At 43.9% G+C, this 57,671-nt stretch carries 49 protein-coding genes, 1 tRNA gene and 1 pseudogene (1 of these 51 running past the window's edge); 24 read left to right on the top strand and 27 right to left on the bottom strand.

The annotated features are described in order from the left end of the window. From AAEU32_RS05185 to AAEU32_RS05170, 4 genes are all read left to right on the top strand, one after another. Positions 1-3,479: the 3' portion of a S8 family serine peptidase gene (locus AAEU32_RS05185; RefSeq protein ID WP_421969463.1), read on the top strand. 1,534 nt of this gene lie to the left of the window's left edge; 3,479 of the gene's 5,013 nt are visible here — the last part of the coding sequence; its start codon lies beyond the left edge, outside the window; the stop codon is at positions 3,477-3,479. A 198-nt stretch (positions 3,480-3,677) separates the two neighbouring features. After that, positions 3,678-3,935, top strand: a complete 258-nt coding sequence (locus tag AAEU32_RS05180; protein ID WP_421969793.1) for a hypothetical protein — start codon at positions 3,678-3,680, stop codon at positions 3,933-3,935. 14 nt (positions 3,936-3,949) lie between these two features. Next, complete coding sequence (pnuC, locus tag AAEU32_RS05175; protein WP_421969462.1) at positions 3,950-4,573, top strand: nicotinamide riboside transporter PnuC; 624 nt, start codon at positions 3,950-3,952, stop codon at positions 4,571-4,573. Next, a complete protein-coding gene (locus AAEU32_RS05170) occupies positions 4,566-5,351 on the top strand; it encodes a phosphotransferase (protein ID WP_421969461.1) in 786 nt (261 codons plus the stop codon). Before pnuC ends, AAEU32_RS05170 begins: the two co-directional genes overlap by 8 nt. Here AAEU32_RS05170 and AAEU32_RS05165 read toward each other — a convergent pair. From AAEU32_RS05165 to AAEU32_RS05155, 3 genes are all read right to left on the bottom strand, one after another. Further along, a complete protein-coding gene (locus tag AAEU32_RS05165) occupies positions 5,348-5,530 on the bottom strand; it encodes a helix-turn-helix domain-containing protein (protein ID WP_421969460.1) in 183 nt (60 codons plus the stop codon). The two genes, AAEU32_RS05170 and AAEU32_RS05165, sit on opposite strands and share 4 nt — an antisense overlap. 138 nt (positions 5,531-5,668) lie before the next feature. Beyond that, the gene (locus AAEU32_RS05160; RefSeq protein WP_421969459.1) at positions 5,669-7,186 is read right to left on the bottom strand and encodes a tetratricopeptide repeat-containing sulfotransferase family protein; all 1,518 of its coding nucleotides are present in this window, start codon (positions 7,184-7,186) and stop codon (positions 5,669-5,671) included. 109 nt (positions 7,187-7,295) lie between these two features. Beyond that, positions 7,296-9,764, bottom strand: a complete 2,469-nt coding sequence (locus AAEU32_RS05155; RefSeq protein ID WP_421969458.1) for a TonB-dependent receptor — start codon at positions 9,762-9,764, stop codon at positions 7,296-7,298. A gap of 584 nt (positions 9,765-10,348) precedes the next feature. Between AAEU32_RS05155 and AAEU32_RS05150 the strand changes: the two genes are divergently transcribed. Together AAEU32_RS05150 and AAEU32_RS05145 are read left to right on the top strand one after the other, a co-directional pair. Continuing rightward, positions 10,349-10,423 (top strand) — tRNA-Arg (locus AAEU32_RS05150). A 348-nt stretch (positions 10,424-10,771) separates the two neighbouring features. Then, positions 10,772-11,956, top strand: a complete 1,185-nt coding sequence (locus AAEU32_RS05145) for a GGDEF domain-containing protein (RefSeq protein ID WP_421969457.1) — start codon at positions 10,772-10,774, stop codon at positions 11,954-11,956. A gap of 16 nt (positions 11,957-11,972) precedes the next feature. Here AAEU32_RS05145 and AAEU32_RS05140 read toward each other — a convergent pair whose 3' ends face one another. Then, entirely contained in the window at positions 11,973-12,719 is a 747-nt protein-coding gene (locus AAEU32_RS05140; protein ID WP_421969456.1) for a transporter substrate-binding domain-containing protein, read from the bottom strand. 143 nt (positions 12,720-12,862) lie between these two features. Here AAEU32_RS05140 and AAEU32_RS05135 point away from each other — a divergent pair, with 143 nt between their 5' ends. Then, complete coding sequence (locus tag AAEU32_RS05135; RefSeq protein ID WP_421969455.1) at positions 12,863-13,840, top strand: S41 family peptidase; 978 nt, start codon at positions 12,863-12,865, stop codon at positions 13,838-13,840. Positions 13,841-13,865: 25 nt separating this feature from the next. On the opposite strand, the gene AAEU32_RS05130 is transcribed toward AAEU32_RS05135, so the two are convergent. Then, positions 13,866-14,837 (bottom strand): zinc transporter ZntB, encoded by a 972-nt coding sequence (locus AAEU32_RS05130; protein ID WP_421969792.1) that lies wholly within the window; start codon positions 14,835-14,837, stop codon positions 13,866-13,868. 178 nt (positions 14,838-15,015) lie between these two features. Between AAEU32_RS05130 and AAEU32_RS05125 the strand changes: the two genes are divergently transcribed. The 3 genes from AAEU32_RS05125 to AAEU32_RS05115 are packed head-to-tail and all read left to right on the top strand — an operon-like array spanning position 15,016 to position 17,403. Further along, positions 15,016-15,450: an ATP-dependent zinc protease family protein gene (locus AAEU32_RS05125; RefSeq protein ID WP_421969454.1), complete on the top strand. Its 435-nt coding sequence runs from the start codon at positions 15,016-15,018 to the stop codon at positions 15,448-15,450. 2 nt (positions 15,451-15,452) lie between these two features. Next, a complete protein-coding gene (gene rimK / locus AAEU32_RS05120; RefSeq protein ID WP_421969453.1) occupies positions 15,453-16,358 on the top strand; it encodes a 30S ribosomal protein S6--L-glutamate ligase in 906 nt (301 codons plus the stop codon). Beyond that, a complete protein-coding gene (locus AAEU32_RS05115; RefSeq protein WP_421969452.1) occupies positions 16,345-17,403 on the top strand; it encodes a succinylglutamate desuccinylase/aspartoacylase family protein in 1,059 nt (352 codons plus the stop codon). The genes rimK and AAEU32_RS05115 overlap by 14 nt, the downstream gene beginning before the upstream one ends. A 38-nt stretch (positions 17,404-17,441) precedes the next feature. Here AAEU32_RS05115 and AAEU32_RS05110 read toward each other — a convergent pair whose 3' ends face one another. From AAEU32_RS05110 to AAEU32_RS05100, 3 genes are all read right to left on the bottom strand, one after another. Further along, positions 17,442-17,954: a mechanosensitive ion channel domain-containing protein gene (locus tag AAEU32_RS05110; RefSeq protein ID WP_421969791.1), complete on the bottom strand. Its 513-nt coding sequence runs from the start codon at positions 17,952-17,954 to the stop codon at positions 17,442-17,444. Between the two features lie 124 nt (positions 17,955-18,078). After that, on the bottom strand, positions 18,079-19,749 hold the full coding sequence (locus AAEU32_RS05105; RefSeq protein WP_421969451.1) for a BamA/TamA family outer membrane protein: 1,671 nt from the start codon (positions 19,747-19,749) through the stop codon (positions 18,079-18,081). Between the two features lie 53 nt (positions 19,750-19,802). After that, a complete protein-coding gene (locus AAEU32_RS05100; protein ID WP_421969450.1) occupies positions 19,803-20,093 on the bottom strand; it encodes a DUF3630 family protein in 291 nt (96 codons plus the stop codon). 48 nt (positions 20,094-20,141) lie between these two features. Between AAEU32_RS05100 and AAEU32_RS05095 the strand changes: the two genes are divergently transcribed. Then, positions 20,142-20,429, top strand: coding sequence for a c-type cytochrome (locus AAEU32_RS05095; protein WP_421969449.1), 288 nt, complete (start codon positions 20,142-20,144; stop codon positions 20,427-20,429). On the opposite strand, the gene recQ is transcribed toward AAEU32_RS05095, so the two are convergent. Next, positions 20,411-22,228 carry a DNA helicase RecQ gene (recQ, locus tag AAEU32_RS05090; protein ID WP_421969448.1) on the bottom strand — a complete coding sequence of 606 codons (1,818 nt, stop codon included), beginning with the start codon at positions 22,226-22,228 and terminating at the stop codon, positions 20,411-20,413. The two genes, AAEU32_RS05095 and recQ, sit on opposite strands and share 19 nt — an antisense overlap. A 122-nt stretch (positions 22,229-22,350) precedes the next feature. Between recQ and AAEU32_RS05085 the strand changes: the two genes are divergently transcribed. Then, a complete protein-coding gene (locus AAEU32_RS05085; RefSeq protein WP_421969447.1) occupies positions 22,351-22,803 on the top strand; it encodes a thioesterase family protein in 453 nt (150 codons plus the stop codon). Positions 22,804-22,895: 92 nt separating this feature from the next. Continuing rightward, the gene (gene rarD, locus AAEU32_RS05080) at positions 22,896-23,792 is read left to right on the top strand and encodes an EamA family transporter RarD (RefSeq protein ID WP_421969446.1); all 897 of its coding nucleotides are present in this window, start codon (positions 22,896-22,898) and stop codon (positions 23,790-23,792) included. Here the strand turns inward: rarD and AAEU32_RS05075 are convergent. Together AAEU32_RS05075 and maoP are read right to left on the bottom strand one after the other, a co-directional pair. Then, the gene (locus tag AAEU32_RS05075) at positions 23,767-25,020 is read right to left on the bottom strand and encodes a GGDEF domain-containing response regulator (RefSeq protein ID WP_421969445.1); all 1,254 of its coding nucleotides are present in this window, start codon (positions 25,018-25,020) and stop codon (positions 23,767-23,769) included. The genes rarD and AAEU32_RS05075 overlap by 26 nt on opposite strands. Before the next feature lie 80 nt (positions 25,021-25,100). After that, a complete protein-coding gene (gene maoP, locus AAEU32_RS05070; RefSeq protein ID WP_421969444.1) occupies positions 25,101-25,475 on the bottom strand; it encodes a DUF413 domain-containing protein in 375 nt (124 codons plus the stop codon). Between the two features lie 94 nt (positions 25,476-25,569). Here maoP and AAEU32_RS05065 point away from each other — a divergent pair, with 94 nt between their 5' ends. Further along, the gene (locus tag AAEU32_RS05065) at positions 25,570-26,442 is read left to right on the top strand and encodes a LysR family transcriptional regulator (RefSeq protein WP_421969443.1); all 873 of its coding nucleotides are present in this window, start codon (positions 25,570-25,572) and stop codon (positions 26,440-26,442) included. A 139-nt stretch (positions 26,443-26,581) separates the two neighbouring features. Then, positions 26,582-27,508 carry a porin gene (locus AAEU32_RS05060; RefSeq protein WP_421969442.1) on the top strand — a complete coding sequence of 309 codons (927 nt, stop codon included), beginning with the start codon at positions 26,582-26,584 and terminating at the stop codon, positions 27,506-27,508. 44 nt (positions 27,509-27,552) lie between these two features. Here the strand turns inward: AAEU32_RS05060 and recG are convergent, their stop codons facing one another. From recG to asnC, 3 genes are all read right to left on the bottom strand, one after another. After that, positions 27,553-29,628, bottom strand: a complete 2,076-nt coding sequence (gene recG / locus AAEU32_RS05055) for an ATP-dependent DNA helicase RecG (RefSeq protein ID WP_421969441.1) — start codon at positions 29,626-29,628, stop codon at positions 27,553-27,555. 101 nt (positions 29,629-29,729) lie between these two features. After that, positions 29,730-30,425, bottom strand: a complete 696-nt coding sequence (gene trmH / locus AAEU32_RS05050; protein ID WP_421969440.1) for a tRNA (guanosine(18)-2'-O)-methyltransferase TrmH — start codon at positions 30,423-30,425, stop codon at positions 29,730-29,732. Between the two features lie 49 nt (positions 30,426-30,474). Continuing rightward, positions 30,475-30,933, bottom strand: a complete 459-nt coding sequence (gene asnC / locus AAEU32_RS05045; RefSeq protein WP_421969439.1) for a transcriptional regulator AsnC — start codon at positions 30,931-30,933, stop codon at positions 30,475-30,477. Between the two features lie 157 nt (positions 30,934-31,090). Here asnC and asnA point away from each other — a divergent pair, with 157 nt between their 5' ends. Continuing rightward, complete coding sequence (gene asnA, locus AAEU32_RS05040; protein WP_421969438.1) at positions 31,091-32,083, top strand: aspartate--ammonia ligase; 993 nt, start codon at positions 31,091-31,093, stop codon at positions 32,081-32,083. A 115-nt stretch (positions 32,084-32,198) separates the two neighbouring features. Here the strand turns inward: asnA and AAEU32_RS05035 are convergent, their stop codons facing one another. The 10 genes from AAEU32_RS05035 to AAEU32_RS04990 form a co-directional block, all read right to left on the bottom strand. After that, the gene (locus tag AAEU32_RS05035) at positions 32,199-33,818 is read right to left on the bottom strand and encodes a flagellar assembly protein A (RefSeq protein ID WP_421969437.1); all 1,620 of its coding nucleotides are present in this window, start codon (positions 33,816-33,818) and stop codon (positions 32,199-32,201) included. 105 nt (positions 33,819-33,923) lie between these two features. Next, positions 33,924-34,316, bottom strand: a complete 393-nt coding sequence (locus AAEU32_RS05030; RefSeq protein ID WP_347393729.1) for a RidA family protein — start codon at positions 34,314-34,316, stop codon at positions 33,924-33,926. 8 nt (positions 34,317-34,324) lie between these two features. Further along, entirely contained in the window at positions 34,325-36,430 is a 2,106-nt protein-coding gene (gene spoT, locus AAEU32_RS05025; RefSeq protein WP_421969436.1) for a bifunctional GTP diphosphokinase/guanosine-3',5'-bis pyrophosphate 3'-pyrophosphohydrolase, read from the bottom strand. 117 nt (positions 36,431-36,547) lie between these two features. Beyond that, complete coding sequence (gene rpoZ, locus AAEU32_RS05020; RefSeq protein WP_421969435.1) at positions 36,548-36,823, bottom strand: DNA-directed RNA polymerase subunit omega; 276 nt, start codon at positions 36,821-36,823, stop codon at positions 36,548-36,550. A 77-nt stretch (positions 36,824-36,900) separates the two neighbouring features. Further along, entirely contained in the window at positions 36,901-37,521 is a 621-nt protein-coding gene (gmk, locus tag AAEU32_RS05015; protein ID WP_421969434.1) for a guanylate kinase, read from the bottom strand. 63 nt (positions 37,522-37,584) lie between these two features. Then, a complete protein-coding gene (locus tag AAEU32_RS05010; RefSeq protein ID WP_421969433.1) occupies positions 37,585-38,547 on the bottom strand; it encodes a sensor domain-containing diguanylate cyclase in 963 nt (320 codons plus the stop codon). A 261-nt stretch (positions 38,548-38,808) separates the two neighbouring features. Then, complete coding sequence (locus AAEU32_RS05005; protein WP_421969432.1) at positions 38,809-40,710, bottom strand: family 16 glycosylhydrolase; 1,902 nt, start codon at positions 40,708-40,710, stop codon at positions 38,809-38,811. Between the two features lie 311 nt (positions 40,711-41,021). Next, positions 41,022-43,637: a hypothetical protein gene (locus AAEU32_RS05000; protein ID WP_421969431.1), complete on the bottom strand. Its 2,616-nt coding sequence runs from the start codon at positions 43,635-43,637 to the stop codon at positions 41,022-41,024. Beyond that, positions 43,637-44,242 carry a hypothetical protein gene (locus tag AAEU32_RS04995; protein WP_421969430.1) on the bottom strand — a complete coding sequence of 202 codons (606 nt, stop codon included), beginning with the start codon at positions 44,240-44,242 and terminating at the stop codon, positions 43,637-43,639. Before AAEU32_RS04995 ends, AAEU32_RS05000 begins: the two co-directional genes overlap by 1 nt. Before the next feature lie 549 nt (positions 44,243-44,791). Beyond that, a complete protein-coding gene (locus AAEU32_RS04990) occupies positions 44,792-45,313 on the bottom strand; it encodes a hypothetical protein (RefSeq protein ID WP_421969429.1) in 522 nt (173 codons plus the stop codon). 540 nt (positions 45,314-45,853) lie between these two features. Between AAEU32_RS04990 and AAEU32_RS04985 the strand changes: the two genes are divergently transcribed. After that, positions 45,854-48,064 (top strand): ATP-binding protein, encoded by a 2,211-nt coding sequence (locus tag AAEU32_RS04985; protein WP_421969428.1) that lies wholly within the window; start codon positions 45,854-45,856, stop codon positions 48,062-48,064. Further along, the gene (locus tag AAEU32_RS04980) at positions 48,065-49,177 is read left to right on the top strand and encodes a response regulator (protein WP_421969427.1); all 1,113 of its coding nucleotides are present in this window, start codon (positions 48,065-48,067) and stop codon (positions 49,175-49,177) included. A 23-nt stretch (positions 49,178-49,200) separates the two neighbouring features. On the opposite strand, the gene AAEU32_RS04975 is transcribed toward AAEU32_RS04980, so the two are convergent. Further along, complete coding sequence (locus AAEU32_RS04975; protein WP_421969426.1) at positions 49,201-50,739, bottom strand: DNA cytosine methyltransferase; 1,539 nt, start codon at positions 50,737-50,739, stop codon at positions 49,201-49,203. A 236-nt stretch (positions 50,740-50,975) separates the two neighbouring features. On the opposite strand from AAEU32_RS04975, the gene AAEU32_RS04970 reads away from it, so the two are divergent. Then, complete coding sequence (locus tag AAEU32_RS04970; RefSeq protein ID WP_347392005.1) at positions 50,976-51,461, top strand: hypothetical protein; 486 nt, start codon at positions 50,976-50,978, stop codon at positions 51,459-51,461. A gap of 434 nt (positions 51,462-51,895) precedes the next feature. Here AAEU32_RS04970 and AAEU32_RS04965 read toward each other — a convergent pair whose 3' ends face one another. Next, positions 51,896-52,114 (bottom strand): hypothetical protein, encoded by a 219-nt coding sequence (locus AAEU32_RS04965; protein WP_421969425.1) that lies wholly within the window; start codon positions 52,112-52,114, stop codon positions 51,896-51,898. 195 nt (positions 52,115-52,309) lie between these two features. On the opposite strand from AAEU32_RS04965, the gene AAEU32_RS04960 reads away from it, so the two are divergent. Further along, on the top strand, positions 52,310-52,969 hold the full coding sequence (locus AAEU32_RS04960; protein ID WP_421969424.1) for a recombinase family protein: 660 nt from the start codon (positions 52,310-52,312) through the stop codon (positions 52,967-52,969). Between the two features lie 496 nt (positions 52,970-53,465). Further along, a complete protein-coding gene (locus AAEU32_RS04955) occupies positions 53,466-53,867 on the top strand; it encodes a DUF6957 family protein (RefSeq protein ID WP_421969423.1) in 402 nt (133 codons plus the stop codon). A gap of 18 nt (positions 53,868-53,885) precedes the next feature. Here AAEU32_RS04955 and AAEU32_RS04950 read toward each other — a convergent pair whose 3' ends face one another. Next, positions 53,886-54,179 carry a hypothetical protein gene (locus AAEU32_RS04950; protein ID WP_421969422.1) on the bottom strand — a complete coding sequence of 98 codons (294 nt, stop codon included), beginning with the start codon at positions 54,177-54,179 and terminating at the stop codon, positions 53,886-53,888. Positions 54,180-54,426: 247 nt separating this feature from the next. Between AAEU32_RS04950 and AAEU32_RS04945 the strand changes: the two genes are divergently transcribed. The 3 genes and pseudogenes from AAEU32_RS04945 to AAEU32_RS04935 all read left to right on the top strand — a co-directional run. After that, positions 54,427-55,767: a HipA domain-containing protein gene (locus tag AAEU32_RS04945; protein ID WP_421969421.1), complete on the top strand. Its 1,341-nt coding sequence runs from the start codon at positions 54,427-54,429 to the stop codon at positions 55,765-55,767. Further along, positions 55,760-56,038, top strand: a complete 279-nt coding sequence (locus tag AAEU32_RS04940) for a helix-turn-helix transcriptional regulator (protein ID WP_421969420.1) — start codon at positions 55,760-55,762, stop codon at positions 56,036-56,038. The genes AAEU32_RS04945 and AAEU32_RS04940 overlap by 8 nt, the downstream gene beginning before the upstream one ends. Before the next feature lie 1,088 nt (positions 56,039-57,126). Beyond that, a pseudogene (locus AAEU32_RS04935) lies at positions 57,127-57,671 on the top strand (transposase); the annotation flags it as partial.

Below are 57,671 nucleotides of genomic sequence, written 5' to 3'. Positions count from 1 at the left end.
CAAACCCGAATGACAGCTATAACGCAGCAAGCTGTAATGTTCCGTTCCCTGCTGGTACATTCACATCAGACCAAATCGTGGTGTGTGAACGCGGCGATATCGCGCGTGTTGCCAAAGCTGAAAACGTTGCAGCTGGTGGTGCGGGTGGTTTCATTCTACAAAACACTAGTTATAGCGATAACATCGTTGCGGATAACTACGTGATCCCTGGTATTCATTTACCTGCAAGCGCGCGTTATTCAATTCGCAACTGGGTGAACGCGAACCCTGTAGGCGAAGCTATTGCGACTATTGGTGAGCCGGTCAATACCTATGGGTTTGATGAAGAAAAAGGCAACCTACTTGCCTTGTTCAGCTCAATGGGACCAAGCCGTTATATCAATAACCTAGTGCCAGATGTGACTGCGCCAGGTGTTGATATTTATGCTGCCAATGCGGACGACCAGCCGTTTACAAATAATCCAGCGCCTTCTGATTGGACGTTTATGAGTGGTACATCAATGGCTGCACCACATGTAACCGGTGCGATGACGCTGATGATGCAAATGCACCCAACGTGGACGCCTGCAGAGATTCAATCTGCGTTGATGATGACCGCTAATAAGGTAAGCATCTTTAACGGATATGCGACCTTAGACCCTTACTTCAACTTTATGGCAGGTGGTGGTTCTATCGATGTTGCTCAGGCTGCAAATGCAGGCCTGATAATGGATGAAACCATTGAGAATTATGAAGATGCTAACCCACGTAATGGTGGTTTGGTTGAATGGTTAAACCTACCTTCGTTGGTAAACCAAGACTGTGAACTTGAATGTAGCTGGATGCGTACCGTAAAAGCGACAAAAGATGGTTCATGGGACGTTTCTGGCTTCGGTTGGGGCGTACAAGGTGAAGAGCAAAGTGCAGGTGTTGAAGTCGTTGTAACACCAAGTAACTTCACGCTACAAGCCGGTGAAACACAAGATGTGATGGTAACGATGAAGCTGCCAAACATCATTGAACACAATGTTGAGCCTTCAGAGCCAGGTGCAGCGTGGAATAACACGCTGAATAAAGACACATGGTTCAACGGTAAAGTTGTATTCAAAAACGTTGAAGGTCATTCACCTGATGCACACTTCACTATGGTTGCTAAGAACACACTGGATGAGCTTCCACAGTCTGTAGACATTGATATGGCGCGCGATAAAGCGTCTGAATCTATCGTGGTAAATACAGACAGCTACAGTGAATTCACGCCAACTTATTATGGTTTGGTTAAACCAACTGAAGTTGAAGCAGAAGTACTCGGTGTAAGCCCTTATGTGACTAAGGACCGTGTTGAAAGCGCGTGGAACGTGGAATCAATCACTGTTCCTGAAGGGACTAAGCGTTTGATGGTTAAGGTTGCTTCTACTGAGCAAACATCAGACCTTGGTAGCCTTGTTGAGCCGCGTTGGCAGGTGAAAAAAGCGCACCTTATTCTGGGCTACGATGCCGATGAAAGCGGTTCATTCATGGTTACTGATGAAGAGATTGCAGAGGATCCACAAGCCCTTATTAAAGCGCTTAACGCTGAGATGGTATGTTACTCATCAAGCAGCGTAGAAGATAACTTCTGTAATATCATCGACCCAGAGCCAGGCCAATATTGGTTCGCGACAGCAGCACTTGGTGCACCTCGTGACGTGACGTACGACACAGTGACGCACTACGCTGTTATTTCTGATGATTACTCAGGTGATTTCACAGTATCAGCACCAGAGGCACACAGTGGCAATGGTAATTATGAAATCGCAATCAACTGGGATATGCCAGAGTCTGAGCTAGGCGATGTGTACTATGGTGGTTTCGCCCTTGGTAATGCGCCAGGTGCAGAAGGCACTCTAGGATTTACGTCGGTTAACTTCACTCGTGACGCGCAAGCACTGACGCTAAATGTGAGCCAAGACGCAGCGCGCGCGATGGACGTGATTGACGTTAATGTTAAGCTCAAAGCGAACTACGAGTCTAAACCTCGTGACTTTAACTTTGAACTTACTATTCCTGAAGGTATGCAAGTTTGGCCTGAAACTATGACCTCGAACAACGAAGCGGTTGCTGAGATGATCAAGGTTGAAGGTAACAAGCTAATGCTAAATGGCACTCAGGATGCAACGCGTAACGTTAAACGTGATTACATCGTGACCAACAACATCACAGACGCAAGCTGTAAAACACCGATGATTGATGAGTACTCAACAGGTGGTTACATTGACTTGCACGGTGAGTTCCGTCTACAGCCTATGGCATCTTGGTATGAAGGTGGATCACGTGAATACTTTGATGTGCCAATTGATTGGTTATTCTACAAGCAAGGCGCAAAGTTTGAAGTTTACAACCAAGTAAACAACAACGAAGTACGTCTACACCCAACAGGTGCAATGCAGTTCACACCACTTTGGTGGATTATGAGCCAACACCGTGGTCCAGGTTTCCTTGTTGAGGCATTGGCACCATTCTGGCGCGGTACATTTGAAGTTGCTTACAAGCGCGACCCATATGATCCAACAGGTCTAACTATTGCATCTCAGTATGCAGAAGAGCGTCCAGACTTAGGTGACTTACTGTTCATGGAATTCGATAACGTGACAGATAAGAACACCGGTGAAACGTTCGACTACGAGGTGATCCTACGCAGTGGTATTGATGACCACGAAGGTAAGTTCGAAGTTATCTACGCTTATGACAACCTTGGCGCAAATGTTGACGACGGTGCTATCTTCATCGAAGGCGGTGACAGCATATACTCAACACGTGCGGGCTTCAAAGACGGCGCACTACACAATGTTGTTGGCTACAACGACTTGGGTAAAGTACTACGCGATGACCTAGTGATCTGTTTTGATTATGTTGGTCCTGAGCAAAGTGAAGTTGAGTTCTCATTTAAAGCAACTGTAAACCCAGAGATGGCTGGTACATCATCAGATATCGCTCTGGCTTACAACTTTGGTGATGAGATGCACACTATGACTCACAACCTTGACGTTAAAGGCAACCTGAAAATGGCTGCAATGGACGACATGGAAGTAGACGAAAATGGTCGCATCGACGGTATCGAAGTGTCTGTACTCGATGCTGATCAGTCACCAAACGAGCTATTAGTAACGGGTGATAATATCACTGCTGAGATCGACGGCATGTCATTCAACCTGATCCCGAACGAGCACTTCCACGGTGCAACTGAGGTAACAGTGACGGTGCGTGACAAAGCGTATAACTCAGACGCGGTATCACAAACATTTATGCTGAACGTTGTATCTGATGGTATTGAGTACGGCTGTACTGATGCATCAGCGACAAACTACGACGCGAATGCAAATACAGATGATGGCAGCTGTCAGTATCCTGTAGTTGTAACGCCTGAGCCTGAAGCTAAAAAGTCATCAAGCGGTAGTACTGGCATCTTCATGTTGCTAGGCCTAGTTGGCATGATGTTAGCTCGTCGCTCACGCGCATAATAAATACTGTTGTAATACAACACTAAAGTGAGAGTAAAGCCCCTTTTTAGGGGCTTTTTTCATGCGCTGAGCAGCCCCTTTATTGCCCTTTGACGTACATTGGCGTTTCAAATTTATGAAAATTAGCCGTTGAGAGTTTGGCAATACCTCGGTTCAGGTTACAATACCGCCAATTTTGTTCCTGAGCACAGTATCAATATGAAATTGTCAGTTGAGATAAGTAAGTATCCCCTGCACCAAGATTACATCCCATTTATCAAAGACTTTATTGATAGGCTCAATGCTCATGAAGGTCTCAAAGTCATAACTAATACCATGTCGACACAAATATTTGGTGACTACGATTTGGTGATGGCGGTGTTATCTCGGGAAATGAAACGCTCGTACGAGCAATTCGGCAAAGCGGTATTTGTGTGTAAGTTCTTACACGGCGACCTTTCACCTGCAGATGCATAGGCAGTAATCGACTCATGGAAACGATCCACACCATTTTATCGGGTTTTTCAGCTATGTCGGGATGGGAATACCTCGCGGTATTACTGTCTATGGCTTATTTGCTATTGGCAATGCGCGAAAACCTATGGTGTTGGCCAGCTGCTTTTCTTAGCACATTCATATATACCGTAATGTACTACAACGGCGCGCTGCTGATGGAGTCGGTACTGCACTTTTATTATATGGGTATGGCTGTCTATGGCTGGTGGGCTTGGCGTTATGGTAAACAGCGGGTGCAAGAGCAGGGCATTACCACATACAGCATAAATAGCCATGTGTGGTTGATTGGTGTAACTACCTTGGTGTCATTGGTTATTGGCTACGTTATGGATAACTACACTCATGCAGATTATGCCTATCTCGATAGTTTAACCACATGTTTTGCGGTGGTTACAACCTACTTAGTCGCCCAGAAAGTGCTAGAAAACTGGTTGTACTGGGTTGTTATAGATGCCGCGTCGATATATCTGTATATCGCAAAAGGGTATTACCCAACGGTCGTGTTATTTGTGTTTTATACCGTTATGGCCATCGCCGGTTACGTGCGTTGGAAAGAGCAATACCAACTTAGGATGGATGAGAAAGAAGTCTATGCCTGAGTCTGTAGGGCGCATTCGTGAATTAGTCGCGGCTTTTGCGCCAGATATTCAGATCAATCAAATCACCTTCTTGCCCCAAGGGGTGAGTAATGAAAATTACCGGGTTGATACACCCGATAGAATATTATTGGTGAAGCTTTACGGTCGCGCACTTCCAGATGCTGCAATTAAGGCCCAGCATGCATTAGCAAAATTGGGCGTGTGCCCAGAGCCGTTTTATGTGGATGCGGCACATCCGGTGGCCATATTCGACTATTTGCCCGGCACCATGGCGACACAATTCGATCACCATCAAGCAGTGACAAAATTAGTACAAATTCACCGTTATCAGGCTAATACCGAACGCTTGGATTTACACTACGAACTTCATCAATATCGCAATGAGGCCTTTTATCAAGATTACGCTGCGCAGCTTGAAAGCGTTGTGCAGCAGACTCGCACGCTAAAAGAAGATTGGTGTTTTTGCCACAACGATCTGATTAAAGAAAATGTGATCAGTCATCGCCAACAGTGGCACTTTATAGACTTTGAATATGCGCAGCTTTCCGATAGGTATTTTGATTTAGCTATGCTGACTTTGAGTTTTGAGTTGTCAGCGCGTGAGCAACAGGTATTTTTTAGTCATTACTTTAATGCCATCAAGCTCACTGGAAATTGGCAAAAATTCAAAGCCATGCAGAAGCTTGTGGCGGCATTAAACTACTTTTGGTACGAACGTCAGGGCGTACAGCAGCGTGTTGCAGGAGCTAAAGCTCAGCTGGATAAGTTGCTCGGTTAAATACCTCCGAGTCGCTGTGCGAGTTCTTTGTATTTCTCTACGTCAGTTTTCTCAAACATGGGGTCGCCGTTATCATCTTGGCTTTTGGCAATGAGTAGGCTTTCGCGCGCTAAGCGTTTTACGCGTTCTATTTTTACACCAAGAAATTCAGCGACTTGTTCTGAGGTCATTAAATCCATTGTTGGGCTCCACGGGTGATCATAAGTTTTAATTAAAGCCCATCTTAGCCCCATTGTCACAGATAATACAAAAGAATAATTCTACAATTATCTGTTTTAAAAAGAGTTACACCGTAATTTTAAAGTGAAATTTAACGCTCAATATTGTTCGTATTGTGCTTTGTAATGCTGCCAGAAGCCAATCGAGCGGGTATTTAGCGGTTGGCGTATTTGTAGTTTACTGGCTGTTGCGCAGGCACTCGCTGTGGTGTAAAACGCCAAGCTATCATTTTGCCAAGGAAGCGCGCAAAAGTCGTACAGCGTGCGGATCACTGGTTCACCTTGCATGGCCAATTGCTCATAGCGTTGAATCACGACATTGTGAGGGTATTTGTTGGCGAAGTGCGATGCCAGCATGACATAGTCATCGTAAAATGCTTGGATATTGCTTAAGTCAAAAGCGTAATGATGAAATGGGCTTTGTACTTGATAAAGCTGGCGCATATTGGCGATGCACGTATCCTCTTTATCGCGCAGCATCAACACAATCTTGGCGTGCGGAAATGCCGCCACAATAAAATCAATGTAATAGAAATTGAATGGTTGTTTGTCACAGCCACGCTCACAGGCACCTTTGAGTTGGTTGTAGCGTTGCAAGTATGCGTCAGCGAGATGAGTTAAGTTAGCGTGTGCGGCGCTTTGAAGTATCTGCGTTGAGACAATGCCCCCTCCTTGTACATTACTTATTTGTTTCACTAACTGGGCAATATCGTTGAGCTCCCCCATAGAAGCAAGTTGTGTACTTTGACATGCAATTTTATCCAGCAATGTGGTGCCAGAGCGCGGCATGCCAGCAATAAAAACGGGTTGTGCGCGCTCTTTAGTAGCTGATAATACAGGAAGTGTCATGATGTCTTGGCAGAAATCATGGTGCCTTTTGGCATCAAACTGTACACGCCCATCTTGCGCCTTTTTACTGTGTTCAAAAGCAATAAATGCTTCATGAAATTCTTCAAGTTTCTCGTGTTCCAGCGCTTTTGCGTGTAGCAAGTGTTGTTGTGCTAAAGGCGAGGCAGGGCGCGTTAGTAGCGCACTAAGTTGCTTTATGTGAGCAGGTGCATCTTCAGTGTTACTTTGTTGCGCCAATATGTAGTGCGCGCGATGGTGAGCAGGATCCTTATCTAAGGCTTTGTGCAGCAGCGCAATCGCCTGTTCTTGTTGACCTACAATGGTGTGACTTATGGCGCTATTGACTAGAATGTCAGCGTTCTTTGGCTCATGTTCCAACGCGTTAAGTTGGTATTGATGAGCCGTTTCATAGTGGCCTAGGCGAGTATGCAGATTTGCAAGGGTATCCAAGATGATGGCATCGTCAAAAGTATCGCTCTCTAACTGGGCCAATATGCATTGGCAACCACTCACATCACCCAGTAAATACAGGTATTTTGCTTTGGCAACATGGTAATCAGATTGTTGCGATAGGCTCAGTGCTTTATCAATGACCTTCAGTGCTTTGTGTAAATCCCCCGCTTGCATATTAACCTGCGCCAGCAAAGACCAAGCTAGGTGATCGTTTGGTGCATGTTGCAGTGCCTGCACTAAACGATGATGTGCCTGCTGTAGTTGGCCTTGTGCCAATAAGCGATGGATGTCATTAACGAGCGTGGGTGTTGTCATAAGTGTATGAGTGATTAACAAAGTGCGAATGATTTACCAAGATAATAAAACGCTTAGGTGAGTAAAGTAAAAAGGGCAGCGAATGCTGCCCTTTTTGTGCGTGTTGTATTTACAGTTCAAAGTTGTATGTAAACTTCACACCAATGGTACGCGGTGTAGTGATGTAGTGACCATATACACGTTGTAGCTCCGGTAACTCGCGGTTTTTCGCTTCAAATCGTGCATCACCAGCCCATGACTTATCACGGCGTGTTGATGTAAACGCATACTTATCGAATAAGTTGTTCACGTATACAGTTGCACTCCACATATCACCTGAGATTTGTGCTGATAAGTTGCTTAGCGCATAACCTGGCAACACTTCACCATCTGCTTTTAGACCCACTTTAGTGTAGACGTCGCTTTGAGCGGTAATACCATAGTTAATGTTCAGGTATTTATCACCAAATACTTCTTGCTCATAACCGATACCCATAGAGGCCTGATGTTCAGGCGCACCCGGTAGGCGATCGCCGTCAGCACCGTCATAGTATGGTTGCATTACTGCGACTTCTTGCGCGCTGAAGCCGTCTTCTTCTTTGATTACATCGAATAAGAATGGCGCATCTTCAGTTAACTCAGCTTTCGCATATGAGTAGGTTGCATACATGGTCCAGTTGTCACCAATAAGCGCACGTGTAGATAGTTCAACACCTTGAGAGCGTGCAGAGCCCGCATTTGAGGTAATGATCTCTTGACCGTTTACGGTAGTTGATTGGATTTGTGCATCATCCCAGTCAACGCTAAATAATGCCGCGTTGAAATGAAGCTTGTTGCCCAACCACGTTGATTTAATACCTAGCTCATAGTTGGTCGTTGTATCTGGTGTATAAGCTAACTCATTAGGGAGTGCGCAGACAATTTGCTGATCTGGTAATACATCAGGGCATGACTCTAAACCGTTACTACCACCGATACGGAAGCCTTCACTAATAGTGAAATAGGTCACAACACCATTATCAAAAGTGTAGTTGGCATTGAGCTTAAATAGGCTACCGTCATCTTCTGCTGACGTTGGCTCAAGCGCAATATCTTGCACTGTTGAATATAAAACATCGTCGTACACGTCATAAAGTGGTGTAGCTGAACCTGATTTAGATTCAATTTCATACTCATAGAAACGCGCACCAAGCGTTACAGTAAGTTGATCATTAAATGCATAGCCCACTTCACCAAACAAGGCCTTTTCCGTTGTCTCAGACTGAGATAGGGCAATGTATTCTAAGTCGTCTTCGATGTTTGGAACATCAGAGCCGTAATCGAATAGATCAAAGTTTGGTGCGTACTCGCGATCGTCTGACTTGCTTTCAAATTTGTTGTAGTAACCACCTACTATCCAGTTCCATGGACCGTCACTGCTTGATACTAAACGTAGTTCTTGAGTGAAGCTGTCTTGATCGCTGGTGTCGTTGGTGTAGCCCACAAATGCAGGGAACGCGGCATAGCCACTCCAGATATCGTAAAGAAGATCAGTTTGGTCACGCTGCCCTTGCTGCTCGTAGGTTGACCAACCAGAAGCAGAGACTAACTCAGCAAAACCCAAGTCAGCTTTTAGCTCTAGGCTTAATAATTCATCTGTTTGCTCATTTGGCTCTTCTACACGGTATGCTGAGTCGTATTTACCCACGAGATCATGCATTGGATTTTGTGGGCTAATAGAGCCATATTGAGTAATTGAGTTACCGCCGTGCTCTTGCTTTTGATAGAAGTAATTCAGCGTGCCTTCAAACGTCTCGTTAGGAGCCCAGCGTAACGAGATACGTGCAGTGGTGATGTCTTCATCATTGGCATCTTCAACTTGTTTGATGTTGGCTGCAACGTCATCGGCATTTGACCAATCAGGGTCAGGTAATGACACACCCGGCTCACGCACAACAAAGTTATAATCAAGGTAACCTGGGTTGTGGTAGTGATTAACGCTAGCACGAACCGCTAATTCATCTTCGATAAGCGGCGTATTGAACACAAAACCTGCTTCGCCACCCATGCCGTCACTTTGCGACAACGAGAATAAGTCGCCAGTGATTTGGCCTTCAGTCATATCAAGTACAGGCTCGTTAAGCATGTAGCGAATCGCGCCACCTAACGTACCAGCGCCATACAACGTACCTTGCGGGCCAATCAAAACCTCTACGCGTTGAACGTCAGTTAAACGTAGGTTGATGTTCAGTGGGATTTCACCTAAGTACGTGGCAACTGTACCGCTGTCTGAAGCGCGTTCTGATGAGTTAGTATTAAGGCCACGAACAATGATAGGCGAGCCTTCACGACCACCCTGATCTGTGATGGTTAAACCTGGCACCCAGCGCGCAACATCTTCGAGTTGGGCGATGTTCTGATCTTTCATCACATCTGAGTCCATAGCCGTGATATTCAAAGGTGCCTCTTGTGCAGAGCCACTACGGCGAGTTGCCGTGATTTGAATAACTTCTAAAGACTTTTCTTTTTTGGCTTCTGTTGCCGCTTCTTCTGCAACAGCAGTATTAAAGAAGCTACTGGCAATTGCCGCAGCAACGAGCGTAGGCTTAAATGTTTTCATTGTCCGATGACCCTGTAATGTATATGTAGCAAAGTTGTATTGCATATATGAAACACGTTAACTTTGTGTTTGCAACCCCTTGAAATGGGTAAAAATATTTATATGCACTTAGTTTGCTTTTCTATGCTTTTTTGCCGATAAATCGTGAATTTTCGTGCAAAAAAAGATAGATGAAAATTTTCTAAGTATGCATTTCACTCATACAGAGCGCTCAATGTTGTGCTGATGTGACCACCAAGCTAATGGAGCGTGCTCATTACTGGCAATGAATACTTAGGTACTCAAAAAGCGCTTAAGTGAATTTTGATGCAATTATATAGAATTTTCATTCATTCGCTAGATGCTTTTAGTTAACTTTGTGTCGTAATTTTGTAATTTTTATGTGTATTTGTGCGCTTTTTAAGGTTTTTACCTTAAAAAGGGATGAATTGATGCATATTTAGCCTGAATGTTGAACTAATATGTCCCCTTGGAAATCACGCCCTAATGAAAGCTGTTGAAATAATCGCCATAAGAATCAGTAGGGCTAGTATTTAGCGGGTTATCTCATTACTATACACAGGTCGTTGTCCTGACGACTTCATGCTCTCGTGGTGAAATGGATATCACGTGGCCCTCCGGAGGCCAAGTTCCAGGTTCGATCCCTGGCGGGAGCGCCAGTATTAACATGTATGTGTATTGTTGCGTATTCTCTAGTCACTCTCATATCGAAAGCATCATTAGCGAACTGCTTGTTGGTGAGCGTCTCATTGCAATGAGGAATAGATGACATCCGACTGTTTATTCACCTAGCTGCAGCTAAAATCCCCCCTTTTGTTTGACTTTTTTCGCTTTTTTTACTTTTTTATATATCGGGTTGATATAAATTTCATGTCAATTTTGCGACGATTTTATCCGCTCAGTGAGGTAGGGGAAGCGGGAGAATAATGGTTTAGAGTGCTTCCAGTTTATACGTGTTTCAGCAGCTTGTAGGTTAGAGCTAGGCACTAGCAAGGAGAACAAGCTGCATGGATCAGTTTACCATCCTCATCATGATCGTTATTTCCAGTGCGATCATGACCCTGACCATGGTGTCAGACTACATTTTTGACTCTAGTCAAAAACATACGCTAGATTGGGCTTTTGCTGGTGCTGCCTTTTCGGTGGCGAGCACCCTAGCGGTGTTTGATCAGTATCACGCAATGGCACAGCCAACCGTAACTGTGTTTCTCAATGCTTTTTTTATTATAGGTCATGCACTTATTTTAAAAGGCTGTCTGCGCCTGATGGGGCATCAATCTGGCTACTTTGCTGTGGTTGCACTCTCTATAATTGTTGTGGCAATACAATTTGTTCCAGCTGTCGTTGCTTCAGCGCAGCTTAGAGTGCTAATCCTTTCTCCTGTCGTTATTGTCATAAACCTTGCAGCTCTGACAGTGCTCGCGAAGCACCTACGATCTAAGGAGTTTAGGGGGTTATTACCCTTGATTTTAAGTGTTTTTATGTTTCTGGTGCTTTATATCCTGAGATTTATATCGATGGCTCAAGGCGATGGGGGCATTGAGTATATAAAAGAAGGCTTTGTATATATTGGTAACTTTCTTCTTTCTTCATATTATTTCTTGTTGACCGTATCGCTGATATTCACCAATTTTTGGTTTAGTGAACAAAAACTCAAAGCGATGGCCGTGACCGATAACTTAACTGGGTTTTTTAATCGCAATGCTCTCGTTCCATTTGTTTCTAAGGCGTATAACTTTGCCAAGCGAGAAAACCTAAGGCTGGCGTTTATCATGATTGATGTTGATCACTTTAAAAAAGTTAATGATGAATATGGCCATCATGTTGGGGATAAAGTGCTACAGCGCATATCGTCAGTCGTAACAGGGTATATCCGAGAGCAAGACTCGGTCTTTAGAATGGGTGGTGAAGAGTTTTTATTGGTGGCTTTGAAAACTGATTGTGATGGCGCAATTATCTTAGCAGAACGTCTGAGGGAGGCCATATCTCAGTGCACCATCGCTGTATCTAACGAAGAAGAAATCCAGATTACTGTGAGCATTGGTATCAGTACTAATTCATCACATGATGACAATTGGCAAGGCGCCATAGAGAGGGCTGACTACGCCTTGTATGAAGCAAAACACAATGGTCGAAATCGCGTGCAAATGTCCTCGCCATCATTGTGTTATGGCACAGTGCAATCAGCGTGACGCCATTAAAGACTCTTTAGTTGCCTGCATCAAGGTGCAGCTTTAGCACCGAGTATGTCTCGCAATCTTTATTCACAAAAATACCAATTGGCATGGACATTAACGGTGCGTCCGCAAGCGCCACCTCTAGGGTTGGATCCATATTCTGTTGGTATGATGCAACGCTATACTTATCCCCCATTGCAAAATTCACTCTGCCCTTTTTGAGCATCTCTAACCCTTGATATATGGATTCTACAAACACTAATTCTAACCCGCGTTGAATCAGTTGCTGGTGCAACTCTCCTTCTTTGGAGGGCCTGAGCACAGCCACTTTTTTATTGGTGAATGGCACTCCACCATAGAGTTTAAAATTAGGTTGCAAAGTAGCCGACACAAGGGTTATGTCGATGGTCTCTCCGAGTGGCACAAAGTCACTGCCCAAATCACCTTGTTTGGGAGGGTAGAAGCTCGCGCACCAATCCCCTTGCGCAATCGTTCGTTGTGCTCGTGCAGGAGGAACAATATCAGCCGATAACTCTATTGGTGCCTGCTTTAACGCCGAGCGCAACAACTCAAAAGCAACCCCATTTGATTCTTGTAAGGCAGTAGTAAAAGGAGGGTATTCGACTGCGATAACAGTGACGTTTTGCTTAGGTTGCGTGTTTGCGTTTAACGCAAAACTGCTAACGAGTATGGCAGCAGAACTTAACTTGAATGCTAGCGTGCGCTCGTGAAAATCCGCTTTTTTGAGGTGTGTGTATAGAAAGTCGCGAATTCGCATTTGTGCACTACAGAGTATTCAATCATGGTCGCAATGTATTTAAGAGTAGTATACGGCGAGTGCATTTATACGTTGATCACGACAAAAACTTCACACTTGTATTGTTACCCTCGTGTCATCAATCACAGTGTGAGATTAATTACATGAATAAGATCATTCCTTTGCTGGTCGCTTTGTTATCAGTTGCAGGCTGCCAGCAAAGCCATTTAGAGATATTCCCACCCCTTGAGAATGAGCAGCTGATGGTGCAAAAGTTCTCTGTGGAGCAGATGCGAGAGGATATCGATGCATTTGTTGATGGTGCGATTAGCCGCCACCCCGATATACAAGAGTACGCGGAGCTCAGATTACTAAAAGACAAAGCTGCGCAACTCAAATCCGGCATTACCCACCCTCTTACGCGCACAGAGTTCTACCGAGTTGTTGGTCAATTGTCACCGTATTTTCAAGACGGGCATTCCTTTTTATTGTGGCCATACCAAGAACTTAACAAGGCACTCGATGCAGGGCATAAAAAATTTCCGCTTGCGGTGCTTATTACCAATGACGGTCGCTTGCAAATAAAACACAGCTATCGACTTAACAGTACACAAGTGCCGCGCCTTAGCGAGATAAAGTCCATTAATGGTGTCGATAGTGAGACCATTGTTGCAAAGTTGATGAGTTATGCTGGGGGTGAAACCGAGCTGTTACGTCGACATTCGGTGGCCATGAGATTCGGTACATCATTGTGGGCTAGTTATGGTTGGCTAGACACGTTTAATGTAGAAATCTCATCGCCAAATGGTATTCAAAGCATATCGATTAACCCTCAATATAGCTGGCCTGTAGCGAGTGAATCGACTCATCAAAGTGCAGACAAAGCACATTATTATTTGCAGTTATCTGATGAAGTGGGGTTTATCTATCTTGCGCATTTTGATGTGCCCATCGAAGAGTTTAGCCAATTTATCGATCACACGTTCGCCACTATTCGCAAACAAAACATTCAGCAGTTAATCATAGATGTTCGTGATAACCCCGGAGGCAACACCGATACAGTGACATATTTGGCGCGTCACTTCGCACGTCTACAGTGTACAAAAGCCGCGGTGTCATTGCCGCGGCTTTTATGCTGTTAGCGCAAGTGGCAAAGGCCACCTAAACTCATAGCCACTTTTTGAGTTTGAAATAAACGGCTATGCCGCCCGTTAATACAACCAAGGCGATAACAAACAAGGGGAATGCAACATCTGACTCAGTGCCTGGGATCCCCCCAATGTTCACTCCCAACAGGCCGGTGAGAAAGCCAAGAGGCAAGAATAGAGCGGCAACAACCGACATGACATACATGCGAGCGTTTAGCTGCTCAGAGACTTGGCTGGCGACTTCTTGTTGAATAATTTGCGCGCGCTCAATGTTCAAATCCAGCTCTTCTAAGTAACGTACCAGGTGGTTGGTGGTTTCTCTGACGCGGGCTACATCGCTTTCTTTGAGCCAATGAGGTCGCTCGTTGAGTAAGGCTCTCAAAGCCTCTTTTTGTGGGCGAATGTAACGTTTTAGACCAATCGTTTGGCGGCGAACTTGCGACAGTGCATTGTGGTCATACGCTTTGGGAGTGCTGTCGACAATGTCTTCAAACTCATCCATTTTATCTTCTAAGTTATCAATCACATCTTGCATGCGCGAGGTGAGATTTTCACACAGCTGGCAAATCAATGATGAGGTATCACTTGGGCCCTTGCCTTGTCGCAGAGACTCAGCAAGCGCGCTAACCGAAAGAAGACGACGATGACGTGTTGAAACAATCAGGTGTTCTTGCACGCACAAACGAATTGAGACCATGTCGTCAGGAGTTTGCTCAGGATTAAGGTTTACGCCACGTAAAAACATCAAGCTCGCCTGAGCATCAGACACAACACGAGGGCGCGTTTCACCCGCCATGAGTGCCTGCTTTGAAAAGTCACTCAGTTGCGCAGCATCAAGAAACGCTTTTGCATCGTCAAGTTGATAATCTAGGTGTAGCCATAAGGTGCCGTCTTCACGATTCCAGGTACTAATTTGTTCTGCACTGGTGAGTTGTTTGCTTATCCCGCCGCGGCCATCAAGTACTAAGGCATGAATTAGTGCGCTCATTATCGTATTCACTTTTTATTCGTGTGTATTTCCTCTATCCTTGACTACAACTTCGTAGAGATCAATTAATTAAATTAATCGACGCGAGTAATTTAATTCACTTCCCTTTGTGGTGAATTACCGTATAAAGCGGTTTTTTGACAACTGCTCCTCAATAAGGAGCACTGATCCGGTAGCCATTATGAATAATAAAATACTAGTGGGTTGGCGCGAGTGGGTCGCTTTACCAGACTTAGGCATCGAGCAAATTAAAGCAAAAGTGGATACAGGTGCGCGTACTTCATGTGTGCATGCATTCAAGGTTGATCCTTTTGACAAAGATGGTGAGCAATGGGTCAGGTTTTGGGTGCACCCAAACCAAGATGACTCAGATACAGAGCTGGTGTGCGAAGCTAAAGTAAAAGATGAGCGCACTGTGACTGATTCAGGTGGCCACAAAGAAATGCGTTATGTGATTGAGACCACACTGAGTATCAATGCTCAGCAATGGCCGATTGAAGCTACCCTAACTAATCGCGATACAATGAAGTTTCGTATGTTACTTGGACGCACCGCAATGGAAGGCAGGATCGTTGTAGATCCTGTACTATCACACCAGACAAAGTTAAAAGGATAACTATGAAAATCGGTATTTTATCGCGCAATAAAAACCTATATTCAACTCGTCGCTTAATTGAGGCAGCGCAGGCTCGTGGACATGAAGTACAGGTGTTAGATGCACTTCGTTGCTATATGAACATTAACTCCGATGAACCTGAAATACACTATAAAGGTGAAAAGCTAGAGGGCTTCAATGCGATTATCCCTCGCATCGGCGCGTCAGTAACATTTTATGGCTGCTCGGTTTTACGTCAGTTTGAAATGATGGGTGTTTACCCTGTAAATGAATCAGTTGCTATTACTCGCTCACGAGACAAACTGCGCTCATTACAATTACTATCACGCAAAGGCGTAGGTATGCCAGTAACAGGCTTTGCATCAAAACCAGATGATGTTAAAGACTTACTGGAAATGGTAGGTGGCGCTCCGGTAGTAATTAAGCTCCTAGAAGGCACGCAAGGTATTGGTGTGGTGCTTGCTGAGACGCGCAAAGCTGCAGAAAGTGTTATTGAAGCTTTCATGGGCTTAAAAGCCAACATCATGGTGCAAGAGTACATCAAAGAAGCAGGCGGTGCAGATATTCGCTGTTTCGTAATTGGTGACAAGGTAATTGCAGCGATGAAGCGTCAAGCGCAAGAAGGTGAATTTCGCTCTAATTTGCACCGCGGTGGCAGTGCAAGCCTCGTGCGTATTACCCCAGAAGAGCGTAAAACAGCCGTTGCCGCAGCTAAAGCAATGGGCTTGAATGTTGCAGGTGTTGACTTGCTGCGCTCAGAGCGTGGACCTTTGGTGATGGAAGTAAACTCGTCGCCAGGCCTAGAAGGTATCGAAGTAGCAACCGGTAAGGATATCGCGAGCATGATTATTCAATTTATCGAGAAGAACGCAAAAGCGAAAAGGACACGCACACGTGGCAAGGGCTAAGAAAAATTCACCTTTTACGATACTCTCTGAGCAAGTAGCCCCCGGGGAGCGTCGTGAGTTTGAATTAGAAGCTGCAAAGCTCTACACCCACTCACCATTGACGATTAACTTCGAGGTGGTGCATGGTGTGGAGCCGGGCCCCACTTTATTGGTCTGTGCAGCGATTCACGGAGATGAGCTAAACGGCATTGAAATTGTGCGACAAACACTCGCTAAAATCGATGCCAACAAGCTCCGTGGAACCTTAATAGCGGTGCCCGTTGTTAATGTGTTTGGCTTTATTCACAAGTCCCGTTATTTGCCTGATAGGCGGGATCTCAACCGCAGCTTCCCAGGCTCAATTCGTGGTTCTGTCGCCGGACGCATGGCGCATACGTTTTTTAACGAAGTAGCTGTGCTGTGTAGTCACATTATTGATTTGCATACAGGCGCAATTCATCGCACGAACTTACCGCAAATTCGCGCTGATTTAAGTAGCGATGAGACGGCTAAGATAGCCAATGCGTTTGGTACTCCAGCGGTGATTAATGCATCTTTACGTAATGGCTCGTTACGCTCGGAAGCAGCAGAACGGGGTATTCCCGTGATCACCTACGAAGCGGGTGAAGCGCTACGCTTTGACCCGATAGCTATTGCCGCGGGTGTGCAGGGCGTTGAAAATGTAATGCGTAAATTGCGCATGTTGCGCGGAAAGCGCACACGTAAACAACCAGAGCCGGTGATTGCCAGCGCCACAAGTTGGATAAGAGCAGACATCGACGGCATTATTCGCGCTCAAGTTTCCCTTGGCGAGCGGGTGATGAAAGGACAGGTTTTAGCGTATATCAGCAGCCCATTGGGCAGCTCTGAGTGCGAAATGGTGGCACCACGCAGTGGTATCGTTATCGGCCAGCAAACATTGCCATTGGTTAATGAAGGGGACGCGGTATTCCATCTTGCCTATTTTGCTCACGCAAACAGCCTTGTGGAGCAACAGCTTGAGCATTTCATCGATGAAATTAGTGACCTAGATGATGAGTTAAAGACCGCTGAGCTCAATAACTAAAGCTCTATGACTTAAATGAAAATAAGCGCTTTGAGCGCTTATTTTTTTGGTCCGATTATCTTGCGAATAGGTTTGGCTTTTTGTGGTGGTTTGTTTAGCACCATCACCGGGCGGGTCACAAATAAGTTGTTAGGATAGAGTACCTTGTGGCCGTCGATATGCTCCAACACCACATTCATAAAGCCCATCTCTACAATCCGTCCCTCGATAAAGTTGGCACCATCAATCACTTTTACCCAATAGCCAACGCGGCAATCGTTTTGCACAAACATCAATAGGAAAGATGTCAGATTAGACAGCAGTGACCAACCAGCAAATAGCGCTACACCGAGCATCGCGAAAAGGCTCGAACCGATAACCAGCAAACCACGCAGCTCAATGCCCCAAAACACCAGCAGCACACAGGTTAATACAAAGGCGAGTAATAGTTTTAACAGAAACTGTGCTCTTTGCTTACGGTGTGGGTCTACCCTTCCGCGTATGGTTTTATTGAACAGTTTGACCAGTAACCGCGCAAAAATAGGAAACAGAATAATGGTTGTAAGGGTGATGGCCCATTTGTAGTTGTCGGTAATGATGTCTACGAACGACACAGTGAATCCTAATCAATGAAGGTGTTTATCTGAAGCATGCTGTATAGCATACAAAAACACGCTAACCAACTGATTGTAAGGCTTAGAAAGAATTTTTTACGGTGATAAGCCACTGTAATGAATCAACGTCATCAGGGCGATTAATGGGGCGAGCAACGTCAAAGTGAATAACCGTACCCGCGTTAGCGCGACTTGGCGCAAGGCGCAAACCTAAGCCTACATTTTGGCGAAAGTGAGTCGAGGAGTCATTGCTGTTTTGCCATGCTTGACCGCCATCGTAAAAGGCCGCACCACCAACGCGAAATAATTGCCACAGGTTATATTCCCAATAGTAGCGCTTTTCGATGCTCACCAGCGCCCTGCGATCACCTTGTTGGTAATCACTTGGATAACCTCGCAAGCCCGTATCACCCCCGAGGGTGAGTTGTTTATCTGCCGTCAGACCTTGAGCGCCATCTAAGTTAACTTTAACGTACCAAGATTCATCGCTATCACTGTTGTAAAAGTATTCCGCTTGGGTAGAGAGCATTAAGTTTTCGGCTTTAAGGTCTTGTTCAAGCACTGCGCCATTAATACCTACTTGCCAACGCCACAGGCTATTTTGATTGATGTAATGACTGCGGCTGACGTTGAGTTTGATAATATATCGGCTGATATCATCACTTAAAGACTCTGGTGAGTAGCCCAGCAAGGTATTGATTTGCCATCCTAAATTAAGATCCTCTGTGCGTGTTATGGAATCGATGTTATGTACTTTGACATATTCATCTTGTAACCAATTGACGCTGACATAGGGATAAGAAAACACGCGTTGCTTTGCAAGCGGTAGATTGGTGTTATCCAACTCATAAAAACGTTCTTTTTGGTAGTGATAACCCACAACGATACGTCGTGTCCAATCATCAGCAGGTGAACTCGAGCGCCCGTAAAATAAGCTGCTCTGCGTGGTGTGTTGGGAGAACTCGCTGATCTCTTCACCTTTGTCATAGAGCCTTTCTACTCGTCGATTGCTGCCATTAGAGAAGCCATAGCTGGTGGGAGTGGCCAACGAGAAAAACGGGTAAGACAACGACACCCAGTGGCGCTCGCCATCATCGTTATCGGCATATTCAATACGGCTGCGATAGCGACTACCCAGTACGTTTGGGTCGGCATAAATAAATTCATAGCCGGTGCGATCGCCATCATTAGTACGTGCTAAGGAGATACGTTTGCCCCAGCCTAAGAAGTTGCTGTCGCGAAACCCTATGGTTGAACGGTTGTCGCCACCGCTGCGACTGAAGCTAATTTCAGGAAGTAAGGTCCACAACTCTTTGGTTTCAACGGTAACATCAACACTGCCATCACAATACTTAAACGCGTATATGCGTGCATCGTACAGGTATTCTTGTTCACGTAATAAGCGTTCCGACTCGCGCAAAAGCTCAGGGTTGTATGGATCTTCTTGTGCAAACAATAGAATGTTTTGCAGCACTTGTTGGTCGGTCATTATGTGCATATCGTTGGCTAGACGAAAAAGCCAATTGTTTTCTTCGGGTTTGTCGGTATCGAAAATGTTGTTTTGCACAAAACGAATTGAGCGAATATAGCTGGTGGTATCTGCCTCGGGAAGAGGCTGAGTATCTGTTAGCTGACGCGATAGTAAGGACTGCTCTTGATTTGCTTGTGTCGGATTGATGCAGCCGCTACCCGCGGCATAAGCTTGCCCCATTGCTATGGTTAAAATTCCTATGGATACAAGCAGTTGCTTCATTCAGATGCGGTCTTTTGATGTTGGTGTTTATCTTAAGTCTACTGTACATCGAATCATCTTTCCCTTAAATACCTAGATAATTTTTCGAGCAATTGTTGCGACTCAACACCGCTGGGCGCTATCCAAATATTGTCACCATAATATTCATAGTGCAGCTCAAAAGGCTGTTGTTGGAAATAGAAGCGTTGCATATGTCTGTCTGCACCTTGCTCAAAATCGCCAAGCGTTATATCGTTTTTAGCAAGGAAAATGCTGCTCCAAAAGTCAAACTCGTCAGCATCCGGCATTACATCGGGTGTAATAATGATGATGAAATGATCTCGGTCTAGACTTAAGGTAGTCACGTTAATTAACTCTCTATGTTTATGAAATATATATATTTAGTTTTTGTTTTGCTGGCTTTTCCCAGCCTTGCAAATGAGCAGCTCGCAAAACGATGTCAAAGTTGTCACGGTTTAGATGGCATTGCCACCGCTGACAACACACCGCACTTGAAAGGGCAGCACCGTGCCTATTTACGCCAGCAGTTAATGGATTATAAAACACGAAAACGCCGGCACGGAATAATGTCAGCGATGGCCGCGACGTTGACTCAGCAAGAAATCGATCAACTTGCGAATTATTACGGAGTCGCTCACCGCTCAGAACAAGGTGATGAGACTCATTCCGCTGACAAATAATTACGGATGAGTGTCATAAATGCACCGCCGTACTTAGTGAGTTTGGTAAAGCCTACCCCCGATACCTTTAAGAACTCGGTGTCATTGGTTGGCATTAGCTGCGCCATCTCCGCAAGCGTACGGTCATTGAATACCACATAAGGTGGTACATCATCCTCGTCAGCTAGCTGCTTTCTTAACGCCCGCAGCTTAGCAAAGAGCTTTTTGTCATAGTTAAATTGAGCAAGCTTATCTTGATAAACATGCTTGGCCTGTAGACGAGGCTCAGCAAGTTTGAGCTGATATTCACCCTTTAATACGGGTCGCGCAGCTTCTGTGAGTCGCAGTACTGAACCTTGCGTGATGTCTTGATGCAGCAGCCCATGATGCACAAGTTGACGTAAAATGCTTAGCCAATACTCACTGCTGTGATCTTTGCCAATGCCATAGGTACTGAGATTATGATGATCCATATCGCGAATACGTTGCGTGTTGGCTCCGCGCAAGACCTCAACAATGTAACCTAAACCAAAACGCTGACCCGCGCGATAGACGCAGGATAATGCTTGCTGTGCCACAGTGGTACCGTCAAATTGCTGCGGTGGATTAAGGCAGATATCACAGTTACCGCATGACTCTCGTTGGTATTCACTAAAATAATTAAGCAAAATTTGGCGACGGCAAGTTTGTGCTTGGGCAAAGTTTGCCATGGCATTGAAGCGTTGCTCTTCTACGAGGCGACGCTGCTCATCGTCAATGTCTTCAAAAAAACGGCGTACTCGCGGGATGTCAGCAGGGTCAAAATACATAATTGCTTCTGCAGCTAAACCATCGCGCCCAGCGCGGCCAGTTTCTTGATAGTAAGACTCGATGTTTTTAGGAATGTCGTAATGCACCACAAAGCGCACATTGGGCTTATTGATACCCATGCCAAAGGCGACAGTAGCAACGACAATTTGAATGTCATCTTTGGCGAATGCATTATGCACAAAATGGCGCGAGTCATTGGTCATTCCGGCATGGTAACCCGCGACATTGAACCCGGATTCACTGAGCTTTTGCGCAAGATCGTCAACGCGTTTTCGACTTGTGCAGTAAATAATGCCACTTTGCCCACTTTGACTGCGTAAGTAGCGCAAAAGCTGGGTAAAGGGTTTGAACTTCTCTTCAAGCGTATAGCGAATATTGGGCCGATCAAAACTGCCAATATGTACATGCGGCGAGCGCAGTCCTAACTGATTTACGATATCCACTCGGGTTGCGCTATCTGCGGTAGCGGTCAGCGCCATCATTGGTACGTGTGCAAAGCGCTGCTTTAGTTCGCGTAAGCGAAAGTAGTGAGGGCGAAAATCATGACCCCAATGCGACACACAATGGGCCTCATCAACGGCAATTAAACTCAATTGCAAATGGCTTAGACGTTCCAAAAACTCATATTGCAGCGCTTTTTCAGGGGCCACATATAAGAGCTTTATTTGGCCGTCATGCAATTGTTGATAGACGAGGTGCTGCTGTTGTGGTGTGAGCGAATTATTGATATACGCAGCTTTGACGCCTTGTGCATTAAGTTGGGCAACTTGATCTTGCATCAAGGATATCAATGGCGAGATTACTAGGGTAACGCCATTTAGGAGCAAAGCAGGCACCTGATAACATAGAGATTTACCACCGCCAGTAGGCATTAAAACCAGCGCATCTTGAGCCCCCAACACAGCATTAATAACTTGCTGTTGGCCCTCTCTGAATTGGCTGTAACCAAAAACCTGCTGCAAAATTTGCTCAGGTGTTTGCTCGTTAAATAATGCGGATACACTGCTCATGGCGGGCTATTTTAGAGGCTTTTGTTGGCCTTGTCTGCACTTGATAACATAAACCGACGGACTTTGCGTTAAAACAAATATCAGGCTAGGATTGACTCATCTTACCAGTTCACTGTGACATTATGGACAAAGCACTCGCATATCAGCAATTAGCCCACGTATTTACCAAAATGCCCTTTAATATATTGCTTAATATTTCGATTATCGAACTTAGCGGTGATACCGCGAAAATATCTATGCCTTGGAGTGAGCAATTAGTTGGCAATCCACAACAGCGTATTTTGCATGGTGGGGTAATTTCTACGTTGCTCGATACCGTTGGTGGGTTACTCGCGGCGGCTTCGGTAGTAGATAAAACTACTGATGAGCAACAGCATACATTAATGAGTCGACTCTCGACGTTGGGCACAATCGACTTGCGTACTGATTATTTGCGACCCGGCAAAGGAGAGCGCTTTAGTGCGAGTGCGGTGCTTATTCGTTCTGGCAACAAGGTGTGCGTATGCCGCATGGAATTGCACAATGACCAAGGCGTCCAAATCGCGTTTGGCACTGGTACCTACTTGGTGGGATGAGGCAAAAATAAGCGCGACTTTCGCCTTATAAGCACATACTTGCACTATAAATTGATATAAAATAGCGTTTTATGTCTATGTGATTTTCGTTTATGTCATCTGATCCACAAGCTAAAAAAGGCATGTTATTCGCTGCTTTGGCTTTTATGATGTGGGGCGTTGCGCCTGTTTATTTCAAGCAATTACTACAGGTTCCCGCTCTTGAAATTCTCGCACATCGCGTTATTTGGTCCGTACTATTTCTCGTTGTTATTGTCGGCATTATGCATCAGTGGCATAAAGTAAGATTTGTGCTGAGCAACCCCAAATACCTTGCCATGTTGGTGCTAAGCGCCTCGTTACTGGGCTTTAACTGGGGGTTGTTTATCTGGGCTGTCAATAATGACCATATGCTTGATGCCAGCTTAGGCTACTACATTAATCCGTTGCTTAATGTGTTGTTGGGCGTGACCTTTTTAAGTGAGCGATTACGTAAATGGCAAATGATCGCTGTGGCTCTGGCCGCAAGTGGCGTGGTTATTCAAGTGGTGAGCTTTGGTTCATTTCCTACCGTGGCTTTTGCACTTGCTGGCTCGTTCGCGATTTACGGCCTTATTCGTAAGAAAATGCCAGTAGAGTCATTGCCAGGTTTGCTATTAGAAGCCTTGATACTTCTGCCTGCCGCTTTGCTTTATTGGTGGCTATCTACGCCAACTAGCAGCTCAAACATGATGATGAATGATATCGAGTTGAATGTGCTGTTGGTCAGTGCAGGCGTAGTCACAACGCTCCCCTTGTTATGCTTTACCGCTGCAGCCAAACGCCTACAGTACAGTACGCTGGGCTTTTTTCAGTACATCGGCCCGAGTTTAATGTTTATGCTTGCAGTGGTGTTTTATGGCGAGATATTCGATATGGAGCGGGTCGTGACGTTTGTCTGTATTTGGAGTGCGTTGGTGATATTTAGCTGGGATTCCTGGCGTTTTAGCCGTCGTCAACGCAACGCTTAACAATTTGGTCTCTGCCTTTAGATTTGGCCTCGTATAGCGCATTGTCGGCATGGCAAAGCAGTAAATCGAGGTCATATTTATGGGCTTCAACGACTCCTACAGACACACTCAGTGAAATTTGATGGCCATTGAACTCAAAAGGGTGATCTCTGAGATCTGCACAAAACTCAACAAGTCTACCCATCGCCATCTTGATATCTTCACCTTTGAATAGCAAAGCGAATTCTTCCCCTCCTAAGCGAGCTATCAATTGCGAGTCAAAGTACTCTTTGAAAAGTCCGGTGAAATACTTAAGCGCCGCATCACCCCCTTCATGGCCATAGGTATCGTTGATGCGCTTAAAGTTGTCTAAATCCAGCATGGCCAAGCACACATTGCGCTCATGCTTGGCAAACTTGGTAATTAATTTCTCACCGCTGTGGAAAAAGTAACGACGGTTTGCAAGCTCGGTAAGGTAATCTAAATTAGCTTGCTGGCGAATAATCTCGAACTGTTCCAATAAATCAATATTCTGATTTACACGGCAATAAAACTCTTCTTCATTGAATGGTTTGTGCAAGAAGTCATTAGCTCCATTTTTCAAAAAACGGCTACTTAAGCGCAAATTGTTGGAGCTAGAAATGCCGATGACTATTTTATCTTCCGGAGAGTATCGCTCGCGGATAATTGCACACAGTTCAGCACCATCCATGCGAGGCATTTCATTGTCGGTGATGATCATGCGAATATCTTCGTGCTTTTGCAGCTGTTCAAGGGCTTCAACACCATCTATTGCTGTAATAACTTGGTAGTGTTGACGTTTGAGAAGTGTAATCATGTACTCTCGCGAGGAGCGCGAGTCATCCACCACTAATACCTTGGTTTTCTCGTTTCGAGGAAGACTCGCCAGTCGTTTGGCTAGGTAATGGTAAGATTGATGGTTTTCTTTTGTGATGTATTCGACGATCGGTTTTTGGTTTACCTTGGTGTGAACGTCGTCGTTCATCTGTGCGGTCATGACAATGCAGGGGATGTTTTTACTGAGCACAAAATCGATGGCCTCGCCATTGTGTGCGTCGGGTAAAACAAAATCAACGACAGCGCAGTAGTAGTTGTTATCTTCGGTTAATGATTTTGCTTGGGCGAGGGATGTGGCAACGTCCACTTGATAGCCAGCACGTTGGGCTATAAGCGTCTGCAATCTGGCGATTGTCGGGGTGTCCTCAACTAAGAGCAGCCTTCTAGCCATGATACCCTTGGGATTTTTACTCGATAATTAAGAGTAATCTCAAGGGTATCTTTTTGGCAAGTCGCTGACGTGTTATTTTTTTAATCGAGGTCGTCAGTGTCTATTTCAACTTCTACCTCAGGTGCATCGAAGCTGCGTTTACGACCAAATAAAGTGAAGAAACGCGCTTTACTGGTAGTGAGTTTGAGGTATTTTATCCAAGCACTTTCAATTGGGTTAATGGGTGTAGACTGCCCATTTGTTGCAGCTACAAAATGTGCTTGGGTATCGTTGCTTGGTTCCACAGTCTTTTCTTGCAACGCCTTCAACAAACGGCCATGATTCTCTAATATTTCAGATTCCAGCAGAGTGAAATTACCACTACGGCTAAAGCCACGAGGAAACTTTTCATCGTTATAGAACTTATGGTCGCATGGGAATGCTTTACGTAATTCGACAAGTTGATTGGCCGTCATAGCTGACTCCTTTTTACAAGAGATTTCGGCTGGAGTATGGTACAGAAGCATCGTTTTATTAAACAAAAAATTTTTATCGTGAGGATAAAATTGAGTGGATATTGATTTATTGAAAACCTTTATCGAAGTGGCCAGTACTCGCCACTTCGGTCGTGCAGCTGAAAACCTTTACATTACGCAGTCTGCGGTGAGTTTTCGTATTCGCCAATTAGAGCAAAGTTTGGGTGTGAATTTGTTCTTGCGCCAGCGCAATAATATTCAACTTACGCCACCGGGAGAGCGCTTGCTTCCCCATGCCAAAATGATTGTCACAGGCGTCCAGCGGGCAAAGCAAGATGTCGCATTAGCAGATAACATGCGCCGCCAATTGATGCTAACTGGAACCGCTAATATTTGGGATGCGTTTTTACAAACGGGAATTGCCAATGTCGTGTCGGCAATGCCGGGTATCTCTTTGGTGGCGGAAGTGAAAAACCAACAAGAAAGCACCCGCTTATTGTTAGAGAGAACACTGGATTTAGCCGTCTTGTTCGACTTACCCAAAGTAGATGAGTTGTGTGTTGAGCAAATTTGCACATTGGATATTATTCCGCTGTCCAGTTATGCCGATGCCACAGCAGAGAGCTTTTTTGACAATCAGTATGTGTTTGTTGATTGGGGGACGGCGTTTTCGCTGTGGCATGCTCGTCACTTTACTAACGCACCACCACCATACTTTCGCACCAGTACCGGGCGAATTGCGCTTGAGTTGATATTACGCTGCGGAGGAAGTGCTTTTGTGCCACGAGTGCAGGCGCAGCAATACCTTGATTCTGGCGAGTTATTTTTAGTTGAAGGGGTGCCGCAAACATCTCGCGACATCTTTATCGCATTCCACAAAGACAATGAACAGAAGGATCTCATTGAAAAACTACAGCACCAACTACAGCTCTTGGGTGATGAATTTTCCTCAAATACAACAAATTGAATGTTTTTGACTATAGTTAATGCGCGTAAATGACAGTTAATTTACGAAAAAATGTCAGTTGTCATATTACTGTAATTTATTGCTGTCATAGTGCACGCAACTAATTTGATGTTGTGATTTTTTAACTGAGGAAACAACTATGAAATTTGCTCCTTCTGCGTTAGTAGCAGCGATTATTTCTGGCTTATCATTCAATGCAATTGCTGACACTAGCATTTACGGTAAAGCAAATGTGACTATGCAGTCTTCTGATGAAGGTGAAGGTTCATTCACTGAAATTAAAAGCAACGCTTCACGCTTGGGTTTCAAAGGTTCAGAGAAGCTTTCTGATAGCCTAGACGTAGTTTACAAACTTGAGTTTCAAGTTGATGTAACAGACGCAGACTCAAAAGGTGATGATGACAACATTACTGCACGTAACCAGTATGTTGGTCTTAAAGGCAATTTTGGTCAGGTAGTTGTTGGTCGTAACGATACTGCTCTTAAGCAAGCACAAGGTAAAGTTGACTTATTCAGCGACCTTGAGGCGGATATCAAGAGCATCTTCAAAGGTGAAAACCGTCTTGGTAACACTGTTACTTATACATCTAATAGCTTCAACGATTTCAAAGTAATCGCTACTTACATTGCTGAAGACAGCACTGATGGCGAAAACGGTTACTCAGTAGCGCTTACATATGGTGACACTGGCCTTAAGAAATCAAAAGTGTTTGCATCAATTGCAGCTGACAGTGATGTGAAAGGCTATGACATCGTTCGTGCAACAGTACAAACTAAACTTGCTGGTGTTAAGCTAGGCGCGATGTACCAAACTCAAGAGCCTGCGCAAGGTGGTGACGACGCTGATGGCTTTATGGTTAGCGCATCATACGCTATCGACAAAACAGTACTTAAAGCTCAGTACCAAACAATGGACTTCTCAGGTGAAGACCGTTCAGGTATCACAGCGGGTGTGGACTACAAGTTCAACAAGAACACTAAGCTGTTCGGTTTCTACACTAAATTTGATAACGACGCGCAAGACGACAAAGATTACCTAGGCGTTGGTATTGAATACAAGTTCTAACCCCTACTGGTTAGCGATAAAAAAACCCGCAGTTGCGGGTTTTTTTATGCCTGAGCATATGAAGAGCGCTCACCAAGCCAACGCGAGCACAGTGCTTGTGCTGCATCTGGATGCTCAATAAGGATACGTTTAGCAATGGGACGCAATTGCCCGACAATGGCTTTATCGCGTTCTAAATCTGCGACTTTAAAATCGGCCATGCCCGTTTGCTTGGTACCAAGCACCTCACCAGGTCCACGAATTTCTAAGTCGCGTTCGGCAATGACGAAACCATCGTTACTGTCGCGCAATACACCTAAGCGCATTTGCGCGGTGTGTGACAAAGGCGCGTGATACAACAAAACACAGTGCGAGGCCGCTGCGCCACGACCTACACGTCCCCGCAATTGGTGCAGTTGAGCAAGACCTAATCGCTCGGGGTTTTCAATGATAATTAAGCTGGCGTTGGGCACATCCACACCTACTTCAATGACCGTGGTTGCAACCAATACATCAATGTTACCTTGCTTGAATTGGCTCATTACTTCTTGTTTTTCATCGGCCTTGAGGCGTCCATGGACCAACCCTACACGCAACTGGGGCAAGCGCTCGCTGAGCTCTTCAGAGGTCAATTGGGCCGCCTGACATTGCAGCGCATCTGATTCATCAATTAAGGTGCACACCCAATATACTTGTCGGCCTTGTTCTTTAACGGCGTTGTAAACCCGTTGAATGACTTCATCCCTGCGGGTGTCAGCAATCGCGACGGTAGTCACAGGGGTTCGCCCTGGCGGTAACTCGTCGATGATTGATGTTTCTAAATCGGCATAAGCGGTCATGGCCAGAGTCCGAGGAATTGGCGTGGCAGTCATTACTAGTTGATGTGGATAACAATCGCCAAAACGTCCCTTTTCACGAAGCGACAAGCGTTGATGGACGCCGAAGCGGTGTTGTTCATCGATAATGATAAGCGCAAGGTTCTTAAACTCTACTTGGTCTTGAAACAGAGCATGCGTGCCGATGATCATTTGTGCTTGACCACTGGCAATCATGCCGAGCGCCAACTCCCTTGCTTTGCCCTTGGTTTTTCCGCCAAGGAGCACGACATCAATACCAAGCGCATCAAACCAGCGGCTAAAATTGAGGGCATGTTGCTCTGCGAGGATTTCTGTGGGCGCCATCAGCGCCACTTGATAGCCAGCCGATATGGCACACAGAGCACTCAACGCTGCGACTAGGGTTTTGCCTGAGCCAACATCGCCTTGTACTAAGCGCATCATGGGGAGGGGTTGTTGCATATCTGCTTTAATTTCGGCCACAACACGCTGTTGCGCTGTTGTGGGCTTAAAACCAAGCCCCTGTAAAAATGGTTGCTCCAAGGTGTGGTTTGGCGCCAAGGATACCGCATGATGAGCTTGGGCTTTTTGCCTCAATGCCAGCAGACTTAGGTTATGTGCGAGTAACTCTTCGAAGGCGAGGCGCTGTTGTGCAGGGTGCTCGCCAAGCTCCAGCATACTCATATCCGCATCGACCGGTGGTTCGTGAATAAAGCGAATGGCGTCATTCAAGGCCCAGCCTGCCGGTCGGTAATTTGCCGGAACAAGCTCTTCTATCGGGGCGCGATTGAGTACAGCCAGTGCTTGAGCCACCAAACTACGAATAGACAGCTGCTTGAGTCCTTCCGTGGTTGGATATATCGCGCTGAGGTGACTTTGCTCGGGAAGTGCTTGTGCATCGTCACTAATGCTGTACTCAGGATGAGCCATTTCATAGCCGACTTTGCCTCGGCGCACTTCGCCAAAACAGCGCATTACTTTGCCCGGTTGCATGGCATTTTTTTGTGCCGCGGAAAAGTTGAAAAAGCGTAGGGTGAGTCTGCCACTGCCATCATTGAGTTGGCATATCAGCATGCGTTTACGACCAAAGGTAATCGAGGCGTTTTCGATGTGGGCTTGCACGCAGACATGGGTGTGTGGCAGCAGCTCGTTGATTGGCACAATGCGGGTTCTATCTTCGTAGCGCAAAGGCAGATGAAAGAGCATATCTTGCACTGATGTAATGCCAAGCTTGCTAAGACGCTCGGCCATTTTCGGGCCAACGCCTTTGAGGTCGGTGATGGGGTAAGTGTTGAGGCTTGGCAAATGATAGATCCTTCAATCAGTATTGAATTAAGTGTACTGATTGAAGGGGTTTACTTTCAAGTATTTAGGGGATGTTTGTGCCTGAGGCTGTGGTAATAGCCTTACTTTTTGCGCTTATAACGCAGGGTGTCCCAAAACACTTCATCAGCAATAATTTCACCTTCGTCATCCAAAGGTGGGTAAGCGAGTCCTTTTTCTTTGCATTGATGGGCGATGATGGGGTGACAACCTTCAAACAACAAGGTGTGTTTGATGTCGGCGTCGAGCATATCGCGCTCATATAAACCTTTGGCTTCACGTTGGCGCTGAGCTTCGTACAAAATAAGCGCTGCAGCGACCGATACATTTAACGACTGCACCATGCCTTGCATAGGAATAACGATGTGTTTATCGGCGTGAGCAAGGGCTTTATCAGAAATGCCGTCACGTTCTTGACCAACAATAAATGCGGTAGGGAGGGTATAGTCGATATCACGATAATCAACCGCTTCATCAGACAGATTAGTCGCTAATAATTGCACACCGGGGATTTGCGCTCTGATGTTGGCGACGGCGGCATCAATGTCATCATGCATATGGGTTTCCACCCAGTTTTTACTGCCACCCGAGGTGTTGTTCGTTAATCGACGTTGTTCTTTTGGCCATACTGCATGAACGTGATGACAGCCTACAGCATCAGCAGTGCGCACAATCGCAGAAAGATTATGATGCTTGTGAACTTCATCCAGACAAACCGTAAGATCAGTTTGTCTTCTGTCTAATACCTGTTTTACTCGGTGATAACGCTTTTGAGTCATGGCCTAATCATGTCGCAATAAAAATTGCCGCGATTATACGTCAATGTCGTTACGGGGTCACACTGCGATTGATTGGGTTTTGCAAGGAGATCAGAGTTTCGGTTGACTGGATTGCGTCAATGGCTTGAATTTTATTAATAAGTACATCTTGAAGGTGCTCAATAGAGCGCGCCATCACTTTTATAAATATGCTGTAGTTACCTGTGGTGTAGTAGGCTTCAACCACTTCTTCTAGGGTGCGCAGTTGCTCCAAGGTGCGTGGGTAGTCTCGAGCATTGTTGAGATTAATACCAATAAAACAACACACATCATAACCCAACCGTTTGGCGTCAACGCTTACTTTCGTGCCGGTGATCACGCCTGCTTGTCGCATCTTCTCAATGCGCACATGAATGGTGCCTGCGCTCACTGCAAATTGCTTAGCTAATTCGGCATAGGGAGTGCGCGCATTGTTCATTAACGCCCCAAGTATGGATTTGTCGAGATTATCGAATCGATAATTTGTCATAGTAAAAACACCTAATTATTAGTTTTTATCTAATTATTGACAGTTATATTGATTTTTATTTTTAAGTAAAGGTCTTTTTATTAAATGGTATTGAATGGTTTTTGTGTTGAGGTATGGTTTATACAACAAAACAACAGCAGCAATGGGAGTGAGGACCATGAGCACAGAGTATATTCAATGCCAGAGGCAAATAAGCGCAGTTAAACAGGAGTTTTCGTTGCAACTGGAGCGCGCACTGAATCTTGTTGAAGTACAAGCACCGATTTTGACCCAAGTGGGTGATGGCACTCAGGATGATTTAAGTGGTTATGAGCAAGCAGTTGCAGTGCAAGTAAAAACTCTGCCGCAGCAACAATATGAAGTTGTGCACTCGCTTGCCAAATGGAAGCGACAAACACTGGGTGAATATGGTTTTGATGTTGGTACTGGGTTGTATACGCATATGAAAGCGCTGCGCCCTGACGAGGATAAGCTTAGCCCTATCCACTCTGTATATGTCGATCAATGGGATTGGGAAAAGGTGATATGCGAGCGCACAGAGCGCAGCTTGGCAACGCTTAAGCAGACTGTGCGACAGATTTACGCAGCCATTAAGGCTACTGAACGCTATGTAGCCGAGCATTTTTCGATATCACCTAAACTCGCAGAGGATATTCACTTTGTCCATGCTGAGACATTGCGTCAGCAATACCCAGATTTGAGTGCCAAGGAGCGTGAACGCGAAGTGTGCAAGCGCTTTGGTGCGGTGTTTTTAATAGGGATAGGTGCCCCATTGGCAGATGGCAAGCGTCATGATGTTCGCGCTCCTGATTATGATGATTGGTCGAGTTGTGGTGAAGATGGTTTGCCAGGGCTCAATGGCGATATATTAGTGTGGAACACGGTGCTTGAAGATGCATTTGAGATTTCATCTATGGGTATTCGGGTTTGTCCACAGTCGTTATTGACTCAGCTGCACATCAACGAACAAGGCCACAAAGCTGAGCAAAAGTGGCATCAGTCTTTATTGGCAAAAGAGTTGCCTCAAACAATAGGCGGGGGAATAGGTCAGTCGCGTCTTGCTATGTTGCTATTACAGAAGAAGCACATTGGCCAAGTGCAGGTAAGTGTATGGCCAGCTGACGTAAAGCAAAGTGCGGCATTGTTGTAATACCAATCAACGCAGATAGCACATGTATGCTGATTGGTATAACGCCTCTAAATAACAAAACGGCACAGCAATGTTGGTCATTGGTGTGCCGTTTTTTATTATGTATACAGTTGTGCTAATTGGTTTTAAATTCGACTTCAATTTTGCTCTTTTCTAACTTAACCGAGCAAGGCGGATAAGGTCGTGCCGTTTTTAATAGTTTGTCGAAAAATCGTATTTCTACACCAGGATTAAGTTTTTGGTGAGCAACGATTTCGGCACCCGATAGCAAATCATTGAGCGTATTTTCTAGTTTTTTTAGATTGGTCTCTAAATCATCAGCTTGCTGGATCAGTGATAACTGAGTTTGCCCAATTTTATCAATGAGTTGCTTTTTCTTTTCGGCATCTTGGATGGATTCAGCTTTCTCTAGCGCGTCTTGCAATGACAGTAGTTTTTCATCGGTGTACGACAGTTGTTCGACACAGGCGTCATTGTCTGCGGTGATGTCTGCTCCTCGAGACACCATATTAACCCGCATTTTCGCGCCAGAATCACTGCCAATTTCACCTGCTTCTAAGCGCAGAGCGTCCACCACCTCACCACCGAATAAGATGCCATTAGGTTTTTCTACCTTACCCACGATAATGCTGTTTTGCGCTTTTAGCTGACAGTGGCTTGCTTGTCGGTCGACAAAAATATCGGTGGCATCAAGATATACATATTGCGCGTGGCTAATGTAAATATTGCCCCCGGCATTGATTTGACAGGTCAAGTCGCGGGTCTCATCTTGATGATTAGGGTGTCCAAATGCGCCTTGTTTAATAGTGATGTCACCTGTGGCATTTAAAATAGCCGACTCCACCGTGCCCATCACACTGATGTCGCCTTTGGCGGTGATACGCATGTTTGGGGAGACAGTTTGCGTTACTAGCACTGAACCATCAAAATCAATATGACCACTTTTTACATTGACTTCCGCAATAGTGAAGATGTCATCAACCCGCATGCCATTGCCAGCTTCCACAGGGACGCCCTCTAAGGTAGCGATGAGTTGGTTTGGATTTTGAGGATTGATTTGGGTGCCTTCACCAGCAACCATGTGAATTTGTTCACCTGCTTTGGCTTCAATGACATCCCCAGTTACGGTAAAACCGTCTGTGCCTGAGGTGGCTGGCTTTAGCGTCATTAGCAGCGCGCCAGGTTTGACGCTGGCTAGTTTACCAAAGTCGCGCATATCCACAGTGCCATCTTCGCGGCGCTTGGGTTGGTTGATGCGATCACGCAGGGTTTGCGTTTCTTTGATGAGCTCGCTGGGTTGACCTTCAATAGGAAGGCGGCCCTTTGCAAGTGTGCCTTTTACAGCACTTCCCGCCGGTAATTCTAATTGTTGTTTTAGTAGTTTTTCTAATAGTGCTTGCTGGTAACCGCGGCGTACTCCTGCTTTAACAATGGCCTTCTTACCATCTTCTAAGCTCAGCATGTTGCCGCCTTGGGCCGTAACCAAACGGCCAACCGCCACCATTTTGTCTTCACTAATGGTCACTTCTAACGTTGCGTCAACTTTTTTGGCAACAACGATTGTTGGGCCAGTTTCTTCGCCACTGTAATACTTATCAATATGTTCCTCATCCACTTGGCATTCGGCAAATTCTGAATTTTTCAGTGCTTCTATGAGCAGTGCCTTTGATGCTGGCGCGGGTGATTGCGATGAAATATTGAAAAGTATGTTGCCGTTGTGGGCTAATTTAAACACTAATAATTCCTTGCGAGCACACGACTTATATATGCGTGACACTACTTTATGAGATTTGCAAGGAGATTGGAAGCAGGGTAGTAAAAACTACCCCATACAGGTACATTAGTTGGTTGAAGGCAATTCCATGATGCCGTCGATTTCAACCTGAGAGCCTTTTGGTAACTCTTTAACCCCGATTGCTGCGCGCGCTGGATAAGGGGTCTTGAAGTATTGACTCATAATTTCATTCACTGTGGCGAAATTACTCAGGTCAGTAAGGAAAATGTTTACCTTGACCATGTCTTGTAATTCACCACCGGCAGCTTTACACACAGCTGTTAAGTTCTTGAATACTTGGTGTGTTTGTTCGGCAAAGTCATCCGACACCATTTCCATGGTGCTTGGCACCAAAGGAATTTGTCCTGACAAATATACCGCAGTACCTACTTTTACCGCTTGGTTATATGTACCGATTGCTGATGGTGCTTCATCGGTAGAGATAATGATCTTATTCATGTTTTTCCTTATTTCTTACGATATACCCGTTGTACATCTGGCATCACACGAATGCGGCGCATGATGTTCGCGACGTGAACACGGTCTTTGACGGTTACGCCCAGGTCTATAACGTAGAGGTTACTTTCTTTTTCATCGGTCGCCAGCTCAACAATGTTGGCCCCTGTCGATGCGACGAGGCTAGTCAGCTTGGCTAAGGCGCCCTGATGGTTAATAATTTCCACCCTAAGGGTTGAGATATACTCTTTGTCCGACTTATCTTCCCATTTCACTACGAAGTACTTAGAAGATTCGTTTTGCCAACCGCGAATATTCTTACATTCATGGCGGTGCACAGTCAGGCCTTTACCTTGGCTTACGTAGGCAACGATGTCATCTCCTGGAACCGGACGACAACATTTTGAGTAATTCACCAACATGCCTTCGGTACCAATAATCGCTGCCTTTGCTGATTTAGCTAGGGCGTCTAAATCGGCATCATCGCCTTGCAGTAGGCGTTTGGCAACGAGAATGCTCATGATATTGCCACAGCCAATTTCAATGAGTAATTCATCAATGGTGGTGACTTTATGCTCATCGAGTACACGCAACACGGTTTCTTGAGTGCAGTCATCAAGTTTGTGCTCACCCAAAGCTGAATCTAACAGACGGCGACCGAGTTGCAATGCCTCTTCTTGGCGTTGGTTTTTAAGGTAGTTACGCACGCAAAGGCGCGCTTTAGCGGTAACAATAAAGTTCAACCAGGTGGCATTAGGGTGTGCACCTGAGCTGGTAATCACTTCAATGGTTTGCCCTGTATCTAGCGCTTTACTCAAAGGGTAAGGTTTGCGGTTCACACGGGCGCCAACACAGGTGTTGCCAACATCAGTGTGCACAGCATAGGCAAAGTCTACGGCCGTCGCTCCCATAGGGAGCTCAACAATGCGTCCATCTGGGGTGAAGACGTAAATTTCTTCAGGAAATAGATCGGTCTTAACGTTCTCAACAAATTCGAAAGATGAACCTGCACTTTGTTGCAGCTCGAGTAGGCTTTGCATCCACTGTCTGGCGCGTTGTTGTGCCGTATGCCCTGAATTATCACCAGATTTTTTATACATCCAGTGTGCTGCAACCCCTTTGTCGGCCATGTGATCCATATCTAATGTGCGAATTTGAATTTCCACAGGGATCCCGTGTGGGCCTACCAACGAGGTATGCAAAGATTGATAGCCATTGGTTTTTGGCACGGCAATATAGTCTTTAAAGCGTGTTTCAATAGGCTTGTACAGGTTGTGAGCAACACCGAGTACGCGATAACAGGTATCCATGCTATCAACGACAATGCGAAATGCGTAAATGTCCATGACTTCATTGAACATGAGTTCTTTGTTGAGCATTTTGCGGTAGATACTGTAGAGGTGTTTTTCGCGCCCAGACACTTGCGCTTGGATACCCGTTTCGCTTAAGCGTGACTCAATCTCAGTTTGGATATTACTGATGATTTCTTTACGGTTTCCGCGCGCCTTGGCAACCTGTGATTTCAATGCGCGATACCGCATTGGGTAGAGTGCTTGGAAACCTAAATCTTCAAGCTCATTCTTAATATCATGGATACCTAAGCGGTTAGCGATAGGGGCAAAAATGTCGAGCGTTTCACGCGCAATACGGCGGCGCTTTTCAGGCCTTAACGCGCCCAAAGTACGCATATTGTGCGTTCTATCGGCCAGTTTAATGAGGATGACGCGGATGTCTTGCGTCATCGCCATGATCATTTTGCGGTAGTTTTCAGCTTGAAATTCACGCTGATCTTTAAAGCCGAGTTTGTCGAGCTTACTTACCCCTTCCACTAACTCAGCCACTGTTTCGCCAAAGATGTCGGCGAGGTCTTGCTGAGAAAAATCAGTGTCTTCAATCACATCATGCATCAACGCTGCCATGAGGGTTTCGTGATCGAGCCTCATATTCGCGAGGATTTGTGTTACTTCGACAGGGTGGGTGATGTAAGGTTCGCCACTCGAGCGAAATTGTCCTTCGTGGGCTTCTCTGGCCACAACATAGGCTTTTTGCACCAGCGCTACATCGTCAGCGGGTAGGTACTCAGAGATTTTTTTCTTTAGTCCTTCAAATAGGTACATTCACGCTCCAGAGACTTCGAGGCGATATTGATAATTAAGATTGAATATACGATGAAAAGAGAGGAAAGCCAACGGCTACAAGGAAATTGCAGCCGTTTAGTGAGCAACTAGCAATGCTTATTGGTTACCACCAACAATTGCAGCTACCGCAGCCATTTCAGCTGCTTCTTGATTTTGTTGCTCTTGGCGCTCAATTGCATCAAGCGTATCAGCGGTAATGTGGCCTCTCTCGATTTCACGAAGTGCGATAACCGTAGGCTTGTCGTTTTCCACCTCAACCATAGGGTCTTTACCGCCTACTGCGATCTGGCGTGCACGACGTGCCGCGACAAGGATCAGGTCAAAACGGTTGCCAATTTTATCTACTGCATCTTCAACAGTTACGCGAGCCATGCTTCACTCCAAAATTTAGTTCTGTAAACGCGTAGTTTACTTCAACACCTGCTCTAGGCCAATAGGCCATGAGCGTTTTATTTTAATAGTTCGCTGATTAGTGCGCTGTGTTTGATTTTTTGGGTATTCAAACTTAAACGCGTTGCCTTGACGATGGTCTCAATTTCATTGAGTGCAGTGTTGAAGTCATCATTCACCACAACATAATCGTACTCGTCATAATGAGAGCTCTCAGATTGGGCTTTTTCCATGCGAGAGGCAATGACCTCTGCTGAGTCTTGGCCGCGGTTTGTTAATCTGCTTTGCAGCTCATCTTTGGATGGTGGCAGAATAAAAATGGTGGTTACATCTGGGGCTAAGTCACGCACCTGACGGGCACCTTGCCAATCGATATCCAAAAATACATCTATGCCATTTTCAAGCTGTTGCTCAATAGCCGCTTTTGATGTGCCGTAGTAGTTATCAAATACTTGCGCCCATTCAAAGAAGTCATCATTAGCGATGAGTTCCTTGAACGATTCAGGGGTTACGAAATGATAGTGCACGCCATTTTGCTCCCCAGGGCGCGGGGCGCGGGTGGTGTGCGATACTGAAACTTGCATATCCGTATGTTTTTCTAAAAGCGCATTAATAAGGCTTGATTTTCCAGCACCTGACGGGGCGGACAGGATAAACAAATTACCACGAACTTGGCTCATGACATCTCTCTAAATTAGGACCAAACAATCAGCGCGACAGTATAGCTGATTTAGTGGCTCGGGTTAACCTTGACTGTCGTTGCTTTTTTGTGCTTTTTGCGAATACATTTTTTTGTCAGCACACAGTAATAGAGTATCAAGGCTGTGGGCTTGATCAGTCATTGTTGAGCCCCAGCTGTAGGCTAGTTTATGATCATGGTTGCTATTGTAGGCATCAACAGCCTGTTGCAATCTATCAAGTACATAGTGCAGTTCGCTCTCGGTAGTATTTGTCAATAATACGACAAACTCATCACCACCTAATCGCGCAAATACATCTGAGGTGCGAAATGAACGACTCATAATTTGTGCGAAAGCGATGAGTACTTCATCCCCAACCGCATGTCCTAAGGTATCATTAATTTGTTTGAAGCCGTCCAAGTCGAAAAAAAGTAGACACGCAGTTTGCTGTTCCCGTTCACAGTGCGCTAGAGCTTGTTGTGCTAGCTGCATAAAGCCGCGTCGGTTACTAATATTTGTAAGCTCGTCTATCGTGCTTAATGTTGTTGCTTTGAACTCCTGTTCAACTAATGACGCCAACTCTTGCAACATGGCGGTATCTTCATCACAAATTTCACGGGGCTGGGAATCAATTAGGCATAAGGTGCCAATTTTGTGATTACTTGGGGCGCGCAGTGCACATCCAGCATAGAAACGGATATTGGGGTAATTGGTAACCAGTGGTGTGTGGGCAAATCGCTCGTCCTGCAGAGTGTTGGCAACGACCAAAGGAGCATCTTCGGTAATTGCGCATGCACACAGGGATTCAGAGCGAGGAGCCTCTTTTACATCAAGCCCTTGAATTGATTTGAACCATAGCCTGTCAGCATCAACCAAAGTGATGAGCACTGTTGGTACGCCAAACATGCGTTTAGCGATACGTGTAATACGGTCAAAGCGCTCTTCAGCTGGTGTGTCGAGCAGTTGCAAAAGTTGTAATGCTTCTAAACGTGCTTTCTCATCATATGAGAGGTTGTGTCCACTCATGGCGCCTCTTTAAACCATTATCACTGTTGACGCACTCAAGAAAAACGTAAACGAGCGTGTTCCAGCGGTAAAACTTAGACTGAATAAAATGCCAATTCTGCGCATGTATTAAACAAAATTGGTTTAAGTCCTCAAAGCTTAGTCGAGATGTTGGCAGTGTGCGTATTTACCTAAATGCTAAAAAGGTGAGTGACAAAGAAAATGTGCCTACGTAAGCGCAGGCACATGGTGGGTGGGAAGGTTATTTATGGATTACATTAGTTATTGGCACAACCCTGTACTCGCTTGCGCGTTGTGCGTTAGCTCTCCATTTATACTGGTAACACAGAAGTTCACAGTGACCCCGCCACTCAGTGTACTGCTGGTTTGCAACTGTGCTTGACCGTTAGCATCTGTTACCGCGCTCGCAGATTCTGCCCAAGAGCCAGAAAAGTCGCCTGTTACGGTTACGTTAGCAGCTGGTTGGCCCACATTGTCTAGTACAGTAACGGTTGCTGTGCCTAGTTTTTGTCCTCGTCCGGCGCCTTGGGTGCCTGTTGTTACACCCGCTACATACATTTCTGTCGCAACTTCTTGTTGTGAGCCACCTTTTGCGTAGATAGCGAAGTTATCTAGGAAGTAGGTGTCACCGTTAAAGCTGTTAGGGTCAATCAGTACAATCACACTGTCTACGTCGAGATCTGTGGTCATACCGTCGATTCTATCTTCCAGTTTGAATTTAAGACGTTGCCAACCTGAATCCGAAGTAGTGTGTGCAACATATTTAGAGTGACGACCCGTTGGGTAGTTCGTTGCTGTTGCAGTACTGCTATTTTCAAGTTGCACAAGGATTTCTGTACCAATAGGGGCAGAGGTCAGTACATCTAAATAAAAGGCTTTGTCGCCTGTTATAAATGGCGCAGCAGTGACGATATCAGTCGTATCCGCTGCAATTACATCCCACTGTGAGCCCGCGTCGCGAACGTACTCAGCAACGTTTGCTGAATCATTAACAGCATCAGGGGCTGGGTTGGCAATGCTTTGAGTGAATGTACCTGTCCATTGGCTGTAGGTGACTGATTCAGGACCTTCAAAATCATCAAATACCACCTCTGATTGTTGCACTGGCGCGACATGCACATCCATGGCAACGGTTGAAGTGCCGCAGCTATTGTTGATGGTTGCACTCACTGCACCACTTTGGGTGCCCCAGTTAACGGTGATTGAGTTACCTGTTGACGTATCACCTGTGGGAGTTGTCCAGCTGTAACTTGAACCTGTACCCGCTTCATCAATGATGGTATACGTTGCGCTGCTGTTGGGCTCAACAATATGTTCACCTGTTAATGATGGCTGACCAAAGTCATATACACGCACGTAGTCAACTTCCATGGTTTGTGGCAGCATGCTGTTATCAACCGCACCACCAATGCTACCGCCAACAGCTAGGTTAAGTAGGAAGTGGTATTTATTCTGTTCGAACGTCCAATAGGCTTCGTCGCTTAAATCACTTGGGCGTTTTACTGAATAAAGGATGTCATCCACATACCAGCGAATTTCGTTGGGTTCCCATTCAATTGCATATTCGTGGAAGCCGTCAGACCATGCGTCAGGTTGTTTAATGATGCGACCACTGGTCCATTCGTTGTCTGGATAAGGTTGACCATAGTGAATGGTACCAAAGGCAATCATATCAGCTTGACCAGTCGCTTCGAGGATATCGATTTCACCACTTTGCGGCCAACCTACTGCTGGATCGGTTGGTAGCATCCAAAACGCAGGCCACATGCCTGTGCCATTTGGTAATTTAATTCGTGCTTCAAAGCGGCCATTTGTCCATTCACCGCCGTTAGGCATGTTTGCAGTACGGATACGACCTGACGTGTATTGTTTTGCTTGTACACGCTGCTTTTTAGCCGTGATCGTTAAAACGCCATTTGCAACGCCAACGTTGTCGGCCTGATATGACTGCAGCTCATTGTTACCCCAGCCACAAATTCCGTAACTACAGCCATCACCAAGCATGATCTCCCATTTTGAGGTATCTAGTGAATTGCCATCGAATTCGTCGGCCCATACAGGGGTTGGGTTTTGGCAACTTTGTGCAAAGCTACCTGAGGCTGTAAATAATGCACTGATTGCCAAGCTGGTGGCAGTGAGTGTTGTTGCTTTTGTTTTCTGCATAGTGTGTTTCTCTCACAGCGTTGTTCTTGTAGGAGATCCCTCAATTCGATTATGAAATCAAAAATGTAAGCGCTTACATTTTTCTCCATAAAAAAAGCACATAAAGCTTATGGCTGAGTCCTGTTAAATACTACACTTGATATTTTCAAGTATTTAACAAAGTAGCAACAAAAAAGGTGTTTGCAAAGGGAAAATTACCAAAAGTAGGGAATGTTCAGGTGAACGCAAAATTTTGACTCGGGTAAGTGATTGTTTAAACGAAAAAAGGCCCGATAACGGGCCTTTAAAGTTAACAACAAATAGGAGAGCTATTAGTATTTATCTTCTAAGTGCTCACAGCGACCGAACTCAGCGCCCGCTTTTACTGCTGCGATTACTTGTTTAGGGAAGCTCAGCTCTTGGTTAGTACCATCTTTACAAACAAAAGCTTTGTTTGCATCGATTTCGATACTGACGATTGCACCCGCTAAACCAGCCATCATTTCTGAACCATTGCCGCTCATTGCGAACCAGTTATCTGTTAGTAGGTTTTTCGCTTCAACAACGCCTTGGCGAGCAAAGAATTCGCTAGCAGTCATCCAGCCTAGACCTTCCATGTAGATGGCACTGCCGCCATTGTAGCGTGCTGTGAATACTGACAAGTCTTCGTTTGCATCAAGAGGAAGCATGCTAGGAACACCCACAATCGATGCAATGTATTCATGGCTTAGGTTATATGGTGCTTCACAGTAGTTTACAAAGCGTTGGACGTATGGAATATCATCACACCAGCGCATGCTACCTAAATCTACAACTTCATCGGTAGTTGTATTCCACATTTTCACGCCGTCGTACTTACGGTAGCGGCCTTCGCCCACCATTGTATTAAACACAACGTGCTCACCATCATGGCTCATTACAGATCTGTCACGTGCGCCAAACATAGTATTGATGTCGTGTAGTTCACCATCAACCCAAGCTACAAGGCCTTGAGAGTTACCAGTACCCACAATGACATTGCCTTCACCTGAGATAGCATCTGCACGTAACCATGCTTCAATGCGCTCGCCATTGATTAGTACTTCTTGACGAGAGCCGTAACGAGCTGGAACAAACTCTATACCATCAACAATAGGCGTTACTTTACCTGAGCCAGTATCCCATACTGCTGGTACACCGTACGAAGCCGCACCTCGGCCGATTTCACACTCATGTGTGCCATCGTTAGGTTGGCGATACGTACCGACAATATGTTTACCTTCAGCATCCATATCCCAAATTGAGTGAGAGCTAATACCTTGCTGGCTTGATAACGTACACGTACCGTTACTTGGGTCTTCAAGAGCGGTTAATTTACCTGAGCGAAGGTCCCACACAGCACCTTGGCCAACGCCATCGTTGTCCATGTCTGCGATAACAGCTGCTTTGGTTGCTGTTTTGTTCATTGCTGCAGTGGTTGAGCTAAGGTTTGGTAGGCCATCATCGCCAACCATTGTAGTAAATGTGTTTTGAACACTGTCATAAAGGAAAGGTAGACCACCACCGGTTACACCCAGTGCTTTTTTACCGTTCTTAGCGTGTTCAGTAACAAATGCTTGAATAAGCGGCGTGTACTGAATACCGTCGGTATAACCGTTGAAGTACATTTCAACTTCTTTAGTTTCACCGCCAGCGACAACAATTTCAGTTAGGTCACACGCGTTATCCGTTGCTGGAGAAGTGCTTTCGTTAGCATTCCAGTACTCAGATTCAGATAACAGGGCTGTGGGTGAAGTTGGGTAACCGCCCGCACGGATCGGTTCCATATATAGAGCGTAGCGACCACCTGGAGTGAGACCATTGATAGTAAATGAACCATCAGGACCAATTAGACCTTGGGTCATGTTACCAGATTGCTGTGTAATTACATCGTACATTGGGTTATCCAAGTTACGTGCAATCATATTCATACCTGAATATTCAACACCTTCTTTGGTGTACAGCTTACCTTTAATGCTACCGTAAGTGGTTTTGTAATCAGCTGTTGGGTACAGGTCTGAAATATTTACGATGTCGTCACGAACGTTTACTGTGCCTTGCTCAATACCTTCGTTACCACGCACGTTGATGAAAGGGAACATGGTTTCGATGCCGTCAGCTGGAGCTTGATTGCGGCCAGTGTACGTTGTTGTGCTAGGACAACCAGGAACACCATCGTACGCAGGTGACCATGGTCTTGCGATGTAGGTGAAGTGGCCGTTAGCTTGAGAGTGAGACATGTTCATTGCGTGACCGAATTCGTGGGTAAATACGCCCTGAACCATTTTGCCTTCGGTGTCATTGATATCGATGTACCAACCGTTCATTAGTGCGGTAGCTTCAAGGATTTCACCTGTTTCTTCATTCGCCCACTCAGGGAATGCGATACCCAGAACTTGGCTACGAGGAATACCGAAGAACTCTTCTAAAATCGCGCCATCGGTGTCGTAGTTCACCCAAAAACCGTAACCGTTTTCAGCGCCATAGATTTGATCTACGTTTGATGCGTTTACATCAGCGATACCCGTTTGGCTTTCAATCGTACCAGCAATAGTCATATCAAGCGTTGATGTTTCAACATTTGACCATTGTGCTATAGCATCTGCGGTTACAGCATTAGCCTGAGCGATTGTTAAAAATGTATAGTCGCGATCTAGTGCTACGTACTTTGGCAGTACTGTACCGTCTGGCAATGTGATATCACGATTGAATGTTGTGCCTTTTTCTAGCACGGTGAATGATTGAACGTCGTTGCCATTTTTATCTTTAATTAGTTTGCCGCCGTCAGTCCAAACAGGGATCGGACCATTTGAGGTGTCCCATTTGTATGGCTGCATCGTGTCTTCGTGGATGTATAGTGGACCACCTGCTAATGCACCAGCTGAAAGCGTAGCCAGTGCAATGCTTGCTGCGAGTTTTGTGAATTTCATTATTGTTGTACTCCTGCAAGTTTACCTACCAAGTTCAAAAACACGTCAACATCTACAGCGCCTGAGGTTGTCAGTAAATTACGCTCTTCGTCTGTAAGATTTGAAGTATCCATATCCTCGAAAAGACCGTTGTTTGCAAACTGATTAACAACTTTACCGTTGCTAATAACGAACTTGCCTTGGGCCATACCTGCGGTAGTTTGGAAACCTGTGATAGATGCAGGTTTGTACATAAATGCAACGACACTTTCGCCTTCGTTCCATTTAGCAAATCCTTCAGGAGTAACACCTAAGTACACTTTGCCATTTCCCATTGAACGAGGCTTAAGTAGGCCAAATTGGCGGAAAGTGTATGTTGAATCTTCCTGTAATTTACCTTTCGCGTCGCTATCTACTTTGATAGTGATTTCAGTGTAAGGACGCTTGTTGTCAAAACCATCTGTTACTTTAATTACTTCACCAGCAATGATGTTCTGAGAGGCGGCCGTTAGCTGCTCTAGATTTTGCTTTTTAAGCTTCATTGCGTTGGCTGAAGTTGCTAGGGACAAACCTGCTGCAACTGTCAGGGCAATCGACGCTTTTTTGAGCATTGATTTTGCACTCATTGGAAATTCTCCGTAGATGTTTAGTTATGTTTTTTACTATTGATTAACAATTTCAACATTTTCTAGTCTTAACATTTACGGTTAATATTCAATCTATTGTGTGTACACTTTTGTAGCGCTGGGGTATGTGGTTGATATTTAGGTACTTGATGTGGCGGGTTTGAAATGGGTAAATCTATCCTTTTCAGTTGTTTATGGGTGTTTTTGTTGGTTTTTATTAGAGTTTTTATTCAATTTTTCGTTGGTTTTTTATTTTTTTGCATTAGTTGGGTACAGGATGTGCGGGGTTATTTTATGCGTTTAAGGTGGTTTTGATAGGCTTTGTAGAAAAAATTATCCTTCGGTGCATATGGGTAAACTGGCGCTTTAGGTATGCTCAAAATCAGTTTTCGAGCTCAAAAAATATTCGGTTGTTTTGTTTTTGTTAATTTTTTCTGGTTGGAGATGATACAGGCATAAAGGCTCTCTCTAATGAGGCTGTATGCATCTTTTTTTGTTACTTCTAGCTGAAGTGCCAACATATAAATGAAGGGTGATGACTTTTAAAGGCTAAAATTCAGCTGCACTATTACTGAGATATGTAACGTCTATTTCTATGTCCTCTACCGCGGCAATAGTGCTTAATTGGTTCATTGTTTTATATAAATCCGTGCCGTTCTCGTATGCAAGTTGCCAAACGTTTGGGTTGAGTTTTTTGACCACAGCCGAGACAATTAAAGGATGGTTCGCGAGCATAGATGTATCTGTATTGCCCGCCAGTATGATCGTAATAGTGCCATTGACAACAGCCTCTTGATTTATAGCTAGGTCGTGTACACGCGAATTATGCGTTATGACTTCAGAAGACGACGTGAAAAACGTTTTGTTAAACTGATACTTTTTGGTTTGTACTGCCACGTCTTCCACTTTTTTAATGATATTTCGCCCCTCATCAACTGCGGAATCAGGTGCTATCTGAGATGGCTCTTGAACCACAGCCGCTTTTTCATCTTTGGAGGCATCTCCTTGTTCCTTGTCGCAACCGAAAAGAAAAGTGAGGCTCAATAGTGCAGCGATTAGCAACTTGTTCATATGAAATACCAGATTAGCGATTAAGTGATTTAATCTTGGCATAAGGCCTAGGTACTCGCTAGTGCGAACACTAAGCGTGCAAATCTATTTATTAAAAATAGGTTCAATTTAGTGGTGTTCGGATCGATACTCAAAAATGAGTTTGAGTAGGCTTTGATGAGAGATGGCTACTTGTGGGAAATTCTATATGAAAGGCGGGCTGAAATTTAGCATTTATACCCGCCTTAAAGTCATTCGAAGACGTGATTGTTATTCAATATTCTGGATCTCAACGAAGAACAATATCCAAAGCGCCTCTGTAGCCCAATAAGAGCAGGCCTTTCAGCAATGTCGTCTTGGCCAGACTAACACCGAACTACCACTCGCGCCACCACTTATCGTTATTTGTTGTAAACCCGTGAATATATTTCAATGAGCGCATATTTGAAATTCATTTCAGTTTTTACAGGCATCATAGTTTTAAGCTTAGGTACAACTATTCCAAATGAATAGCTGAAACTATATATTAGACAATATGTTAAGATAATTAGGGCTAAAAATATGGATGTTACCGCACATAAAATTAGACCAGCAGCTCGATTGCTAAGAACAGTAGGTCAAGATCTTGTTAAGGATGTATATGCCGCAATTGTCGAGTTGGTTAAGAACTCATACGATGCTGATTCAGAGGATGTGGTTGTAAGTTTTTCTTACGATAAAGTTGCTCAAACTTTAGTAGTTGACGTTGTCGATAAAGGTGATGGAATGTCTTTAGATACAGTTGTCAACAAGTGGCTTGTTCCTGCTACTAGCGACAAACTGATCCGCAAACGAAGTGCGAGAAATCGTGTTCTGCAGGGTAGAAAAGGTATTGGTAGGTTTGCTGCGTCAATTCTAGGTTCAAAAATAACCTTAGAAACCGTTCAAGGTGGCTATTTAACAAAACTCAATCTAGACATGGAAAAAGTAGAGTCATTCACATTCCTTGATGAGCTTGTGTTGGACGTGACACATGAGAAAACAACTCGTAGTGCAGGAACGTCAATCAAAATAGAAACGTTTAATCTAACAGAGGAAAAACTGCTAGAAATTTGGACACCAAAGCAATTTAAAAAGCTATTGCTTGAATTAAGAAGTTTGACTGCTCCCCAGGAGGTATTTGAATCTGCCCTAAAACAAGGGTTTAAAATTGAGTATGATCAATTTGATATTAAACTTCAATTTTATGATTTCCCTCTCAGCGAATATTCAAACAAGTTAATAAAAATAGAACCTTTTCCTGTACTAGATTTATTTGATTATCGAATTTCTGGAAAGGTATCGTCGAATGGCCATGTTTCTCTGTCGTATCAGAATCAAAACGTTCCTTCATTACAACCAGAACAAATAAATGTCCAAATACCTCTGAATAGGATAGAAGGGCAAGTTTACCCAGGGGAGCTCTATGTAGACATTAGGGCATATGACAGAGATCCTGACTCTATAACGAACATGATTGAGCGAGGCTTAAAAGATCCAGATACAGGTAGCTATGTTGGTAAAAATGAAGCTAGACGGATTTTAGACGAATATTATGGGGTGGGGATTTATAGGGAACAATTTAAAATTCGACCTTATGGAGATCAGGAATTTGACTGGCTTGACCTCGATAAAAAGAGGGTTCAAGACCCTTCCAGAAAGATAGGTCACAATCAGGTTATTGGCTTTGTATATGTTCGACACGAGGAACACTCAGGGTTAGAAGAAAAAAGTGCTAGAGATGGATTGATTGAAAACGGAGCATATTTTGGTTTAACCACAATATTGTCCACAATAATTAAACAGTTAGAAGTGCGCAGGTTTAGATATAGGGATAAAGCGCAAAAAGGTGGTAGAAGTAGCTCCATTGAAGATGATTTAACTTCTCTTTTTAATTTTGATAAGACGAAAGACCACATATCTTCTGAATTGGACCGTTTAAAAGTATCACCAGAATTACTGCCAGAAGTGAAGTCTTCGATATCAAAGATCCTGACAAATGAAGAGAACAAAAAAGCTAACTTAGAAAGAAAAATCAGAGACACAATAGCAGTTTATCAAGGCCAAGCCACTCTGGGTAAGATTACTCATGTCCTTTTGCACGAAGGAAGAAAGCATATTAAATACATCAACGAGACTGCACCTAGAGTTGCCAAGTGGATATCAAGGGTTATCAAAAGTCCAGACTCTGAATTAATTGAAAAAATAAATGACAGGAGTCGAAAAGTAGTAACTCACTCTAAAGGGCTGTCGTATCTTTTTAAAAAAATTGAGCCATTGGCAAGAACAAAGCGTAGCCCGAATAAGAAATTAAACCTAGTCAATGAACTTCATAATATTGGGGCCATATTTGAGTCAGACTTCACTAGCGCTAAAATTCAGTTTGAATTAAGAAATCATGGTGGGGGGGTATTTATTGAGTGCAACGAAGTGGACTTGATAACCGTGTTCTCGAACCTAATTGAAAACAGTATCTTTTGGATCTCTCAAAAAGCTGATGCAGAAAAAACTATCACCATTGACATCTATGCGGAAGGTAGTTCTGTCGAACTAGAGTACAAAGATTCTGGTCCAGGATTTCAAGGTGGTAATCTAGATTTAATGTTCGAACCTGGTTATAGCATGAAACCTGACGGTACAGGTCTCGGGTTGTCATTAGCAGGGGAGGCGATGAGTCGAATTGGTGGAAAGATTGAAGCTAAACACAGTACGCAAGGGGCTGTGTTTGACATTGTAATTAAAGGAACTAGTTAAATGACATGTAGTATTAAAATTCTTTTGGTCGAGGATCAAGATAGTCAAGTTGAAGCGTATCAAGATGCGGCAGATGAAATCTCAGAGCAATTCTCAAATTACAATATAGAGCTGGTACATGAAACTAATGCTGATGGTGCGATAGCGCTTTTGCAAGATGGTGATTTTGATGGTGCGATTGTTGACTTGAACTTGGACACTAGCACGCCGCAAGAAGCAGGCGGTAACCAAGTCATAGATGCTATTTATAATAAAAACCGATTCCCGGTTAAAGTAATATCCGGAAACTTGTCTCACTTAGGACAGGAATTTGTAGAAAAAGAGAGTCCCTTCTTGAAGTTCCACAGTAGGGAGGATATTGCAAATGAAGAAGTATTTAGGCAGTTTATTTCTCTATATGAAACGGGCATAACCAAAATACTGGGTAGAAAGGGAGAGTTAGAGTTGCGTTTAACGGAGGTGTTTTGGGAGCATCTGTCGAATGATATTGAAAATTGGGCAAGTGGCTCTGAAAAAGTGTTATTGCGTTATACGTTAAATCATTTGAACGAGTATATAGATCGTACATTAACTACGTATGACGAAAGGGAGTTCTATATTAAGCCACCTATCAAGAAGTACATCGCTACGGGAGATGTTGTTGAAAACGATAATGGTAAGTATTTAGTCATGTCACCAGCTTGCGATGTTGCTCCCAGAGATATAGTTGAAGGGCTTCCAGTTATAAACGCAAATAGAATCGTAATGTGTCCACTATTACCTGTTTCAAGGGAGCAATGGCTTGACAAGAAGTTAATCCAAGAAGGCACTGGAACAAGTAAATTAAGGGCTGCGTTAGAGAAAGTGATTAAGGGCCAAGATCCTAAATTTCATTTTTTACCTAATCATGGAGAGTTACATGCTTCAATATCTGACTTTCAAAATGTTGAAACTTGTACAATAGAAGAGTTTGTTACCTACAATCGTATCGCTACCGTTTCTGGGGAGTTTATGCGTGACATTCAGTCAAGGTTCTCAGCTTATATTGGAAGACAAGGGCAGCCAGATTTGAAGAAAAGTGAAATAGCAGGAAGTTTAGTCAGCAAGCTTGCCCCCCCACAAGCAACAAGTTAACTCTTGGACAAAAGTCAACATATTCAATTGTAAAGTAGTTCGAGAACTATCTTACCGATTTTGTGAGCTAGATACGGAGGCACAGCATTGCCAACCTGAACGTATTGCTGTGTCCTATTTCCCTCAAACAAATAATTATCGGGAAAAGTTTGAAGGCGGGCTGCCTCTCTTACAGTAAGGCTTCTACATTGCTGAGGGTCATAGTGAATAAAATAATGACCATCTTTCGATATGTGGCTTGTAACTGTAGTGGCAGGTTTATTTGCGGCCTGCGTTCTAAACCTATCAGCATGAGAGCCTGAATTCCAATTATCGTGTTCAGGCGCGAGTTCGACAGGGAAGTCTCTAGACTTGGGCGAAACACCGTCATTTAGTTTGGTAAAAGCAGCACTATATCCATAACGCAGTAAATCAGAGGTCATGTGGCCTCTTGTTTCATGATTAAGCACGTTGTTGGGTGCACAATCTAAGTACCACTCTTTAATATGGCTTGGTATTTTAGGCTTAACATTTGTTTTCTTTGAGGAAAAGCGAGTTAGGCCTTTAATTGGGGTAAGAGGTAGAGTAGAAACAGGTTTCTCTCCAAACCTTTTCGTAAGTAACTTCGTGATTATTTTTGAGTTATTTAAAATTTGTTTTTCCCAATCAGATTGAATATCTTTTTGTTTGGAAAATCCACTTCTAAGAGGTGGCAGATCCATAAGGACTTCTTCAACTGTTACTTGTTGCTGTAATTGCTCAATTGTTTGCGGTACACGACCTAAATCCTCTCTCACTCCCAATAAAATTACTCTATGTCTAGCTTGGGGAATACCGTAATTCTCGGCTCTGATCAAAAAGTCAGAAGAGTTTTTATATTGAGGATTATTAGGGTTTTCTGCTGGAGCAACCAAAGAAAAGATCTTATATCCCGCTACACCTTTAATCTTTGTGACTCTCCCTGGTTTTCTCAAGTCTTTTAGAATTTGAGGAAACATTACTTTGCCATTAACTTTTGCGGAAAGGATACCTCTAACATTTTCCATTACGAAAACATCAGGTTGAGCAATTGAGAGTACTTTTAAATATTCTAAATATAAGAAATTACGATGGTCTTTTTCAGCTTTATAATCTTCTATTCCTGCGTTGCGAGATCTTCCTGCAAGTGAGTAAGCTTGGCATGGAGGCCCACCAATGACTACTTTAGGTCCATTATGATTACTAATCAGCTTTTCGATACGGCTATGAATTAGTTTATTATCTTCACCAAGAGCTTTGGGGCCTTCTAATGTCTCATTTAGAGCAAGTGCAGATTGCTCCGGAAATTTTGCAAATAGCTCTTCGCGGGATAATTTTCCTTGTAAATATAGATTATAGTTTTCTATGCCCTTGGGCATCGTTCTGATTTTTCGAAAGAATGATCTGGTTGTTAAAGTTTTATGAGCCGATGGTTCTTTTTCTACAGATATACGAATATCGAAAGGTTTTTTACCATTTTTATCTGTCGTAGCAGAAATACCTTCACCCAAGCCACCTGGGCCTGCAAATAGGTCTATTACCAGAACTTTATCTTTCTTATTCAATCTTACTTACCACTTTGAAATGCCGAAGGTGATGATACCAGGGTGTAACATTTATAAAAAGCTAAACAACAGGGTTTCTAGATCAATAAGATATTCAGGTATTGCTACTTTATCTGTGTTCTTACGTTTAGACATGAGATAAGAGCTACTCTATTGGATTGTTAAAGCCCTGTTTTTTGACAAGTCTAAGAAGTAGCTGAATATGGTGTTCACGATAATTAGATAGGAAAAACATCATGTTAAGTTTCAAGCAAGAATATTATTTATCTCCTGTAGAGCAGCATCAACAGGCTTTAGTTACAAATCTTCAAAACGACATAATGTCGGAACCTGAATTCAAAACTTTAGTCAATAATCTCCAGGTAACCGACAGCGGTTTAGAAGCTGTTTTCGCCATGTCGTTAATTGACTTGAAGATTAAGCAGATGGGTGAGCATAACCGTAGTAACTATCAAGAGCTAGTTAATGACGCAGTGACAGCCATAACCGTTCTTAATGATGAGATTAATTACATTGTTGATATTGCGAAAGGGGAATTACCTGTTCAGGCGGTCATGCAGCCGATACTTGCTGTCACTACATTCTTATTGGGGGCATCTCCTATAGTTAGGTTTTGTGAAGACCGAGAGGAAAAAGAACTAATGATTCGAGTTGAGGAACTCATTAACTCCTTTCATAACACAATCAGAAAATCCGAAGAGCATAACCGAAAGCGTCATTAACTTGGATCTGCCCTGTTACTCAACTTTGCTTAACAGGGCGTTTTTATGGCATAAAAAAGCTACCTCTAACATCTCTGAGAAGCTTTAAACGCAAACTTATTTTTGTCTGCGGCATGGGTCGTTCTTACCCCGAGATTAAGTCGAAGCAAATCTGGCACCATCAATTAGCATCCAGAAAGCCCCTAAAATATTACTTTTTTAGATGGTTACTGACCCTCGACACTAACTGCGACTTAACCATCTCAAGGCGCAATTACTATTACTTCGACTAACCCACTTAAACTTTATTGGCTCTACACAATAAGCTGTGTAGCTAGGTGCACCTTTACCCTGAACATTTAAAACCCAACAGTCGGGTTTTTGTTCATCGCCGAACAAGTTGTGTGGTGAGCTGCATCTTTACCATACTCATTTAAAACTCAAGGGGGGTCTACTTAAACTACTATGAGTAGTAATAAAGAAGCTGTTCCTGCAAGAGTGATTGCTAAACTACTCAAGTATCCCTCATACCAAGGTTTAGAATGCAAAGCTTGGTTTGTCGCTGTAACATCTTGATAAATTCTCTGTCGCAGCAAGACGAAATCAACATCACGATATTTCATTTTATTTCTAGCTATGCGTTTTGCTCTAGCAAGTCTGTTCTTATCTTCCATTATGTAATTCCTTCGTGTGGCTGTATCTAGATTATGGAGCCAAAAGGAAATCTTGGTAAGGCCCATCAACCGCGTTTTTTAAGAATAAATCACACCATCTACTTTTTGACGAATATTCCCAAGCAGTCAATCTATAGATCTAAATACAAACACGCAAAACGAAGGTATTGCGCCTTTGTAACTCACAGGAATATTATGAATTTTATTGCTTACTATCGTGTATCTACTCAGCGACAAGGTCAAAGTGGGCTTGGACTAGAATCTCAACAGTCTGTGGTGATTGATTATATAAATCGACAAGAAGGATCATTGCTTTATCAATACACGGAAGTAGAGTCGGGCAAAAATAATAACCGGCCAGAATTGGCCAAAGCACTTCAACACTGTCAGCTAACCAACTCAACATTAATCGTTTCAAAGCTGGATAGGTTGTCTCGTGATTTGCATTTTTTAAGTTCAGTGATGCAAAGCAATATCAAGTTTATTTGTTGTGATCAGCCCAACTCAGGCCCATTGGTGTTACAAGTATTAGCGGCTGTCGCAGAAGAGGAACGAAGAGCAATCTCTACAAGGACAAAATTAGCTTTAACGGAAGCTAAAAAGAGAGGCGTGGAATTAGGTAACCCTAACTTTAATGAAGTCAGAAATACTTGTACCAGCAATGCTCATGCACAGTTTATGGCAAACACAAAAAAATACCGAGCGGCAATTTTACCAGTTATTGAAAATGTGAAAGCAGCAGGAACAACAACGTTAAAAGGCATTGCAGACGAACTAAACCGGCTAGGCTTTAAAAGCCGGACAGGTAAGCAGTTCTATCCCTCTACAGTACGGAGTTTGATAGGCACAGGCTAGGAGTCTGTAATTTATGAGTCTTGCCGCGACTATTAGGCGCGTTATACACATATTATTTGTTAGTGTACTTCATTAAGAGATAGTTGTTTGTTTTATAATCAGAAGATTAGCGCAGGAGTTAAGCTTTAAATCGATACCTGCCCTAAACATAAACTTTATATAATCAAAACTTGGTTACCTCTCTTTGTTTAATAATTTAAATTCAGCTCATTAGAGCCCTCGGGTAGATTTGGTGCCATGCAATAACTTAGGTACCTAGCAGTTAGCTAAACTGCCGCTCGATGCACACAAGAACATTTACTGCTCATATCCGTTTTACATGCCAGCGAGCTGTTATTACAAATGCAGCCATCCTTTCCACATACAAAATGAATCATCCATTTTTATAGAGTTCAAGACTGGAAGCCTTTTGCACACATTTAAATGCGAAGTGATTTTTTGACAGATTAGAGAGTGAGCTCAAGCTAGTCATAACTTTTAATAGCAAGAGATAGTTATGACTAATGAAATGAAACGAGAGATCGATAGGCTTGCAAGTGTTTTGTATAAGCCTGGAATATTAACGGACTTCGGCTGCTCAGAATCACAAATCGATTTGATGAAACAAAAGTGTGACCAATTTTCACCAGGTAAACCAATATGCGTGGTAAAGGACTGGGCTATATGGGACATTAAGCTACCACAATCTTTGCCTGACTTTGCTATATCGCTAATAAAGGCTGACTACATCATTTATGATGAACTAGGTAGATTTCCAGTTGGTGGCTGGGTGCGAACAACAGCAATACTCAGTATCCATGAGAATTGCATATTTACGACAAATAGCACCAGTTATATTTTGGTGGGAAGAGGCACTAGAAAGAGCGTTGAATATCAAGACATGATGAGGTTTTTCTAAACTTCAGAGCAAAGCAGGTTATCCCTGCTTTTTCTGCTCACCTTGAGCTTCTTCATCATGTTTAGGTCTTTTAGTAAAAAAGCGTTGATCAATGCATAGTGTCAGTAAATGATTGATGGACGCATCTGTATCCCTATTTTGAAAAATATCCATTGCATCTTGAAAGCTGATTTGCTTATCCAATAAGTGTTTTGCCCACGCGTCAGCTTGTGACTTTTTGATGCCAATCGACTCTAGCTCTTCACTGGATACTGCCTCTGTAACTATGAGTATTGCGATGGCAATACGCTGCACTTTCGTATAATTCTTCATAACCCATCCCCCTGTTTTGGTTATGAACAGCCTAAGTAATTTATATTGAGCTTATTGACCGAAACACTTAGAAAACCTATGTGTTTTTCAAATTGATAAACGGTAACAAAGTACTGATTAAGGTGCTGTATCGTGCAGTAACCGGTAGATTTCTACCGAAAATGATTGCTGTTTTGCAATGAAACGGTAGATTTCTACCGAAAAGTTGCTAATATTAATAACTAAACGGTAATAAACTACTGGGTGAATGATGCTAACAGTCACACTGCAATTGTTTAATCAAGGTCAATGGTGGGATGCTGCTACTTTGAGTTTCTCTGATGAGCGGCTCAGTGCAAGTTGCTCGCTGTACTATGAGAATGAGTATATTGCTAAGGTCGCTAGCTATGAGGTTAAAGATTGTTGGGCATGCTCAGTTAATGCGCCCATTAGCATTGTTCCTAAAGACTACCCTAATTGGCCTGCTTTATTAGATGATATCTTGCCAGTGGGTAAATCTCGAGATTGGTGGCTCAAGTATCTTAATACCAGTCGCTCAAACGAGTTTCAGCAAAATTACGCGCTGCTGACTCATGCTTGTATGTCGCCCGTTGGCAATTTACGAATAAAAGAGTCTGTACCGACAGAGAATAGTAGGGATCCTCGTCGCTTTCCCATTGAAGACGTTATTTCATTGCAATATGACTTCTTAGAGTATGCTAATGAACAAGGAGCTGCGGTTGGGGGAGCAACTGGGGCTGGTGGTGTCGCACCAAAACTATTACTCATGCTTGAAGATGACAGTGTTTACATTGACGGAGATTTTGCTGGAAAGCCATTGACGGCAACAGCATACTTAACAAAGTTTGCTAGAAATAAGCGTACAACTCGAGACAATAACATTCTTAAAGCTGAAGGTGTTTTTTATCAGGCTCTTACTGAGATCCTCCAAGGCACTAGCGTTAAAACAATCGAAGCCGATAAGTTAAGAATACTAGAAGACAAAGAAAGTGGCCAAGTCAGTTTATGGCTGCCGCGCTTTGATGTCGGATTTGAAAATGGAGTTGCTACAAGAATCGGTTTGGAGAGCATCTATTCAATCATCAATGCGGAGCCTGGCAGTTATCAAGGTCATTTTTATGTTATGGAGACAGTTTGGCGAAGGATTAATTCTGCAACTCAAATGACCAAAAGCGAATTTGCAAAGCAATATGTTGTTAGAGACTTTTTAAATCTTGTTTTTGGTAATTCAGATAATCACGGCCGTAACATTTCATTTTTAAAATTTGCTGGGGATATTCGTTTTGCTCCTATCTATGATTTTGCTCCGATGAAAGCAGATGAAGAAGGAGTAACCCGTTTATTCAAATGGGAACGAAATTGTGAGCTCCGCGGACAAGTGAACTTTTCAAACGTTGCAGAGCAACTTTCAGACTTTTGTGAGCCGGAAGAAATGATTTTATGTTTGAATCAACTGGCAGAAAAATTAATCGACCTGCCGGCGCGATTAGCAAAGTTAAATTGCCCTGATGAAATATTAAATTTTCCTGCGATTGGATTTAGCAACATAAAAAATAAATTAGTAGAAATGGGAGTTTATGATGGCTAGTTTGTCTGGTGAACAGCGAAAAGAAATGCTTGCGAAGCTGGAAAATGATGTTGCCAACAATGTAATCTCCATTGGTGAATTAGTTAAGCAAGTTCGCACACAATTGTATGGTATGACACAAACTCAATATGCAAAGTTTATTAAGGTGTCTGACAAAACCCTCAGAGATATTGAAAAAGGCAATACAGATCCTAGAGTCTCAGTATTGAATAAAATTTTAGCTCCAGGAGGTTTTCAGCTATCAGTTCGTGTGCTTCGGCGTGAGATTTAATTTTTTCATAACCTAGATTGAAGAGCTTAAGGAGAGAAGATGCCAATTGTCACCATCTCAGTATTTCTGATAAGTGTATTAGTGCTGACTATTGCATTCTTGCTTTTATATAAACGTAAGTAAGTTCTTATCTTGATTGACCAATATGTCAGTTGGAATTTTTTGCACGTTATGAAAATCAGTTCATCGTTGTGTAGGGTTGGTCTTCCCCATCAAAAGAGCTTGATGCATAGTCTTATTTTATGTCCGAAGTTTGGTCCCCTTAGGTTGTTAAGTAAAAGAGTTATTAGGTCTGCATATTATTCCTCGCAGGAAAACAGTTTTCCTGCAATAGGGCACTGCTTTTAAATTGAAGAGTTTTCTGCGAGGTATTGCAGAAACAACTTCGAGCTAGTGACGAGTACATTGGTTTAAACTGGAAGTTGATACATAAAACCCTGCCATACCTTGCAGGGTTGTGACGTGGTGCTTTGAGCATGTATTAATACCTGAACCTCATTGTGCAAGGTATTGCAGGATATGATGTCATAGCACTTCCAGACCAATTGTAAATTTGGTCAGAATGATTCGATTCTTCTATTGCTTTCATCGCTAAATATTGCTCGATTACTTCAGGACTCCATAAATTTTTTTTGCCCACTTTGCGATCCGGCTTGGGAAATTTTCCTAATTTCATCTGCTTATAAAGCCAAGACTTTTTGTACCGAAGTATTTTCAATACTTCATTCAACGTCAACGATGGCTCTACTCGTTCAAATGGTGTCTTCATTTTTTAAAGCTTCTTCTTTTACTTTTTCTCTCAGAGTTGTGATTAGGTTTGAGATAGCTGATGCGGCCTCTTTTCTTTCATCGTATAAGTGAAGTGGATCGTGCATGTAGAGCCAAGAGGAATGTGTAATGTAAGATTCTGCTACCTCGTTCTTTATTTTTAAAGCACTCAGCAGCGTCCGAGTAGTGTGTCTGAGTTCATGTACAACAAATTTTAAATCACCCGCGATGCGGTCAATGAATTTATTTACCGTTGTATGATCTTCCCTCAAACAACTAGACATCTTTTATTTTGAAAATGAAGTAAGATAGAAGGTGTTATGAGAAATAAATATCCGCAAGAATTTAAAGACGAAGCAGTTCGCCAGGTTATCGAGCATGGCTACGCGATCAAAGATGTGGCCAACCGATTGGGGATCACTGATAAATCCCTTTATAACTGGGTCAACAAGGCCAAAAAAACGCCAAAGCAGAACAAAGAAAGCGAAGAGTTAAAACGGTTAAAGGCCGAGCTCAAGCGCGTTACAGAAGAGCGTGACATATTAAAGGAGGCCGCCGCGTTCTTTGCAAGCGAGTCAAGGAAAAGTACGCGTTCATAAAATCTCGGCTCGACAAATGGAAAGTCACTCGCATGTGCTCTGTGTTAAACGTTCATCGCAGTGGGTTTTATGCTTGGTTAAATGAACCTGAGTCTCCTCGGGCAGTTGAAAACAAGCAACTCACCAAAGAGATCACAGAAGCCTTTATCGAGTCTGGCGGTGTTTATGGTAGCCCTCGCATTACAGCTCAACTGAAGCGTAATGGTACTCATGTTGGCGAAAACCGGGTAGCTCGTTTGATGAAGCTGGCTAAGCTCAAAGCGAAC

Source organism: Pseudoalteromonas maris (genome assembly GCF_049257235.1).
Taxonomy (GTDB): Bacteria; Pseudomonadota; Gammaproteobacteria; order Enterobacterales; family Alteromonadaceae; genus Pseudoalteromonas.
This window is presented reverse-complemented; position numbering and strand designations above follow the sequence as displayed.

Bases quoted from the DNA above. Each gene is read 5' to 3' on its own strand.
- AAEU32_RS05180 (WP_421969793.1), top strand. From the start codon at position 3,678: ATGAAATTGTCAGTTGAGATAAGTAAGTATCCCCTGCACCAAGATTAC.
- pnuC (WP_421969462.1), top strand. From the start codon at position 3,950: ATGGAAACGATCCACACCATTTTATCGGGTTTTTCAGCTATGTCGGGA.
- AAEU32_RS05170 (WP_421969461.1), top strand. From the start codon at position 4,566: ATGCCTGAGTCTGTAGGGCGCATTCGTGAATTAGTCGCGGCTTTTGCG.
- AAEU32_RS05165 (WP_421969460.1), bottom strand. From the start codon at position 5,530: ATGGATTTAATGACCTCAGAACAAGTCGCTGAATTTCTTGGTGTAAAA.
- AAEU32_RS05160 (WP_421969459.1), bottom strand. From the start codon at position 7,186: ATGACAACACCCACGCTCGTTAATGACATCCATCGCTTATTGGCACAA.
- AAEU32_RS05155 (WP_421969458.1), bottom strand. From the start codon at position 9,764: ATGAAAACATTTAAGCCTACGCTCGTTGCTGCGGCAATTGCCAGTAGC.
- AAEU32_RS05145 (WP_421969457.1), top strand. From the start codon at position 10,772: ATGGATCAGTTTACCATCCTCATCATGATCGTTATTTCCAGTGCGATC.
- AAEU32_RS05140 (WP_421969456.1), bottom strand. From the start codon at position 12,719: ATGCGAATTCGCGACTTTCTATACACACACCTCAAAAAAGCGGATTTT.
- AAEU32_RS05135 (WP_421969455.1), top strand. From the start codon at position 12,863: ATGAATAAGATCATTCCTTTGCTGGTCGCTTTGTTATCAGTTGCAGGC.
- AAEU32_RS05125 (WP_421969454.1), top strand. From the start codon at position 15,016: ATGAATAATAAAATACTAGTGGGTTGGCGCGAGTGGGTCGCTTTACCA.
- rimK (WP_421969453.1), top strand. From the start codon at position 15,453: ATGAAAATCGGTATTTTATCGCGCAATAAAAACCTATATTCAACTCGT.
- AAEU32_RS05105 (WP_421969451.1), bottom strand. From the start codon at position 19,749: ATGAAGCAACTGCTTGTATCCATAGGAATTTTAACCATAGCAATGGGG.
- recQ (WP_421969448.1), bottom strand. From the start codon at position 22,228: ATGAGCAGTGTATCCGCATTATTTAACGAGCAAACACCTGAGCAAATT.
- AAEU32_RS05085 (WP_421969447.1), top strand. From the start codon at position 22,351: ATGGACAAAGCACTCGCATATCAGCAATTAGCCCACGTATTTACCAAA.
- rarD (WP_421969446.1), top strand. From the start codon at position 22,896: ATGTCATCTGATCCACAAGCTAAAAAAGGCATGTTATTCGCTGCTTTG.
- AAEU32_RS05075 (WP_421969445.1), bottom strand. From the start codon at position 25,020: ATGGCTAGAAGGCTGCTCTTAGTTGAGGACACCCCGACAATCGCCAGA.
- maoP (WP_421969444.1), bottom strand. From the start codon at position 25,475: ATGACGGCCAATCAACTTGTCGAATTACGTAAAGCATTCCCATGCGAC.
- AAEU32_RS05060 (WP_421969442.1), top strand. From the start codon at position 26,582: ATGAAATTTGCTCCTTCTGCGTTAGTAGCAGCGATTATTTCTGGCTTA.
- trmH (WP_421969440.1), bottom strand. From the start codon at position 30,425: ATGACTCAAAAGCGTTATCACCGAGTAAAACAGGTATTAGACAGAAGA.
- asnC (WP_421969439.1), bottom strand. From the start codon at position 30,933: ATGACAAATTATCGATTCGATAATCTCGACAAATCCATACTTGGGGCG.
- asnA (WP_421969438.1), top strand. From the start codon at position 31,091: ATGAGCACAGAGTATATTCAATGCCAGAGGCAAATAAGCGCAGTTAAA.
- AAEU32_RS05030 (WP_347393729.1), bottom strand. From the start codon at position 34,316: ATGAATAAGATCATTATCTCTACCGATGAAGCACCATCAGCAATCGGT.
- spoT (WP_421969436.1), bottom strand. From the start codon at position 36,430: ATGTACCTATTTGAAGGACTAAAGAAAAAAATCTCTGAGTACCTACCC.
- rpoZ (WP_421969435.1), bottom strand. From the start codon at position 36,823: ATGGCTCGCGTAACTGTTGAAGATGCAGTAGATAAAATTGGCAACCGT.
- gmk (WP_421969434.1), bottom strand. From the start codon at position 37,521: ATGAGCCAAGTTCGTGGTAATTTGTTTATCCTGTCCGCCCCGTCAGGT.
- AAEU32_RS05010 (WP_421969433.1), bottom strand. From the start codon at position 38,547: ATGAGTGGACACAACCTCTCATATGATGAGAAAGCACGTTTAGAAGCA.
- AAEU32_RS05005 (WP_421969432.1), bottom strand. From the start codon at position 40,710: ATGCAGAAAACAAAAGCAACAACACTCACTGCCACCAGCTTGGCAATC.
- AAEU32_RS05000 (WP_421969431.1), bottom strand. From the start codon at position 43,637: ATGAAATTCACAAAACTCGCAGCAAGCATTGCACTGGCTACGCTTTCA.
- AAEU32_RS04995 (WP_421969430.1), bottom strand. From the start codon at position 44,242: ATGAGTGCAAAATCAATGCTCAAAAAAGCGTCGATTGCCCTGACAGTT.
- AAEU32_RS04990 (WP_421969429.1), bottom strand. From the start codon at position 45,313: ATGAACAAGTTGCTAATCGCTGCACTATTGAGCCTCACTTTTCTTTTC.
- AAEU32_RS04985 (WP_421969428.1), top strand. From the start codon at position 45,854: ATGGATGTTACCGCACATAAAATTAGACCAGCAGCTCGATTGCTAAGA.
- AAEU32_RS04980 (WP_421969427.1), top strand. From the start codon at position 48,065: ATGACATGTAGTATTAAAATTCTTTTGGTCGAGGATCAAGATAGTCAA.
- AAEU32_RS04970 (WP_347392005.1), top strand. From the start codon at position 50,976: ATGTTAAGTTTCAAGCAAGAATATTATTTATCTCCTGTAGAGCAGCAT.
- AAEU32_RS04965 (WP_421969425.1), bottom strand. From the start codon at position 52,114: ATGGAAGATAAGAACAGACTTGCTAGAGCAAAACGCATAGCTAGAAAT.
- AAEU32_RS04960 (WP_421969424.1), top strand. From the start codon at position 52,310: ATGAATTTTATTGCTTACTATCGTGTATCTACTCAGCGACAAGGTCAA.
- AAEU32_RS04955 (WP_421969423.1), top strand. From the start codon at position 53,466: ATGACTAATGAAATGAAACGAGAGATCGATAGGCTTGCAAGTGTTTTG.
- AAEU32_RS04950 (WP_421969422.1), bottom strand. From the start codon at position 54,179: ATGAAGAATTATACGAAAGTGCAGCGTATTGCCATCGCAATACTCATA.
- AAEU32_RS04945 (WP_421969421.1), top strand. From the start codon at position 54,427: ATGATGCTAACAGTCACACTGCAATTGTTTAATCAAGGTCAATGGTGG.
- AAEU32_RS04940 (WP_421969420.1), top strand. From the start codon at position 55,760: ATGGCTAGTTTGTCTGGTGAACAGCGAAAAGAAATGCTTGCGAAGCTG.